The organism is Hydrogenophaga palleronii (assembly GCF_031457455.1).
GTDB classification, from domain to species: domain Bacteria; phylum Pseudomonadota; class Gammaproteobacteria; order Burkholderiales; family Burkholderiaceae_C; genus Hydrogenophaga; species Hydrogenophaga palleronii_A.
The window spans coordinates 56,399-99,286 of the sequence record NZ_JAVDWU010000015.1; the positions used below are offsets into that span (position 1 = coordinate 56,399).

At 63.1% G+C, this 42,888-nt stretch carries 56 protein-coding genes and 1 tRNA gene (1 of these 57 running past the window's edge); 23 read left to right on the forward strand and 34 right to left on the reverse strand.

The window, feature by feature from the left end:
* The 6 genes in view from J2W49_RS24210 to J2W49_RS24235 are tightly spaced (at most 2 nt apart) and all read left to right on the forward strand, a layout consistent with a single transcriptional unit that may run on beyond the window.
* On the forward strand, positions 1–1,805 hold the 3' portion of the coding sequence (locus J2W49_RS24210; protein ID WP_310322098.1) for a monovalent cation/H+ antiporter subunit A. It extends 1,117 nt beyond the left edge of the window; the window shows 1,805 of its 2,922 coding nt (coding positions 1,118–2,922); its start codon lies beyond the left edge, outside the window; the stop codon is at positions 1,803–1,805.
* Positions 1,793–2,137 carry a Na+/H+ antiporter subunit C gene (locus J2W49_RS24215; protein WP_310322099.1) on the forward strand — a complete coding sequence of 115 codons (345 nt, stop codon included), beginning with the start codon at positions 1,793–1,795 and terminating at the stop codon, positions 2,135–2,137. The genes J2W49_RS24210 and J2W49_RS24215 overlap by 13 nt, the downstream gene beginning before the upstream one ends.
* Positions 2,137–3,777: a monovalent cation/H+ antiporter subunit D gene (locus J2W49_RS24220; protein WP_310322202.1), complete on the forward strand. Its 1,641-nt coding sequence runs from the start codon at positions 2,137–2,139 to the stop codon at positions 3,775–3,777. The genes J2W49_RS24215 and J2W49_RS24220 overlap by 1 nt, the downstream gene beginning before the upstream one ends.
* Complete coding sequence (locus J2W49_RS24225; protein WP_310322100.1) at positions 3,774–4,262, forward strand: Na+/H+ antiporter subunit E; 489 nt, start codon at positions 3,774–3,776, stop codon at positions 4,260–4,262. The genes J2W49_RS24220 and J2W49_RS24225 overlap by 4 nt, the downstream gene beginning before the upstream one ends.
* Positions 4,259–4,534: a K+/H+ antiporter subunit F gene (locus J2W49_RS24230; RefSeq protein ID WP_310322101.1), complete on the forward strand. Its 276-nt coding sequence runs from the start codon at positions 4,259–4,261 to the stop codon at positions 4,532–4,534. The genes J2W49_RS24225 and J2W49_RS24230 overlap by 4 nt, the downstream gene beginning before the upstream one ends.
* 2 nt (positions 4,535–4,536) lie before the next feature.
* Entirely contained in the window at positions 4,537–4,872 is a 336-nt protein-coding gene (locus J2W49_RS24235; RefSeq protein ID WP_310322102.1) for a Na+/H+ antiporter subunit G, read from the forward strand.
* Between the two features lie 26 nt (positions 4,873–4,898).
* Here J2W49_RS24235 and J2W49_RS24240 read toward each other — a convergent pair whose 3' ends face one another.
* On the reverse strand, positions 4,899–5,792 hold the full coding sequence (locus J2W49_RS24240; RefSeq protein ID WP_310322103.1) for a universal stress protein: 894 nt from the start codon (positions 5,790–5,792) through the stop codon (positions 4,899–4,901).
* A 360-nt stretch (positions 5,793–6,152) separates the two neighbouring features.
* Here J2W49_RS24240 and J2W49_RS24245 point away from each other — a divergent pair, with 360 nt between their 5' ends.
* Both J2W49_RS24245 and J2W49_RS24250 read left to right on the forward strand, forming a co-directional pair.
* Positions 6,153–6,500, forward strand: coding sequence for a hypothetical protein (locus J2W49_RS24245; protein ID WP_310322104.1), 348 nt, complete (start codon positions 6,153–6,155; stop codon positions 6,498–6,500).
* A 952-nt stretch (positions 6,501–7,452) separates the two neighbouring features.
* Positions 7,453–8,004 (forward strand): hypothetical protein, encoded by a 552-nt coding sequence (locus J2W49_RS24250; protein WP_310322105.1) that lies wholly within the window; start codon positions 7,453–7,455, stop codon positions 8,002–8,004.
* A gap of 555 nt (positions 8,005–8,559) precedes the next feature.
* Here the strand turns inward: J2W49_RS24250 and J2W49_RS24255 are convergent.
* A tRNA-Arg gene (locus J2W49_RS24255) sits at positions 8,560–8,635 on the reverse strand.
* A 235-nt stretch (positions 8,636–8,870) separates the two neighbouring features.
* On the opposite strand from J2W49_RS24255, the gene J2W49_RS24260 reads away from it, so the two are divergent.
* The gene (locus J2W49_RS24260; protein ID WP_310322106.1) at positions 8,871–9,731 is read left to right on the forward strand and encodes a c-type cytochrome; all 861 of its coding nucleotides are present in this window, start codon (positions 8,871–8,873) and stop codon (positions 9,729–9,731) included.
* 109 nt (positions 9,732–9,840) lie between these two features.
* Here J2W49_RS24260 and J2W49_RS24265 read toward each other — a convergent pair whose 3' ends face one another.
* The 3 genes from J2W49_RS24265 to J2W49_RS24275 are packed head-to-tail and all read right to left on the reverse strand — an operon-like array spanning position 9,841 to position 11,902.
* Positions 9,841–10,398, reverse strand: coding sequence for a DUF2946 family protein (locus J2W49_RS24265; RefSeq protein ID WP_310322108.1), 558 nt, complete (start codon positions 10,396–10,398; stop codon positions 9,841–9,843).
* Positions 10,399–10,415: 17 nt separating this feature from the next.
* Positions 10,416–11,453: a YheT family hydrolase gene (locus J2W49_RS24270; RefSeq protein WP_405001080.1), complete on the reverse strand. Its 1,038-nt coding sequence runs from the start codon at positions 11,451–11,453 to the stop codon at positions 10,416–10,418.
* A gap of 11 nt (positions 11,454–11,464) precedes the next feature.
* Positions 11,465–11,902: a YybH family protein gene (locus J2W49_RS24275; protein ID WP_310322109.1), complete on the reverse strand. Its 438-nt coding sequence runs from the start codon at positions 11,900–11,902 to the stop codon at positions 11,465–11,467.
* A gap of 143 nt (positions 11,903–12,045) precedes the next feature.
* Here J2W49_RS24275 and J2W49_RS24280 point away from each other — a divergent pair, with 143 nt between their 5' ends.
* The 3 genes from J2W49_RS24280 to J2W49_RS24290 are packed head-to-tail and all read left to right on the forward strand — an operon-like array spanning position 12,046 to position 14,136.
* Complete coding sequence (locus tag J2W49_RS24280; protein WP_310322112.1) at positions 12,046–12,654, forward strand: LemA family protein; 609 nt, start codon at positions 12,046–12,048, stop codon at positions 12,652–12,654.
* Positions 12,651–13,583, forward strand: coding sequence for a TPM domain-containing protein (locus J2W49_RS24285; protein WP_310322118.1), 933 nt, complete (start codon positions 12,651–12,653; stop codon positions 13,581–13,583). Before J2W49_RS24280 ends, J2W49_RS24285 begins: the two co-directional genes overlap by 4 nt.
* Before the next feature lie 13 nt (positions 13,584–13,596).
* The gene (locus J2W49_RS24290) at positions 13,597–14,136 is read left to right on the forward strand and encodes a TPM domain-containing protein (protein WP_310322120.1); all 540 of its coding nucleotides are present in this window, start codon (positions 13,597–13,599) and stop codon (positions 14,134–14,136) included.
* A gap of 12 nt (positions 14,137–14,148) precedes the next feature.
* Here J2W49_RS24290 and J2W49_RS24295 read toward each other — a convergent pair whose 3' ends face one another.
* The 10 genes from J2W49_RS24295 to J2W49_RS24340 all read right to left on the reverse strand — a co-directional run bounded on the left by J2W49_RS24295 (position 14,149) and on the right by J2W49_RS24340 (position 22,344).
* Complete coding sequence (locus J2W49_RS24295; RefSeq protein WP_310322122.1) at positions 14,149–14,721, reverse strand: cyclic nucleotide-binding domain-containing protein; 573 nt, start codon at positions 14,719–14,721, stop codon at positions 14,149–14,151.
* Positions 14,722–14,998: 277 nt separating this feature from the next.
* Entirely contained in the window at positions 14,999–15,415 is a 417-nt protein-coding gene (locus J2W49_RS24300; protein ID WP_310322124.1) for a F0F1 ATP synthase subunit epsilon, read from the reverse strand.
* A 120-nt stretch (positions 15,416–15,535) separates the two neighbouring features.
* Positions 15,536–16,966, reverse strand: a complete 1,431-nt coding sequence (gene atpD, locus J2W49_RS24305; RefSeq protein ID WP_310322126.1) for a F0F1 ATP synthase subunit beta — start codon at positions 16,964–16,966, stop codon at positions 15,536–15,538.
* Between the two features lie 43 nt (positions 16,967–17,009).
* On the reverse strand, positions 17,010–17,876 hold the full coding sequence (gene atpG, locus J2W49_RS24310; RefSeq protein ID WP_310322127.1) for a F0F1 ATP synthase subunit gamma: 867 nt from the start codon (positions 17,874–17,876) through the stop codon (positions 17,010–17,012).
* A 31-nt stretch (positions 17,877–17,907) separates the two neighbouring features.
* Positions 17,908–19,524 (reverse strand): F0F1 ATP synthase subunit alpha, encoded by a 1,617-nt coding sequence (gene atpA, locus J2W49_RS24315; protein ID WP_310322128.1) that lies wholly within the window; start codon positions 19,522–19,524, stop codon positions 17,908–17,910.
* A 54-nt stretch (positions 19,525–19,578) separates the two neighbouring features.
* Positions 19,579–20,109: a F0F1 ATP synthase subunit delta gene (locus J2W49_RS24320; RefSeq protein WP_310322130.1), complete on the reverse strand. Its 531-nt coding sequence runs from the start codon at positions 20,107–20,109 to the stop codon at positions 19,579–19,581.
* Positions 20,110–20,161: 52 nt separating this feature from the next.
* Positions 20,162–20,632, reverse strand: a complete 471-nt coding sequence (locus J2W49_RS24325; protein WP_304912284.1) for a F0F1 ATP synthase subunit B — start codon at positions 20,630–20,632, stop codon at positions 20,162–20,164.
* Between the two features lie 128 nt (positions 20,633–20,760).
* Complete coding sequence (gene atpE / locus J2W49_RS24330) at positions 20,761–21,006, reverse strand: F0F1 ATP synthase subunit C (protein ID WP_009519254.1); 246 nt, start codon at positions 21,004–21,006, stop codon at positions 20,761–20,763.
* Between the two features lie 86 nt (positions 21,007–21,092).
* Complete coding sequence (atpB, locus tag J2W49_RS24335; RefSeq protein WP_310322133.1) at positions 21,093–21,962, reverse strand: F0F1 ATP synthase subunit A; 870 nt, start codon at positions 21,960–21,962, stop codon at positions 21,093–21,095.
* 22 nt (positions 21,963–21,984) lie between these two features.
* Entirely contained in the window at positions 21,985–22,344 is a 360-nt protein-coding gene (locus tag J2W49_RS24340; RefSeq protein ID WP_310322135.1) for an ATP synthase subunit I, read from the reverse strand.
* Between the two features lie 300 nt (positions 22,345–22,644).
* Between J2W49_RS24340 and J2W49_RS24345 the strand changes: the two genes are divergently transcribed.
* The 6 genes from J2W49_RS24345 (at position 22,645) to J2W49_RS24370 (ending at position 27,312) form a co-directional block, all read left to right on the forward strand.
* The gene (locus J2W49_RS24345; protein ID WP_310322137.1) at positions 22,645–23,556 is read left to right on the forward strand and encodes a D-amino acid aminotransferase; all 912 of its coding nucleotides are present in this window, start codon (positions 22,645–22,647) and stop codon (positions 23,554–23,556) included.
* Positions 23,557–23,565: 9 nt separating this feature from the next.
* Complete coding sequence (locus J2W49_RS24350) at positions 23,566–23,850, forward strand: DUF493 family protein (protein WP_310322139.1); 285 nt, start codon at positions 23,566–23,568, stop codon at positions 23,848–23,850.
* Positions 23,851–23,870: 20 nt separating this feature from the next.
* Positions 23,871–24,563, forward strand: coding sequence for a lipoyl(octanoyl) transferase LipB (gene lipB, locus J2W49_RS24355; RefSeq protein WP_405001081.1), 693 nt, complete (start codon positions 23,871–23,873; stop codon positions 24,561–24,563).
* A 28-nt stretch (positions 24,564–24,591) separates the two neighbouring features.
* Complete coding sequence (gene lipA, locus J2W49_RS24360) at positions 24,592–25,605, forward strand: lipoyl synthase (protein ID WP_310322142.1); 1,014 nt, start codon at positions 24,592–24,594, stop codon at positions 25,603–25,605.
* 83 nt (positions 25,606–25,688) lie between these two features.
* On the forward strand, positions 25,689–26,369 hold the full coding sequence (locus J2W49_RS24365) for an AraC family transcriptional regulator (RefSeq protein WP_310322144.1): 681 nt from the start codon (positions 25,689–25,691) through the stop codon (positions 26,367–26,369).
* An 85-nt stretch (positions 26,370–26,454) separates the two neighbouring features.
* A complete protein-coding gene (locus J2W49_RS24370) occupies positions 26,455–27,312 on the forward strand; it encodes a DMT family transporter (protein WP_310322148.1) in 858 nt (285 codons plus the stop codon).
* A gap of 69 nt (positions 27,313–27,381) precedes the next feature.
* Here J2W49_RS24370 and ptsP read toward each other — a convergent pair whose 3' ends face one another.
* From ptsP to J2W49_RS24395, 5 genes are all read right to left on the reverse strand, one after another.
* Complete coding sequence (ptsP, locus tag J2W49_RS24375; RefSeq protein ID WP_310322150.1) at positions 27,382–29,145, reverse strand: phosphoenolpyruvate--protein phosphotransferase; 1,764 nt, start codon at positions 29,143–29,145, stop codon at positions 27,382–27,384.
* A gap of 109 nt (positions 29,146–29,254) precedes the next feature.
* A complete protein-coding gene (locus J2W49_RS24380; protein ID WP_310322153.1) occupies positions 29,255–29,524 on the reverse strand; it encodes an HPr family phosphocarrier protein in 270 nt (89 codons plus the stop codon).
* Positions 29,493–29,939, reverse strand: a complete 447-nt coding sequence (locus tag J2W49_RS24385) for a PTS sugar transporter subunit IIA (RefSeq protein ID WP_310322156.1) — start codon at positions 29,937–29,939, stop codon at positions 29,493–29,495. The genes J2W49_RS24380 and J2W49_RS24385 overlap by 32 nt, the downstream gene beginning before the upstream one ends.
* A 111-nt stretch (positions 29,940–30,050) precedes the next feature.
* Positions 30,051–31,388, reverse strand: a complete 1,338-nt coding sequence (locus J2W49_RS24390) for an MFS transporter (protein ID WP_310322158.1) — start codon at positions 31,386–31,388, stop codon at positions 30,051–30,053.
* Positions 31,385–31,888 carry a hypothetical protein gene (locus J2W49_RS24395; protein ID WP_310322160.1) on the reverse strand — a complete coding sequence of 168 codons (504 nt, stop codon included), beginning with the start codon at positions 31,886–31,888 and terminating at the stop codon, positions 31,385–31,387. The genes J2W49_RS24390 and J2W49_RS24395 overlap by 4 nt, the downstream gene beginning before the upstream one ends.
* Positions 31,889–32,028: 140 nt before the next feature.
* Here J2W49_RS24395 and J2W49_RS24400 point away from each other — a divergent pair, with 140 nt between their 5' ends.
* The 3 genes from J2W49_RS24400 (at position 32,029) to J2W49_RS24410 (ending at position 34,493) form a co-directional block, all read left to right on the forward strand.
* Positions 32,029–33,294, forward strand: coding sequence for a CaiB/BaiF CoA transferase family protein (locus J2W49_RS24400; protein WP_310322162.1), 1,266 nt, complete (start codon positions 32,029–32,031; stop codon positions 33,292–33,294).
* A gap of 56 nt (positions 33,295–33,350) precedes the next feature.
* Entirely contained in the window at positions 33,351–33,794 is a 444-nt protein-coding gene (locus J2W49_RS24405) for a thioredoxin family protein (protein WP_310322164.1), read from the forward strand.
* Positions 33,795–33,968: 174 nt separating this feature from the next.
* Entirely contained in the window at positions 33,969–34,493 is a 525-nt protein-coding gene (locus J2W49_RS24410; RefSeq protein ID WP_405001082.1) for a TlpA family protein disulfide reductase, read from the forward strand.
* 96 nt (positions 34,494–34,589) lie between these two features.
* On the opposite strand, the gene J2W49_RS24415 is transcribed toward J2W49_RS24410, so the two are convergent.
* Entirely contained in the window at positions 34,590–35,042 is a 453-nt protein-coding gene (locus tag J2W49_RS24415) for a c-type cytochrome (RefSeq protein WP_310322167.1), read from the reverse strand.
* A gap of 152 nt (positions 35,043–35,194) precedes the next feature.
* Here J2W49_RS24415 and J2W49_RS24420 point away from each other — a divergent pair, with 152 nt between their 5' ends.
* Together J2W49_RS24420 and J2W49_RS24425 are read left to right on the forward strand one after the other, a co-directional pair.
* Complete coding sequence (locus J2W49_RS24420) at positions 35,195–35,863, forward strand: cytochrome b/b6 domain-containing protein (RefSeq protein ID WP_310322168.1); 669 nt, start codon at positions 35,195–35,197, stop codon at positions 35,861–35,863.
* 71 nt (positions 35,864–35,934) lie between these two features.
* On the forward strand, positions 35,935–36,426 hold the full coding sequence (locus J2W49_RS24425) for a GNAT family N-acetyltransferase (RefSeq protein WP_310322169.1): 492 nt from the start codon (positions 35,935–35,937) through the stop codon (positions 36,424–36,426).
* Positions 36,427–36,497: 71 nt separating this feature from the next.
* On the opposite strand, the gene J2W49_RS24430 is transcribed toward J2W49_RS24425, so the two are convergent.
* The 13 genes from J2W49_RS24430 to J2W49_RS24490 form a co-directional block, all read right to left on the reverse strand.
* The gene (locus J2W49_RS24430; RefSeq protein WP_310322171.1) at positions 36,498–37,007 is read right to left on the reverse strand and encodes a peroxiredoxin; all 510 of its coding nucleotides are present in this window, start codon (positions 37,005–37,007) and stop codon (positions 36,498–36,500) included.
* A 140-nt stretch (positions 37,008–37,147) separates the two neighbouring features.
* Positions 37,148–37,417: a 30S ribosomal protein S17 gene (rpsQ, locus tag J2W49_RS24435; RefSeq protein WP_310322173.1), complete on the reverse strand. Its 270-nt coding sequence runs from the start codon at positions 37,415–37,417 to the stop codon at positions 37,148–37,150.
* Between the two features lie 11 nt (positions 37,418–37,428).
* Complete coding sequence (rpmC, locus tag J2W49_RS24440) at positions 37,429–37,635, reverse strand: 50S ribosomal protein L29 (protein WP_310322174.1); 207 nt, start codon at positions 37,633–37,635, stop codon at positions 37,429–37,431.
* Positions 37,636–37,651: 16 nt separating this feature from the next.
* Positions 37,652–38,068: a 50S ribosomal protein L16 gene (gene rplP / locus J2W49_RS24445; protein ID WP_300865739.1), complete on the reverse strand. Its 417-nt coding sequence runs from the start codon at positions 38,066–38,068 to the stop codon at positions 37,652–37,654.
* Between the two features lie 2 nt (positions 38,069–38,070).
* Positions 38,071–38,946, reverse strand: coding sequence for a 30S ribosomal protein S3 (gene rpsC, locus J2W49_RS24450; RefSeq protein ID WP_310322179.1), 876 nt, complete (start codon positions 38,944–38,946; stop codon positions 38,071–38,073).
* A 15-nt stretch (positions 38,947–38,961) separates the two neighbouring features.
* Positions 38,962–39,297, reverse strand: coding sequence for a 50S ribosomal protein L22 (gene rplV / locus J2W49_RS24455; protein ID WP_310322183.1), 336 nt, complete (start codon positions 39,295–39,297; stop codon positions 38,962–38,964).
* 9 nt (positions 39,298–39,306) lie between these two features.
* Complete coding sequence (rpsS, locus tag J2W49_RS24460; RefSeq protein ID WP_304912259.1) at positions 39,307–39,582, reverse strand: 30S ribosomal protein S19; 276 nt, start codon at positions 39,580–39,582, stop codon at positions 39,307–39,309.
* Positions 39,583–39,593: 11 nt separating this feature from the next.
* Positions 39,594–40,424, reverse strand: a complete 831-nt coding sequence (gene rplB, locus J2W49_RS24465) for a 50S ribosomal protein L2 (RefSeq protein ID WP_310322186.1) — start codon at positions 40,422–40,424, stop codon at positions 39,594–39,596.
* Positions 40,425–40,426: 2 nt separating this feature from the next.
* On the reverse strand, positions 40,427–40,741 hold the full coding sequence (rplW, locus tag J2W49_RS24470; RefSeq protein WP_310322189.1) for a 50S ribosomal protein L23: 315 nt from the start codon (positions 40,739–40,741) through the stop codon (positions 40,427–40,429).
* On the reverse strand, positions 40,738–41,358 hold the full coding sequence (rplD, locus tag J2W49_RS24475) for a 50S ribosomal protein L4 (RefSeq protein ID WP_310322190.1): 621 nt from the start codon (positions 41,356–41,358) through the stop codon (positions 40,738–40,740). Before rplD ends, rplW begins: the two co-directional genes overlap by 4 nt.
* Positions 41,358–42,032, reverse strand: a complete 675-nt coding sequence (gene rplC / locus J2W49_RS24480) for a 50S ribosomal protein L3 (RefSeq protein WP_310322212.1) — start codon at positions 42,030–42,032, stop codon at positions 41,358–41,360. The genes rplD and rplC overlap by 1 nt, the downstream gene beginning before the upstream one ends.
* Positions 42,033–42,256: 224 nt before the next feature.
* Complete coding sequence (gene rpsJ / locus J2W49_RS24485) at positions 42,257–42,571, reverse strand: 30S ribosomal protein S10 (protein ID WP_068174613.1); 315 nt, start codon at positions 42,569–42,571, stop codon at positions 42,257–42,259.
* Positions 42,572–42,582: 11 nt separating this feature from the next.
* Positions 42,583–42,888: EF-Tu C-terminal domain-related protein (locus J2W49_RS24490; protein ID WP_473092267.1), on the reverse strand; the 306-nt coding region annotated here is incomplete at its 5' end.

A 42,888-nucleotide genomic window follows, 5' to 3' on the forward strand; every position in this document is an offset into this window, starting at 1 on the left:
TCGTGGCCTGCGCGGCGATGGCCGGCGTGCCGCTGCTCAACGGCTTCCTGTCGAAGGAGATGTTCTTCGCCGAGACCGTCTTCGTCACGGCGCACCCGGCCATCGAATACGGCCTGCCGGCGGCCGCCACGCTGGCTGGCGTGTTTGCCGTGGTGTATTCGCTGCGCTTTGGTCACGATGTCTTCTTCGGTCCGCCGCCCACCGACATCCCCCGCAAGCCGCACGAGCCGACGCACTGGATGCGCGTGCCCGTGGAGCTGCTGGTGCTGGCCTGCGTGGTGGTCGGCACGCTGCCGGCCTGGTCCATCGGCCCGGTGCTGGCGCTGGCTGCGCAGCCGGTGGTCGGCGGCACGCTGCCCGACTACAGCCTGGCGGTCTGGCACGGCTTCAACACCCCCCTGGTGATGAGCCTGGTGGCCACCGTGGGCGGCCTGCTCATCTACCTGCGTTTCGCCGCTCGCTTCAAAAAACGTCGGGCCCGCGGTGCGCCGCTGCTGCAGCACCTGGACGGCAAGCGCCTGTTCGAGAACGGGCTGGCCCGCCTCTCGGACGCTGCGCGGCGGCTGGTGCGCTGGATGGGCACGCGCCGGCTGCAGCCGCAGCTGTTTGCCTTGCTGCTCATCGCCGGCCTGGCCGGCCTGGGCTCGGCTTTGATCGTGCCGCTGACCTGGGGGGATCGCGCACGCGTGGCGGCCACGCCCGAGTTCGTGCTGCTGTGGCTCGTCGCCGGGGCCTGTGCCATCGGCGCGGCCAACCAGGCCAAGTTCCACCGCCTGGCCGCGCTGACCATGCTCAGCGTCGTTGGCCTGGCGCTGTGCATCACCTTCGCGTGGTTCTCGGCCCCGGACCTGGCATTGACCCAGCTCGCCGTCGAGGTGGTCACCCTCGTGCTGTTCCTGCTGGGCCTGCGCTGGATGCCCAAGCGCGTGGAACTGGACGATCCGCGCATGGCAACGCGCGCCAGGTGGCACCGACGCCGCGATTTTGTGCTCGCGCTGGGCATCGGCGGCGGCCTGTCGGCGCTGTCGTACGCGCTGCTGACGCGGCAGGCGCCGTTGTCGATCTCACCCTTCTTCCTGGAGCGGGCGCTGCCCGAGGGCGGGGGCACGAACGTGGTCAACGTGATGCTGGTCGACTTCCGCGCCTTCGACACGCTGGGCGAGATCACCGTGCTCGGCATCGTCGGGCTGACGGTGTATGCGTTGCTGCGGCGCTTCCGCCCGGCGCAGGAGACGATCGAACCGACGGAACAGCAACGGGCTCCCGTCGAGGCGACCGGCGCCGACCTGATCGACCGCGACGGGGATGGCGACCATCACCTGCCGCCCTACCTGGAGGTGCCGGCGGTGCTGGTGCGGCTGCTGCTGCCGGTGGCCGGGCTGTTTGCCTTCCACCTTTTCATGCGCGGCCACAACGAACCCGGCGGCGGCTTTGTCGCCGGCCTGGTGGTGGCGATCGCCTTTATCGCGCAGTACATGGTCAGCGGCACGCGCTGGGTCGAGGCCCGGCTGCACCTGCTGCCCACGCGCTGGATCGCCGCCGGCCTGCTCATCGCTCTGACCACCGGGCTGGGTTCACTGGTGCTGGGTCATCCCTTCCTGACCACGCACACCGCCCACGTCACCTGGCCGCTGGTGGGCGAGGTGCACCTGCCCACCGCAGCCCTCTACGACCTGGGTGTTTTCGCGGTGGTCGTGGGCTCGACCCTGCTGCTGCTGACCGCCATTGCCCACCAGTCCTTGCGCGCACGCCGCCAGCAGGGCACGACCCTTGATGAACGGAAGGACAGCGCATGGAAGCCGTGATCTCGATCGCGATCGGTGTGATGGCCAGCGCGGGGGTGTGGTTGCTGCTGAGACCCCGGACCTTCCAGGTGCTGATAGGCCTCACGCTGCTGTCCTATGCGGTCAACCTGTTCATCTTCAGCGTTGGCAGCCTGGCTGTCGACCGCGAGCCCATCGTCAGGCCGGGCCTGGTGGCTGATCTCGTTAACTACAGCGACCCGCTGCCGCAGTCGCTGGTGCTGACGGCCATCGTCATCGGCTTCGCGACAACGGCGCTGTTTCTCGTCGTGCTGCTGGCGTTACGCGGCCTGTCCGGCGGTGACCATGTTGACGGCCAGGAGGAACGCCCGTGATGGCGATGATGGATCACCTGCTGGTTGTGCCGGTGCTGCTGCCGCTGGCCACGGCGGCGCTGATGCTGCTGCTGGGCGAAGGCCGGCGTGGCCTGAAGGCGGTGGTCAACGTGCTGTCAACGACGCTGGGGCTGGCTGTTGCCGTGAGTCTGCTGCTGGGCGTGGCCGGACGCGACGCACCGGCTGCCTTCGGCGTCTACCTGCCCGGCAACTGGCCCGTGCCCTTCGGTATCGTGCTGGTCGCCGACCGGCTGTCGGCGCTGATGGTGGTGCTGACCGGCTGCGTTGGCCTGGCCTCGCTGCTGTACGCGCTGGCGCGCTGGCAGCACGCGGGCGTCTATTTTCACGTGCTGTTCCAGCTGCAACTGATGGGCCTCTACGGCGCCTTCCTCACGGCCGACCTGTTCAACCTCTTCGTCTTCTTCGAGGTGCTGCTGGCGGCCAGCTACGGCCTGCTGCTGCACGGAGGCGGCGGCGCGCGGGTGCGGGCCGGTCTGCACTACATCGCGATCAACCTGGTCGCTTCCATGCTGTTCCTGATCGGCGTGGCCGTGCTCTACGGCGTCACCGGCACGCTGAACATGGCCGACATCGCGCAGAAGCTGCCGGCGGTGCCGGTCAGCGACCGCGGCCTGCTGCATGCGGGCGCGGCCATCCTGGCGATCGCCTTCCTCGCCAAGGCCGGGCTGTGGCCGCTGAACTTCTGGCTACCGCCGGCCTATGCCGCGGCCAGCGCACCGTCCGCGGCCGTGTTCGCCATCCTGACCAAGGTCGGTGTCTACGCCGTGCTGCGGCTGTGGACCCTGTGTTTTCCGGCCGATGCCGGCGCCTCGGCCGGCTTCGGCAGCGAGGTGCTGGTGTGGGGGGGCATCGTCACGCTGGCCTTCGGGGCAGTGGGCATGCTGGCATCGCAGCAGCTCGCGAGGCTGGCAGGCTACGCCGTGATCGCGTCATCGGGGACGTTGATCGCTGCCATCGGCTTTGATGCCCCGGTGCTCAACGGCGGCGCCCTCTTTTATTTAGCGAGCTCCACGCTGGCGGGCTGCGCGCTGTTCCTGCTGGTGGAACTGCTGGAGCGGGTCCGCCAGGTCGAAGTCGACCCACAAGATCTCGACGACGGCAACGGCGCCTTGCCGGCCTTCCTGGACGCCGAGCCTCTCCCCGGCACCAACCTCGACGACAACGAAGAAGCCCTGGTCGGCCGCGTGATCCCGGCCGCACTGGCATTTTTGGGTATCGCCTTTGCGGTCTGTGCGCTGGTGACGGCGGGTCTGCCACCGCTGTCCGGCTTCGTGGCCAAGCTGGCCATGTTGTCCGCGCTGCTCGAGCAGTCCACGCCGGCGGCCTGGGCCTTGTTCGTGCTGCTGATCCTCTCGGGCCTGTTTGGCGCCATCGCGCTGATGCGCGTGGGCATGCGCCACTTCTGGACCGCGCAGGACCGTCCACCGCCGCGCCTGCGCGTGATCGAGACGCTGCCGATCGCGGGGCTGCTGGCCGCCTCCGTGGCGCTGGTGCTGCAGGCCGAGTCCGGGCTTGCCTACACCCGCGCCGCCGCCGAGTCGCTGCACGCGCCGCATTTGTACATCGACGCGGTGATGGGTGCCCGACCCATCGTCCGGACGCCTGGAGTCACGCCATGAAGCGCCTGCTGCCGTCGCCCTGGCTGTCGCTCGGTCTGCTGGGTGGCTGGCTGCTGCTGACCCGCAGCTTCAGCGTCGGCCAGATGCTGATGGGCGTCGCGGTCGCGGTGGTGATGCCGCTGCTGATGGCCCCTCTGCGGCCGCGGCCCGGCCCCTTGCGGCGCTGGGGTCTGCTGGTGCGGCTGATCCTGCGCGTCGGCGCCGAGGTGGTTCGCTCGGCGCTCCAGGTCGCTGCGGGCGTGTTGCGCGCGAAGTCGCATCCCCCGCGCGGCACTTTCGTCGTCATCCCGCTCGATCTGCGCGATGCACATGCCCTCGCTGCCCTGGCCATGATCTCGGCCGTCATCCCGGGCACGGTCTGGTCGGAGCTGGCGCCCGACCGCAGTGCCCTGCTGATGCACGTGTTTGACCTCCAGGACGAGGCCGCCTTCATCCAGCACTTCAAGACCGACTACGAACAGCCGTTGAAGGAGATTTTCGAATGAGCGCCTTGTTGTCGATGGCGATCACCGCCACCCTGGTTCTGTATGCCCTCGCCATGGGTGTCGGCGTGATGCGCCTGTTCCGCGGCCCCAGCGCCCAGGACCGCGTGCTGGCGATGGACTTCGTCTACGTGGTGAGCATGCTGATGATGCTGGTGCTGGCCATCCGCTACGACAGCGAGATGTATTTCGAAGGTGCGCTGGTGATGGTGCTGTTCGGCTTCGTCAGTTCGGTGGCCATGGCGAAGTTCCTGCTGCGTGGCGAGGTGATCTGACCATGCCAGCACTTGCCGAAATGATCGTGGCTGCTCTGCTTGTGTGCAGTGGCATCGTGGTGCTGGTGGCGGCGCTCGGCCTCTGGCGGTTGCCTGATTTTTTCCTGCGCATGCACGCACCGGCACTGGCTTCCACGCTGGGCGCATGGATCGTCACCCTGGCTTCCATCGTCCACTTCAGCGCGCGCGGAGCCGGTCTCAGCCTGCACGTCTGGTTGATCATCATCGTGTTGTCGATCTCGGCCCCGGTCACAACCATCGTGCTGGCCCGCGCCGCACTGTTCCGCCGTCGCCAAGCGGGCGATGACCTGCCTGCGCCCTTCCAGAAAGGCCGCTGAGCGCCCAGATTCTGGTTGCGCCGCTTTCAGGTGCCGCTGTGCGTCGATACGAGCACGTCAGCACTCCCTTCGGCCAATACGTGTTTGGTCACACTGCCGAGCAGTAGGTCCACCGTGGCGGACTGCCCATGTTTGCCCAGCACGACCAGGTCACAGTCGTGCGACTGCTCGTTCTCGACGATGCGCATTGACGCATCGCCCTCGACAACGCACGGCTCCCACTTCCGGGGTGGCAGGCCCACTTCGTTGGCAAGCTCATGCACCTTTTGTCGGGCCTCCGCACGGGCCTTGTTCCGATACAGCTCAATAGTGGCCGCATCGACGCCCGCAAAGTGGAGTTTTTCCTCGAACGGCACCTGAAACACGGTGAGGAGTACGACATGAGCATGTGGTGCTACCCGAAGCGCAAGCATCAGAGCCTCGCGAGACCAGGGAGAGAAGTCCACGGCCACCAGTACACGCCTGTAGGCCTCGTGTGGCGATTGCCGCACCACGAGCAGGGGTCGTGCTGTGCGCCGCATCAGTCTCTCCGACGTGGTGCCCAGCACCAGGCGGCGAAGGAATCCGGCACCACGAGCACCCAGCACCAGCAGTTGCGCATCGAGGCGGTCCGCTACTCGAAGGATTTCATCCAGAGCAGATCCAGTGGCATCTTCTGCATCTACTTCAATATGCCGCCGAACCGAAATTTCGGTGGCCAAGCTGCGCAACATGTCATGCGCTTCGTCGCGCATCTTTTGCTCTGGATCACTCGATGCCCCCAACCATTCGCGAATCCGCGCGAGCGGCTCCCCCGGCAGAACGTGCATCAAAGTCAGTGGTGAGTGCGTCTCATGAGCAAGGCGCGCGGCTCGGTCAGCGGCGTGGCGCGCGTGGGCCGAAAAGTCGGTTGCGACGAGGATGGGACCGAGACTTGTCATGATGAATACTTTCTCTCAGCGCGATTTGACCGCAGTGATGCGTTGCGAATGCCGACGTCCGAAGCGAGAGACAAAAGCGGGATGTGATCGCGGCACAAGGGAGCTTGCCGCGGACAAATCGAGTTCTTGCCTTACATGCCTTGTTGGCGGCATTGTGTTGGCGCACCGGTGGCAACTAGGAAGACCATTCGGCTATCGTAGCTTCCGTGTCACCGACCAACAACCATGGAGGTTCGCGTCAGAGGTGCCACAAAACGTTCTGACGCCGCAGTATCTGGCCAGCTTGCAGGCTGAGCGAAGCACCCACTCAGGTCAGGTGAAAGAGCTAGGAAAGAAAGCAACGCAGCGAGAATTTCACGAATGAAACCCAGGAGAACAGAAGCCCTGCTCGATTCGGCGTGGAGCAAGCGTCACCTGATTGTCGCAACTGCAATCTTGCTTGCGGTAGGTTTGTACGGATCGATGACAACCACCCCAGTTCGCAGCATTTTCCCCTACGCTTTTGCCGCAGGCTTGGTCGCATGGAAACACGGCGTGGCAGCCGGATTTCTGTTTGCTGGATTGGGAACGCTGTCTGCACTAGCGACGGGCGCGTTCCCAAGCAACGAAGCCTTGCGAGGGCATGAGTTGGGAGAAGGTTTGTACACCTACCTGAAGCTTTCAGCCATTGTTCTGGGTGTAGCCCTCGGAAATCGCTTGAGACAGTGAGCAGCCGTTGTTGGAACTGCAGCGTGCAGCTCTTCTGCACAGATCTCTGTCGGCTCCTGACCGGCAGCCCTGCGGGCCAGCCGCTCACGCAGTCCGGACTTCTGATCCAAGCCACGACCTGGCACCTCTCAGGCGCATGCTATGCGGCCCTCAACTCGATGGGAGACCATCGTGGAAATCACCTGCACTGCCGTTAACCACGAGCCATGGAAAAAAAAGGGGAAGATCGTTGGACAGGAGGCACCCTTCAAGCTGCTGAAAGAAATCTGGGCGTTGCGCGTACGACATCGACTTTCTGACGTTTGATGAGCTCTACGAGCGAAGCAGATTCATCGCGGAGGCAGCCACCTCAAGGCAGCAGCCAGCAGTGCCGCGTCTACTGCGCTACCCATAGAACCGGGTTGCGGAGTGTGAGGAGCATTGCACTGAGGTCGGCTCCAGGTCGGCCACAGCCGATCACCTCGGGGGCGAGGAGTCGTTCTCAAAGCACGACCAGGCTGGCATGTATTGAGAGGCCGATGACGGAGTTGCAGCGGTCGTTCGACCCCTCCATCCTCGAAAGACAGGTGACCGCGGCGGCAGACATTCAAGCGTTTCAGGTCACCGGCAGCAACCAGCCTTGAACCGACTTTGCGAAACCGAGAGGCAGCAGTGCAGCGGTCTCTGCCCTTCATGATGTCCGTGTTGGCGACTTTCTTGCTCGATTTTTTTGAGCAACGCGCCACGAAACAGATGTAGTACGACAGAGGTTTCAGCGGGGTGTGGCTCGGTCATCCAACCCGATCCATTGAAGAGTGCAGACGCTCGCAGGAGCGGGTGTGTGCCCTGAACTTTTAGCACCCGCATTCAGTTTTTGGTCCTCGACCGCTGCATTTCCCCACTGAGCACTAGCATCAAAGGAAATGAAGTGGTTCGCTACCATCACAACATTCCAGAACAACAGGATTGAGGGATGAGCATTGAGACCTTCTTGATCGAGTGGGCTGCACGGGAAGTCGTCAAAGTCTTTGAGAGGTCGAAGGCCGCGGGGATTGCCTTCGTCATCACAGTGATTGCCATGTCCATTGGTCTGGGTGTCTTTGCCTTCAACTTCGGCAAGGGTCTGGCCGAGCGCGAGAAGGTGGCGAGGCTCGCTTCTGCCCCGATCCAGAGCGAGCGCGACCTGGCCGAAGCTTTACGAGCCATCTCCGACTACTCCGAGCGCAAAGCCCAAGAGGCCCGGGACACGGCAGCAGAGGCCCAACGCGCTCAATTAGTCCTCGAAGAATCGAAGAAGCAGGCTGAACACTTCAGCTCCATCGCAGCGACCAACAAGAGTGCGGTAGAGGCGATCTTCCGGGAGCAGGACGCACGGGCCGAGCAAAGCTTCTGGAAGGTGCAGTGGTTCGGCTTCCTCGTGGGCATCCTCAGCACCTTCGCAACGATGGGAATGATTTGGGTGGGCAGGAAAGCACGAGCCCTTTGGAAGGCCGGACACCCAACCGACCCGGGGATTCCCGGCTGACCCCTCCGAGCGATGCGAGCCACACGGGAACCACGGGCCAGAGACGGGCACTAATTTTCTGAGAGATGGTTTCCTAATCGGGGGTTATAGGGTTTTAATTTCAGACGAAGCGCCTGGTTGGGCATGGGCCTCCACCACCGCCAGCTGGCTGTCCGGCGCAGAGCGGTCGAATCAACCAGCACACGCGAACCTTTTATTGCGTGGCGGAGGAGGAAACACAAGGAAGCTTACGTTCACCTAGTACCTGCTTCTGCCATGGAGGAGGACTTCAGGCTAAGAGGTTCAGTGTCCGGGAATGCTGCTTCCCGGGCAATCAGATTTGGGAACAGATCGTTCAGGCCATGAGCGCTATGGTCAAAAGCGGCTCAGAAAACCAAAGATCTCATACGTATTGGGCCACGCATGGGCCATAGGTGGGCCATGAGGCTGGGACGTATATCGCCATGACTCTTGGCCCATGTGCATGGTGAGCCCACGGCCACGGCAGCTACCGCGTCGAAGAAAGCACCTGGACTGTGGCGCGGGCCATGAGCAACCCACGTAAGTCGTTGATTTTGGTGCGGCTGGCGGGGATCGAACCCACGACCCTTGGCTTCGGAGGCCAATACTCTATCCACTGAGCTACAGCCGCATGCTGTACGGAGACCAATAGTCTAGCTGTTGCGATCTTTTCCGATGACGACAACCTTCGGAGGCCAATACTCTATCCACTGAGCTACAGCCGCAACCCGACCGATTCTATCAGGCGAGGGTGTTCCGCAAGGGCGCCGAAGGGCTGCTCGTTATAATCGAGGGCTGTTCGCCGAAAGCGGCCCCAGCCGACCGAAGCACCATCCAGGCCCCGAATCGCCACCCTTGAGGAAACCATGAGCGACCACGCGCACGAATCTCACACCGGCCCGATCAAGACGCCCGCACAGTTGCTGTGGACGTCGTTCTTCGCTTTCGTGGCCCCCATTTTCATCATCATCGGCCTGGTGTATTTCGTCACCTCGGGCGACAAGCCGGCGGCGGGCGCGGTTGACATGGAGCTGGCGATTGCCCAGCGCATCCAGCCCGTCGGTTCTGTTGAACTGCGGGATGCGAACCGCCCGCTCCAGGCTGGCGATGCGGTCTACAAGGCCCAGTGCGCCGCCTGTCACGAAGCAGGTGTGGCGGGTGCACCCAAGTTCGGCGACGCCGGTGCCTGGGCTGCGCGCATCGGCACTGGCTATGAAGCGCTGCTGAACTCCGTGCTCAAAGGCAAGGGTGCCATGGGCGCCCAGGGTGGTGGTGCATTCAGCGACGTCGAGATCGGCCGTGCCGTGGTTCACATTGCCAATGCAGGGGGTGCCAGTTTTACGGAGCCTCAAGCCCCCGCGGCTGAAGAAGCAGCTGCGGCTGAGCCCGCAGCTGCAGCAGCCCCTGAAGCACCGGCTGCCGCCCCCGCCACCGAGGTGGCAGCAGCTCCGGCAGCAGCAGCTGCACCTGCATCAGCCACCGTGGCAGCAGGTGGTGGCGAAGCGCTCTACAAGCAGGCCTGCACGGTTTGCCACGCTGCTGGTGTGGCAGGCGCGCCCAAGCTGGGTGACAAGGCCGCCTGGTCGGCCCGTCTGGGCCTGGGTGTTGATGGCCTCACCGCCAGTGTGATCAAGGGCAAGGGCGCCATGCCGCCCAAAGGTGGCTCGGCCGCTTCTGACGCAGAGATTCAGGCCGCTGTGCAATACATGCTGGCCACCGTTCAGTAACGCACCGATACGGCTCCGCCGCCAAACTGAAGGCCCGCTATCGCGGGCCTTTTTCTTTGCGCGTCTGACCCGCCCCGTTCTGCGCCGATGCTGAACTCAGCCGCTGGCGTCAGGCCTTGCTCTGGGCTCTGCGCTGAGGACTGGGTTCGAAACCAAAGCGCCCGGGCAGATCGACCGCACGCACCGTCTCTGGCTGCCAGCGGCCTGCGTCGACATGATCGGCCGCCAGCAGCATGTCGGCGGTATGCACCAAACCGAAACCCACATCGGTGGCCAGGTAGAGGTGACCAGCTTCATCGACCAGCACGGACTGCACCTGCGCCGGTTCTCCGGTGTGGGCGTGCACGCTGCCATCGGCACTCAGGCGCCAGACAAAGGGCGCGGCTTCCAGTTCCACATACACGCGTTGCGGACCGTTCTGGAAGAACCACATGCCGCTGTCGTCGGCTGCGTAGTTGCGCTGGATGAAGTCCACCAGTTTGTCGTGCCGGAGCAGCGAGCCTTTGCTGGGCGTCACGTCTTCACCAGGAAGCGCCGCGAAAGGACCCATCGCCTGGATGCGGTCGTCGCGCATGTACCACTGGCCCCGCGCGTCCAGGCCAAGCCAACCATAACAATGGGGCACGTTAGGCCATTTGGCCATGGCGGCCTTGACGATTTCGTCCATGGGGCGTTGCTCCTGGCTTATAGGTGTTTCATCAACCATTGGCCAACGGCTTCCGGCATGGCACGCACGTGGCCGGGAAGCCCCAGCCACCCTGCCGCTGGCGCCGGAAAGCCAACGTGCCCGCCCTGCTCAGGTTGCCACAAGCAGACACTGTGGCTCACTTCGGCCTTTTTGGGAAGCGACTCCGCCGGCACGAACGGATCGTTGCGTGCGTTGAGCGCCAGCGCCGGTATCCGCACGTCCCGCAGCAGGGGCTTGGCCGATGCGCGCGCCCAGTAGTCGTCGGTGTTCTTGAAACCGTGCAGTGGCGCGGTGAAGACATTGTCGAATGCATACAGATCGCGAGCTGCCATCAATGCGGTGCGATCAAACAGCCCCGGGTGTTGTTCCAGCTTCTTCAACGCCTTGGGCACCATGGAGGCCAGAAACATGCGGGTGTAGACCCAGCGATTGAACCCCTTGCCGATGGCATGCCCGCCTGCGGCCAGATCCAGTGGCGAACAGACGGCCGCCACGGCCTTCACCTGCGTGGGCACCGTGCTGCCCTTTTCGCCTGCCCAACGCAGTAAGGCATTGCCCCCCAGCGAGACGCCCACCGCCAGAATGGAACGCCGGGGATTCGCTGCAACAAAGCGGTTCAGGATCCAGTCCACCTCGGCGTGGTCGCCAGAGTGGTACGCGCGGGGCGCGTGATTGAGTTCACCCGAGCAGCCCCGGAAGTGGGGCACCGCACAGGCGATGCCTCGCGTCGAGGCGAAGTCAGCGAAGGCCACAGCGTACTGGCTGGCCGATGAGCCCTCCAGTCCATGAAACAGCACCAGCAATGGCGCGTCAACCCCCACAGTGTGGCAGGTCTGGTCCACATCGATGAAATCGCCATCGGGCGTGGTCCAGCGTTCGCGGGTCCATGCCGGGCGGATGCCTCCGTGATTCTGGGCGCAGCGCGCAGCCCAGATGGTCTGGGCATGCCCACCTGGCAACCACCATGGCGGGCTGTAACGCCATGGGGGATCTGCGAGGCTTTCATCCAGAAAGCGCATTTGGTCTGAAGACATGCCATGCATGTTCAATGCAGCAAAGGTTTGGCGGTCGTGACCTCAAGTGGCTCGGTGCGCGAGCCCGGGCTGGCGTGATGCGCAACGAGGCGCCAGCCCTGTGCGGTTTTGGCGTACACATTGGTGGCCACGACCCAGGCGTGTTGCGGGCCGTCGTCGCTCATGATTTCCACCCGCTCCACCACGCTGTGCACACTGAAATGCCCCGCATCCAGCCGGCGGACTTTTTCCGGGTGGGCCAGAACGGCGCCATTGGCGAACATGGCGTCAAACGTAGCGCGGATGGCTGAGTGGCCCACCACGCGGGGGCCGCCGGGTTGCACACACACGATTTCGTCGTCGTCTGCCCAGCAGGCCATGAGTCGGTCGATGTCGGCGTGCTGGAGGGCATCGTAGAAGGCGGTTTCGGTGTCGTCCGCGGTACCTGGGGGCATTTTCGGTTTGCGCATGCGGTGTATTCTGCAGCCTGTGGGCCGTTGCCAGACAATGGTGCCGATTGTTGCTGTGCGCACTTTGCGCATGTGGCCAGTCGCAAGGCACGTTGCACACACGGATTGTTTGTCCATTGAGGCCGTCTGGCCGGGGAGGTTTCATGCGCTTGTCTGTCCGTTCATTGGGTGTCTGGGCAACGGCTTTTTTGCTGGCAGTGGGCCTGAGTGGCTGCGGCTACAACGACTTTCAGAAACTTGACGAGCAGAGTCAGTCGGCCTGGGCCGAGGTTTTGAACCAGTACCAGCGCAGGGCGGACCTGATTCCCAACATCGTGGCCACCGTCAAAGGCGAGGCCAACTTCGAACAGGAGACCCTGACCCGGGTGATCGAGGCCCGCTCCAAGGCCACCTCGATCCAGATGACGCCCGAAATGCTGAACAACCCCGCCGCCATGCAGCAGTTCCAGGCGGCGCAGGGCGAGATCTCGAGTGCACTGAGTCGGCTCATGGTGGTGGTCGAGCAGTACCCCAACCTGAAGGCCAACCAGGGCTTCAGCGATTTGCGCGTGCAACTCGAAGGCACAGAGAACCGCATCACCGTGGCGCGCAACCGCTACATCGAGGCCATCCAGGCCTACAACGTGCTGGCCCGCAGCTTTCCGACCAACCTGACGGCCATGGTGTTTGGTTACCAGCCCAAGGCCAATTTCCAGGTGCAGAATGAAGCGGCGATTTCATCGCCGCCGACGGTGGACTTCAACAAGCAATGAGCTTTTTCCGGGCATCCGACATGCGTTGGGGGCGTCACGGTGTGGTGGGTCTGGTGCTGGGGTTTTGTGCCCTCATGGCCTTCATGGCCATCGCCCAGGGCGTGCAGCCGGTGCCCGAGTTGCGTGCCCGCATCATGGACCAGACCGGCACGCTGGATGCGGCCGGTCTCGCACGCATTGAACGCAAGCTGGAAGCTTTCGAGCAGGCCAGGGGCTCCCAGGTCGTGGTGCTGATCGTGGACACCACCGAGCCTGAAGACATTGCCGACTACACCCAGCGGCTGGGTGATGCCTGGAAGATCGGCCGCAAAGACGTCGGCGATGGGGTGCTCTTTGTGGTCGCCAAAAACGACAGGCGCTTGCGCATCGCAACCACCAAGTCGCTGGAAGGCGCCATTCCCGATCTGATGGCCCGTCGCATCATCGATCAGGTGGTCACGCCTGCGTTTCGCAACGGAGACTTTGCTAGCGGCATTGAGGCTGGCGTTGACCACATCCTCGCCCGTATCACCGGTGAAGAGCTGCCGCTGCCTCAGGCAAAGAAGCAGGCCGCCGGTTCTGGGTGGATGGACCTGCTGATCTTCATGGTGTTTGCTGTGCCCATTGTGTCGGCTGTGTTGCGCAGCCTCTTCGGCAACAAGATCGGCACCTTGCTGACCGGCGTCGGATCTGGCGGCCTGGCCTGGTTGCTGACTTCTGTGTTCTGGATTGCGGCAGGCGCCGGGCTGCTGGGCATGCTGGCGGCCCTGTTTCTTCAGCACCTTCCGGCACAGGCCACCTCCGGGGGTGGCCGTGGCGGGCGTGGCGGTGGCTGGGGTGGACACGGCGGTGGATTCGGTGGCGGCCTTGGCGGCGGGCGCGGCGGTGGCGGCTTCAGCTCTGGCGGTGGCGGCAACTTCGGTGGCGGCGGCGCCTCCGGCAGCTGGTGATCGGGCCGGCACCATGAACAAGTTGCTTCGGTTGATCAAGCACCGTTGGTTGGATGCATCAGACGCCCGGCGGGTGGTGCCAGACGACATGGCCGAGCGGCTGACTCAGCGGGTCACGGCCAGCGAACAGCGCCACACGGGCGAGATTCGTCTGTGCGTGGAAGCGGCGCTGCCCACGGCTGATCTGTGGCGCATTTCGCCTGACACCCCATTGACTCAGGTGGTGCGTGAGCGGGCGCTTGAATGGTTTGGGCGTTTGGGCATCTGGGACACCGAAGACAACAACGGTGTGCTGATCTACCTGCTGCTGGCAGAGCACACCATTGAAATCGTGGCCGATCGCGGGCTCGCGCGTCGCGTGCCCGCGAATGCCTGGAACGACATGGTGGCTCGCCTGGGTGAGCAGCTTCGAAAAGGCGCCTTCGAGGATGGCCTGACCTCCGCCATGTCGGAAGTGTCGGCTTGCCTGGTCGCCCATTTTCCAGTCAAGCCGGACGCGGCTGCCAGCGTCGTTCCACCCAATCAGTTGCCCGATTGCGTCGTCCGGGTTTGAGGCGCAGGTACGCTACGGTGGCCCGCGCCGGCCGATCTTGGTACGGCTGTTCATCACCACCTGCAACTCCTGTTGGAGCGCCTTGTTCATCTGCGCAAACGTCTTGAGCTTGCGCGTGGTTTCTCGCAACCGGTCAGCCATGCGCTTGGAGATCGCCAGCAGCAACTTGGCGCCCACCCGGGGCTGGTCTTTCAACAGGCGCATGAGCGCGGTGCGCGAGAGCACGGCCGCTGCAATATCGGTGGTGGCCGTGCAGGTGGCCGAGCGGGGTGCGCCGTCCAGCACACCCATTTCACCGATCAGGTGGCCCGGACCAATGATGTTGACCACGACACTTTCGTGCAGGCCAGGCAGGTCGTTCTCCACGGAAATATCGCCTTCCAGCACCAGCAGCATGTAGTCGTTCTGCTGGACTTCGCCCTCACGAATGAACACGGTACCGGCCTTGATGCGTTTGGGCCGCATGTAGCCCACCACCTTCATGGCATCGGCCAGCGTGAGATCGTCCAGCGCAGAAGGCGTCACCAGCATGCGCGCTGCCACCTCTTCGGGCGCGAGTTCGGGGTTCTCAAAGATCGATGTCATGCTTGCTCCGGCCCGCCGCTTTCCCAGTGTGGCAGCCCGTCAGTAGCTGCACGAATTGAATTCGAAGACACCATTGTCACAGCAAGACCGAAGCCGCAGCACTGACAGTCGCTATGAGGGCAATTGACGCAACCATATGACGGGCGCAGCAGGAATGTCTACGCAGATGAGGGGAACGTCTGCGTGCCCGCCCGCCTCACTGCCTCGACCGTGGACATACGGACAAAAAAAGACCGGCGAACGGCCGGTCTTCTGACATTCCATGCGAACGCAAGGCTCACTTCTTCTGCCTGTACTTGCGCAAGGCGGCAATCTGTGCGGCCATGACCGCCAGTTCAGAAGTGGCCTTGGCCAGATCAATGTCGCTCTTGGCATTCTTCAGGGCCTCTTCGGCCTGCTTGCGGGCATCGGTGGCCTTGGCTTCGTCGAGGTCCTTGCCTCGAATGGCGGTGTCGGACAGCACCGTGATGTGATGCGGTTGCACCTCAAGAATGCCACCCGCCACAAACACGAACTCTTCGCCGCCTTCGGCTTTTTCAATGCGCACGGCACCGGGCTTGATGCGGGTGATGAGCGGAATGTGTCCGGGCAGAATGCCAAGCTCGCCCGCTTCACCAGGCAGGGCCACAAACTTGGCCTCGCCGGAAAAGATGGAAGCTTCAGCGCTGACCACATCGACGCGGATGGTGCTCATATTTACTCCTTTAAAAAGTCGTCGGAAAGCAAGTAATCGGGTGTCCGCCTAGGCGGTGCGCGGAGATGTGCTACTGCACATCGAGCACACCAACAACGCCGGGCGCCCGAGTACGCCGCTTTACGCGACTTTTTTGGCCTTTTCGAAGGCTTCGTCGATCGTGCCAACCATGTAGAACGACTGCTCTGGCAGGTGATCACATTCGCCAGCGGTGATCATCTTGAAGCCGCGAATGGTTTCAGCCAGCGTGACGTACTTGCCAGGCGAGCCCGTGAACACTTCTGCCACGTGGAACGGCTGCGACAGGAAACGCTGGATCTTGCGGGCGCGTGCCACGGCCAGCTTGTCTTCCGGTGCGAGTTCGTCCATGCCCAGAATGGCGATGATGTCGCGCAGTTCCTTGTAGCGCTGCAGCGTATTCTGAACAGCGCGCGCCACCTCGTAGTGCTCCTGACCCACGACCAGCGGGTCGAGCTGGCGGCTGGTGGAATCCAGCGGATCCACGGCAGGGTAGATACCCAGCGAAGCGATGTCACGACTCAGCACCACGGTGGAATCCAGGTGGGCGAAGGTGGTGGCAGGCGACGGGTCGGTCAAGTCATCGGCAGGCACGTACACGGCCTGGATGGACGTGATGGAGCCGACCTTGGTGGAGGTGATGCGTTCCTGCAGGCGGCCCATTTCTTCGGCCAGCGTCGGCTGGTAGCCCACGGCGGAAGGCATGCGGCCCAGCAGAGCGGACACTTCGGTACCGGCCAGGGTGTAGCGGTAGATGTTGTCCACGAAGAACAACACGTCACGGCCTTCGTCGCGGAACGACTCGGCGATGGTCAGGCCGGTCAGGGCCACGCGCAGACGGTTGCCTGGAGGCTCGTTCATCTGGCCATAGACCATGGCCACTTTGGACTCGCCCAGGTTCTCCAGATTCACCACGCCGGAGTCGGCCATCTCGTGATAGAAGTCGTTGCCTTCACGGGTGCGCTCACCCACGCCAGCGAACACCGACAGACCGCTGTGGGCCTTGGCGATGTTGTTGATGAGTTCCATCATGTTCACGGTCTTGCCCACACCAGCACCACCGAACAGACCCACCTTGCCGCCCTTGGCAAACGGGCAGATCAGGTCGATCACCTTGATGCCGGTTTCGAGCAGCTCCTGTGAGGGGCTGAGTTCGTCGTAAGCGGGGGCTTTGCGATGGATGGAGGCGGTCAGCGCCTGGTCCACGGGACCACGTTCGTCAATGGGCGCGCCGAGCACGTCCATGATGCGACCCAAGGTGGCCTTGCCCACGGGCACCATGATGGGGTTGGAGGTGTTGGTCACCAACATGCCGCGGCGCAGGCCGTCGGACGAGCCCAGTGCAATGGTGCGCACCACGCCGTCGCCCAGCTGCTGCTGCACTTCGAGGGTCAGTGCGGAGCCTTCCATTTTCAGGGCGTCATACACACGCGGCATCTGGTTGCGCGGGAACTCCACGTCCACGACGGCGCCGATGCACTGAACGATCTTGCCCTGAACACCGGTGTTCATTTCTGCGGTAGCTTGAGACATGATGGATACCTTTTCGTTTCTCGGATTCTGTTGAGCAGCGGATTCAGACCGCTGCGGCGCCTGCGACGATTTCCGAAAGCTCTTTCGTGATCGCTGCCTGACGGGTCTTGTTGTAGACCAGCTTGAGTTCGCTGATGACGCTACCAGCGTTGTCGGTAGCGGCCTTCATGGCCACCATGCGGGCGGACTGTTCAGACGCCATGTTCTCGGCCACGGCCTGGTAGACCTGGGCTTCCACGTAGCGCAGCAGCAGCTCGTCGATCACGGCGGGGGCGTCTGGCTCGTACACGTAATCCCAGTCACGGGCCCCGGCACCGTTGTGCAGCGTGTCTGCATTCAGTGGCAGCAGCTGTTCAATCACAGACTCCTGCCTCATCGTGTTGATGAACTTGGTGTAGCAGACATAAACCGCATTCACACGGCCTTCGGTGTACGCATCCAGCAGCGTCTTCACCGGCCCGATCAGCTTGTCCAGATGCGGCGTGTCGCCCAGGCTGGTGACACTGGACACCACCTTGGCACCGATGCGGTTCATGAACCCCAGGCCCTTGTTGCCGATGGCAACGACCTCAGCTGTCTGGCCTTGCGCCTGCAGCTCCTTGAGCCGGGTGGTCACAGCGCGCAGCACGTTGGTGTTCAAACCACCGCACAGCCCCTTGTCGGTCGTCACCACCACGAAACCCGCGACCTTGGCGTCGTTGGTCTGCATGAACGGGTGCGTGTACTCGGGGTTCGCACGGCTCAGGTTGCCCGTGATCTGGCGCACTTTCTCCGCGTAAGGGCGGGCCGCACGCATGCGGTCCTGCGCCTTGCGCATCTTGGAAGCGGCGACCATTTCCATGGCTTTGGTGATCTTCTTGGTGTTCTCCACCGATTTGATCTTGCCGCGTATTTCCTTGCCTGCTGCCATTGTGTTTCCTTTAAGAAGTCAATGGGCCGGATCAGTAGGTGCCGGTTTTCTTGAAGTCGGCGATGGCTGCAGCCAGTTGTGCTTCTGCGTCCTGGCACTCTTTCTTGAATGCCTTCTTCGCGTCGCTGTCGTCTGCCTTCGCAGGCTTGACGTCCCACTTCGCGCCGTTCTTCTCCATCGTCGCCAGCATGGCCGCGTGCTTGTCTTTCAGGAAAGCGTGCATGCCGTTTTCAAACGAGAGCACCTTCTTGACTTCGATGTCGTCCAGGTAGCCCTTGTTCACCGCAAACAGGGTCGATGCCATCAGACCGATCGACTGCGGGCTGTACTGCGCCTGCTTGAGCAATTCGGTCACACGGGCACCGCGGTCGAGCTGCTTGCGGGTCGCTTCGTCGAGGTCGGAAGCGAACTGTGCAAAAGCGGCCAGTTCACGGTACTGCGCCAAGTCGGTACGGATACCACCAGACAAACTCTTGATCAGGTTGGTCTGGGCAGCGCCACCCACACGCGACACCGAGATACCGGCATTGATGGCGGGACGGATACCGGCGTTGAACAGGTTGGTTTCCAGGAAGATCTGACCGTCGGTGATCGAGATCACGTTGGTCGGCACGAAGGCGGACACGTCACCGGCCTGCGTTTCGATGATGGGCAGTGCGGTCAAGGAACCGGTCTTGCCCTTGACTTCACCCTTGGTGAAGGCTTCCACGTAGTCGGCGTTCACGCGAGCAGCGCGCTCGAGCAGACGGCTGTGCAGATAGAACACGTCGCCGGGGTAGGCTTCGCGGCCTGGCGGGCGGCGCAGCAGCAGCGACACCTGGCGGTAGGCCACGGCCTGCTTGGACAGATCGTCGTACACGATCAGAGCGTCCTGGCCCCGGTCGCGGAAGTACTCGCCCATGGTGCAGCCGGAGTAGGCCGACAGGTACTGCATGGCGGCAGATTCAGAGGCCGAAGCGGCCACGACGATGGTGTAGTCCATCGCGCCGGCCTGCTCCAGGGCACGCACCACGTTCTTGATCGACGAAGCCTTCTGGCCAATCGCGACATAAACGCAGGTCATGTTCTGACCCTTCTGGTTGATGATCGCGTCGATCGCCACGGCCGTCTTGCCGGTCTGGCGGTCACCGATGATCAGCTCGCGCTGGCCACGGCCCACGGGCACCATCGAGTCGATCGACTTCAGGCCGGTCTGCACCGGCTGGTCCACCGATTTACGGGCGATCACGCCAGGCGCAACCTTCTCGATCACATCGGTCATCTTGGCGTTGATCGGGCCCTTGCCGTCGATCGGGGCGCCCAGGGCATTGACCACGCGGCCAATCAGCTCGGGGCCGACCGGCACTTCCAGAATGCGGCCCGTGCACTTGACGGTGTCGCCTTCGGAAATGTGTTCGTACTCGCCCAGAATCACGGCGCCAACAGAGTCGCGCTCGAGGTTCAGCGCAAGGCCGAACGACGGCACGCCGTCCTTGTTGGCCGGGAATTCCAGCATTTCCCCCTGCATCACGTCCGACAGGCCGTGCACACGAACGATGCCGTCGGTCACCGAGACCACGGTACCCTGGTTGCGCACATCGCTCGCTGCGCCCAGCCCCTCGATGCGGGACTTGATCAATTCAGAGATTTCGGCGGGATTGAGTTGCATGACTCTTTCCTTCTTTCGTTAATTGGTAAGCAGGCGGACCCAGCGAAGCAGCCGTCAGGCTGTCAGGGCCATCTTCATTTGTTCCAGCCGGGCTTTGACGGAGGTGTCGAGCACCTCGTCACCGACCACCACGCGAACGCCACCGATCAGATCGGGCTGCAGCTGGACCTGCAGGTTGAGCTTGCGACCAAAGCGCTTTTCAAGCACGCCGGACAGATCGGCCAGCGCTGCAGCGTCGATGTCGAACGCACTGAACACGGTCGCGTCAAAAGCCCCCAGCTGGGCGTTCTTGAGCACCCGGAACTGTTCAGCGATTTCGGGCAACACGGTCAGGCGGCCGTTGTCGATGACGGTGCGTAGAAAGTTCTGTGCCATCGTGGGCAGGGCACTCTTGAGCACACCCGTGACAACGCCATACACCTGGTCGGCAGTGACGTTGGGGTTGTCAGCGAACTGGCGCAGCTGCTCGTTGGAAGCAACAGCGGCCAGCTCGTCGAGCCAGACGGCAACGCCAGCGGCGTCTGAGCCAGCCGCCTTGAACAGCGCCTCCGCGTAGGGTCGGGCGATGGTTGCGATTTCAGCCATGGTCTACCTGTGTATGCCTGCGAGGATGGATGCGGGGGTGCAATGGAACCGATCAGAGCTCGGTCTTCAGACGACCCAGCAATTCGGCGTGAACACCGGCGTTGACTTCGCGCTTGAGGATCTGCTCTGCGCCCTTGACGGCCAGTGCAGCAACTTCTTCGCGCAAGGCTTCACGCGCCTTGAGCACCTGGGCCTGGGCTTCCTGATGAGCGGCCGCCACGATCTTGGCGGCTTCGTCGGTGGCTCGGGCCTTGGCCTCTTCGATCACGGTCTGGGCGCGGCGCTCGGCATCGGCCAGGCGCGTCGCAGATTCGTTGCGCGACTGGCTCAGCTCTTCTTCCACCCGCTTGTTGGCCACGGCCAGTTCGGCTTTGGCTTTCTCGGACGCGGCCAGACCTTCGGAAATCTTCAACGCACGCTCATCAAGTGCCTTGGCGATCGGGGGCCACACGAATTTCATCGTGAAGAGCACCAGAATCGCGAAAACGATGGCCTGCGCAAAGAGGGTTGCATTGATATTCATCGCAACGCCTTTCTGTGTGTTGACAAGAGTGGTGACGCACTTGCTGCCTTCAGGCTGGGTGATTGCGGTGACGGCACAAGGCCCTCACCGGAACGGACCACCCCGGTCCTGCGGATCAGCAAACCCGATTACAGCGTGAAGGGGTTGGCGAAGGCGAACAGCAGCGCAATGGCCACACCGATCAGGAAGGCGGCGTCGATCAGGCCGGCCAGAATGAACATCTTGGTCTGCAGGTCGTTCATCAGCTCAGGCTGACGGGCAGACGATTCCAGAAATTTGCCGCCCATCAGCGCGATGCCGATGGATGCGCCAATGGCGCCCAGACCGACGATGAGACCGCAAGCCAGTGCGACAAGACCCAGAACGTTTTCCATGATGACTCCTATGAGGTGGAAGTAAGTTGAGAAAGAAAAAACGAAACGAAAGCGAAAACCGGAACGACTGCGGCCGTCAGGCCGTGTCAGTGCGCGTCATGCGCCTGCCCCAGATAGATCAGGGCCAGCATCATGAAAATGAACGCCTGCAAGGTGATGACCAGAATGTGGAAGATGGCCCACACGGTCCCGGCGACGATGTGCCCAAAGAAGAACAAGCCACCGCTGAGCGACAGCGCGGCATAGCCACCCAGCAACGCAATCAGCATGAACACCAGCTCACCTGCAAACATGTTGCCGAACAACCGCATGCCGTGCGACACCGTCTTGGCAACGAACTCAATCATTTGCATCAGGAAGTTGACCACGCCCAGCAGCAGGGCCCAGATCGGATTCTTGCTGGTGCCAAACGGCGCGCTCACCAGCTCATGCGCCCAGCCGCCCAAGCCCTTGATCTTCACGTTGTAGTAGAGGCACAGCAACAACACCGACACGGAAAGCCCCAGCGTGGTGGAAAGGTCGGCGGTAGGCACGACGCGCAAGTAATCAGGGTAGCCCATGGCGGGGCCGGCGATGTGCCATGCAGCAGGCAGCAAGTCCACCGGCAACAGGTCCATGAAGTTCATCATGAAGATCCAGCAGAACACGGTGAGGGCCAGCGGAGCCACCACCTTGCGACTGGTGGCATTGTGGATGACGGCCTTGGCCTGCGTGTCGACCATTTCCACCAGAATCTCGACCGCAGCCTGGAAGCGACCCGGAACGCCCGCAGTGGACTTGCGCGCAGCCAGCCACAAAACGAAGCACACCAGCGCACCCAGGATCACGTTCACCACCACCGAGTCGATGTTGATGACGGAGAAATCCACGATGGATTCCTGTTTCTTGTTGCTCAGATGGACCAGGTGGTGACGGATGTACTCGCCTGGGGTAGGACCGATTCCTTCAGTAGCCATGTTCGTTCGCGCCAATCAACCGTTATCTATCGTTTGAACGCCCGGCCTGGACCCAGAGCCCAAACCAGTACACCTTGAGAGCCAACACCAGGCCGATCAAAAGACCCACCCAACTGAGGTCCGGCACCACCATCGGGGCCGACCACAACATGCCGACCGCCAACAGAATCTTGACGCCTTCCCATAGCAGAAAACCGGCAAACGCAGCCTGCGCAAACCCCGACAACAAGCGGGCGATCGCGCTCGACGTGATGCCATAGACCATCAAGGCCGAAGGAACCACCACCGAAGCCGCACCGTAAAGAACCGACCAGCCGACCGGCGCCGATTGCGTCAACAACCCTGCCACCGCGCCCGCTGCCAGCCCCACCAGCAACTGCAAGCCGACCAATCGCCACAGGGATACTGCCGGCTGCCTGGCCCGCCACTGACTCGCTTGTTCACGCGTCAGAGGCTTGAAATCTTCTTCTTGCGACCCATCTTCCCATTCGCGACCTTCGCTGTCTTTCGCCCCCGGCCGGGCTTTTTGCGCCCTAGGCATTGTGGTCATGGCGGATTACAAGCGGGTTACAAATGTGAACATCTTCGCAAAGCCGCTCATTATACGTAGAAACCCCAGCATGCCGTCAAGGGCACCTGCTGAGTGCGCACCTGCTTACCGACGCCGTCCGATAATCGGCGCATGAGCCTTCCCAGCGATTCCATGTCCCCAGCCCTGCCTGACAGCTTGTGCTATCTGAATGGGGCCTATTCCCGTCTCTGCGATGCCAGGGTCAGCGTGCTGGACCGGGGCTTCATCTTTGGTGACGGCGTCTATGAGGTGCTGCCGGCCTATGAGGGCCGCATCTTCCGCTTTGACCAGCACATGGCCCGGCTGCAGCGCTCGCTGGCGGAACTGCGCATCCCGAACCCGCTGAGCAACGCCCAGTGGCTGGCCATCGCGCAAAAGCTGATTCAGTCATTGTGTGAGGCCGGCACCTCGGTCAACCAGCTCATCTATATCCAGGTCACGCGCGGAGTGGCGCCACGCGACCACGTGATGCCGCCCGGTTTGAGTCCCACCGTGTTCGTGATGGCCAGCGAAATGAAACTGGCTTCGCCCGCGCAGCGAGAACACGGCGTGGCTTGCGTGAGTGCCGACGACTTCCGCTGGCAGAAGGCGCACATCAAGAGCACCAGCCTGCTCGGGGCGGTGTTTGCCCGCCAGATCAGCGCCGATGCAGGTGCGGTGGAAACCGTGATGTACCGCGACGGCTATCTGAGCGAAGCCGCCGCCAGCAACGTCTGGGTGGTGAAAGACGGCGTGGTCATGGGGCCTCCCAAAGACAACCTGGTGCTCGAAGGCATCCGGTTTTCACTGATCGAAGAGATTTGCCGCGAAGAAGGTATTCCCTTTCTGCTGCGGCGCATTTCGCGCGAAGAGGTGCTCGGTGCCGATGAGCTCCTGCTGTCGTCGGCCACCAAGGAGGTCCTGCCCATCACCACACTGGACGGCGTACCGGTGGGTAATGGCTCCGACCGGGGTCGCCCAGGACCGGTGTATGCGCGCCTCTACGCAGGCTATCAGCGCGCCAAAGTCGCGCAGTGCATTTGAGGAGTTCCCATGGAACAACCCCGCGAGATCCCACCCGAACAGTCGCTCATCGAGTACCCCGTGCACTTCCCGATCAAGGTGATGGGCGCAAACACCCCCGAATTCCTGAACGCGATGATTCACATTGCGCGGGCGTTCGACCCGGCCTTTGACGAAAGCAAGGTCGAACAACGACCGAGCAAGGCGGGCAACTACTTGGGCCTGACCTTGACGGTCCACGTGAGCAGCCGCGAACAGCTTGACGAGCTGTACCGCACGCTCACCACCCATCCCTTGGCGAAGTACGTGCTGTAAGAACGTGCTGTAAGAACGTGTTGACCATCCGCCACCTTGGCCTCGCCGACTACCTGCCCACCTTCGAGGCCATGCAGGCCTTCACCCTGCAGCGCGTGCTTGAGACGCCCGATGAACTCTGGGTCTGCGAGCACCCTGCGGTGTTCACACAAGGCCTGGCGGGTCGTGAAGACCACCTGCTGTTTCCCGGCGACATCCCGGTGGTGATGACGAATCGAGGCGGGCAGGTGACCTACCACGGGCCAGGGCAGGTGGTCGCGTACCCGCTGATCGACCTTCAGCGCTCGGGCTACTACGTCAAGGAATATGTGTACCGGGTGGAGGAAGCGGTGATTCGCACGCTCGATCATTTCGGCGTGACCGGCCACCGCGTGGCGGGGGCGCCCGGCATCTATGTGCGACCGGACGATCCGGCCAGCCATGCCTTGCTGCCGCAGCGGCCACAGAAAAAGCTGCCCGGTGACACGGGCGGCGGGCCTGACTTCACAGGCCTGGGAAAGATTGCAGCCCTGGGCATCAAGGTGAGCCGGCATTGCACCTACCACGGTGTGGCATTGAACGTGGCCATGGACCTGCAGCCCTTCGACCGCATCAATCCCTGCGGGTATGCCGGCCTGAAAACCGTGGACCTTTCTACAATCGGGGTTGCCGTTTCCTGGGACGAAGCGGCGCAGGTGCTGAGCCAGAAGCTCACCGCCACCCTTGCCCCTTGATCCAACCAGCGCCGCGGGCGCTTCTGCCATGACCTCCACCGACCACACCGTGGTGTCCGACACCGTTCGCGAAGCCCAGCCGGCCGCGACCTACGACGCCACCGCCAAACAGAAGAGCCAGGCCAAGACCGCGCGCATTCCGATCAAGATCGTGCCCGCCGAGACGCTGAAGAAGCCGGACTGGATCCGTGTGAAGGCAGGCAGCCCAAGCACCCGCTTCTACGAGATCAAGGACATCCTGCGCGCCAACAAGCTGGTCACGGTGTGTGAAGAAGCGAGCTGCCCCAACATCGGCGAGTGTTTCGGCAAGGGCACGGCCACCTTCATGATCATGGGCGACAAGTGCACCCGCCGCTGCCCGTTCTGCGACGTGGGCCACGGCCGCCCGGACCCGCTGGACGTGAACGAGCCCGAGAACCTGGCGAAGACGATTGCCGCGCTCAAGCTCAAGTACGTGGTGATCACCAGCGTCGACCGCGACGATCTGCGCGATGGCGGTGCTGGCCATTTCGTCGAGTGCATCCGCAAAATCCGCGAGCTTTCGCCCAGCACCCAGATCGAGGTGCTGGTACCCGACTTCCGCGGCCGTGACGACCGCGCGCTGGAGATCCTGAAGGCCGCACCGCCGGACGTGATGAACCACAACCTGGAAACCGCGCCGCGACTCTACAAGGAAGCACGCCCGGGCTCCGACTACGCCTTCAGCCTGAACCTGCTCAAGAAGTTCAAGGCCTTGTTCCCGCACGTGCCCACCAAGAGCGGCCTGATGGTGGGTCTGGGCGAAACGGACGAAGAAATCCTGCAGGTGATGCAGGACATGCGCGCCCATGGCATCGACATGCTCACCATCGGCCAGTACCTGTCTCCCAGCGGCCACCACCTGCCCGTGCGCCGGTACGTGCACCCGGACACGTTCAAGATGTTCGAGGCCAAGGCTTACGAGATGGGCTTTACCCACGCGGCCGTGGGCGCGATGGTGCGCAGCAGCTACCACGCAGATCAACAGGCGCACGGGGTGCTCAACCCTTCCGCCGCGGGTTGAAATGAAACGCCCCCCACGCGCACCGTGTTCGCTGCTCCCCGAGGGGGCGCGTGAGTGCCTTCGGGCGGCCAGGCGGCACTGACATGGGCGGCGCTGTGCTCAACCAGCTGAGCGTGCGCGCGTATGGCGCCTCGCATGGCAGCCACGACCACGGACATTTCCAGGTCCTCGTGGGTTTGCAGGGCGTGCTCGAACTGGAGATGGCGGGACGTGGTCAATGTCTTGGTGCGGGCCAGGGCTGCGTGGTGCCACCAGGCGAACGGCACGACTTCGAATCGAAGCTGGGTGCCCAGTGCCTGGTGCTCGACAGCACGAGCATGGGTTGGGCCAGCGCTCCCAGCGCACCCCCAGCGCAGGTGACGCACCTGGCCACCTACCTGGCCCATGCTTGCGCGCAAGGACTCCCCCGCGCACAGCAGCTGGGTCCTGCCCTGCTGCTCGAAGCCTGGCAACCAGAACCCGGCACCGTTCCTCGCGTCCGCCGCCACATCGACTGGGACCAACTGCAGCGCTGGGCGGCTTCCCGTTGGAGCGAGCCTTTGAGCGTGTCCGACCTGGCCGATCAGGTCCACCTGAGCACGGCTCAGTTCGCGGCGCGCTGTCGCGCCGAGCTGGGAATGAGCACGCAGCAGTGGCTGCGCAGCCTCAGGCTCGAAGAGGCTCGCGAATGGCGCAGACAAGGCCTCAGCGTGGCCGAGACGGCTCGGCGCACCGGCTACCGTTCGCCCTCGGCTTTGACCGCCGCGTTGCGTCGCGAAAGCTGAGCCGCAGGCACTGTCCCGCGTCCTGCGACGACAAGCCCTTCTCCCGCGACGACGCGTGCGCACGGTCAGCGCTACGCTTTCGCCCATGACCGCCAACCTTCTTGCCCTCGGCGCGATCGTGCTCTGGGCCACGCTCGCTGCGCTCGGCGTATCACTGTCGCATGTGCCCGCCTTTCTGCTCACCGGGCTGGCCCTGATCGCCGGCAGCCTGATCGCGCTGCCGCTGTCCCGGTTCGACCTCCGCCAGTGGCGGGTCCCGCTGCCAACGCTCGCGCTCGGCATCTATGGGCTTTTTGGCTTCCATTTCCTGCTGTTCATCGCGCTGCGCCACGCGCCGCCGGTGCAGGCCAACCTGGTCAACTACCTCTGGCCACTGGGCATCGTGGTGATGGCGCCGCTGTTTCTGCCAGACGTGTCCCTCACTGCGCGGCACGTGATCGCGGCCTTGACGGGTTTTGCCGGTGCCGTGCTGGCCATCCTGGGTTGGCGCGCAGACGCCAGTGCCGGTGCGGTGTGGGCGTGGGGCTATCTGCCGGCGCTGGGTTCGGCCTTCATCTGGGCCAGCTATTCGCTGATGACCCAGCGCGTGCGGCGCTTTCCCACCGCCGCCATCGGCAGCTTTGCGCTGGCATCCGGATTGCTGTCGCTGCTGTGCCATGCCTGGCTGGAACCCACCATCACACTGTCGGCGCGCGACGGCTTTCTGATCGCCCTGCTGGGCCTGGGACCACTGGGTGGCGCGTTCTTCCTGTGGGATGCTGCGCTCAAGCGGGGCGACGCACGGCAGATCGGGGTACTGAGTTTTCTGACCCCGCTGCTGTCGACCCTCACGCTGTTGTGGATGCGGGAGGAAACGCCCAGTGCGTCTGTGGCGCTCGGCGCGGTGATGATCATCGTCGCCGCAATGGTGGCGACGTTCAAGGGTCGCCCGGCACCGGCCTGAACGGCCAGCAGATGAGGGCCTCTCGAGCCTCGCCCGCTTCGGCGCGCCGCACCAGGGCGAACCGCACGGTCAGTCGGTCATCAGGGCGGCCGGGTCGTCGGCGATCAGCACACTTTGCGCCCAGGCCTGCAGCCGGGTGGTGTCGCAGCGCAGGATCTGTTGCTTGACCGCCAGGATCTGCGAAGGGTGCATGGAAAAGCTGCGCAGCCCCAGCCCCAGCAGCAGACGCGTCATGGCAACATCGCCCGCCATTTCGCCACACACGCTCACCCCCTTGTTCAAGGCCTGGCACTGCGCAATGGTGTTGGCGATGAGTTGCAACACGGCCGGATGCACCGGATCGTAGAGGTGCGAGACCGATTCGTCGGCCCGGTCGATGGCCAGGGTGTACTGGATCAGGTCGTTGGTGCCGATGGACAGGAAGTCGAAATGGCGCAGGAAAAGCGGAACGGTGAGCGCTGCGGCGGGGACCTCGATCATGGCGCCCAGGCGCAGCGGGCCAAACACCACCCCGCGCGCATCCAGCTGTTCGCGGGCTTTGTTTACCAGGGCGAGGGTTTGTCGGATTTCGCCGGCATGCGCGAGCATGGGGATCAGCAGGTTGACCGAGCCATGCGCAGCCGCCCGAAGGATGGCGCGCAACTGCACCAGGAACATCGCGGGTTCGGCCAGGCTCCAGCGGATGGCACGCAGCCCCAGCGCCGGGTTGAGATGATCGTCGCCGGCACGCGCGGTTCGGTCCAGCGGCTTGTCGGCGCCCACGTCCACGGTTCGGATGGTCACGGGCAGCCCCTGCATGCCCTCGGCCGCGCGCCGGTAGGCCTGGTACTGCTCCTCTTCGTCGGGCAGCTTGCCATCACGCCCCATGAACAGGAATTCGCTGCGGAACAGGCCCACGCCCACCGCACCGGCCTTGAGGGCGCCCACGGCATCCTCGGGTTGTTCGATGTTGGCCAGCAGTTCGATTTTTTGTCCGTCCAGCGTGACCGCAGGCGTGTTCTTCAGGCGGGACAGCCGCTCACGCTCCACCTCGCCCTGGCGCTGTTTGGCGCCATACTCGGCCAGCAGCACGGGCGACGGGTCCACCACAACGACGCCTGCATCGCCATCGATGATGACCCAGTCGTCCTGCCGGATCACGTGGCTGGCCGAGCGGGCGCCCACCACGGCGGGAATGTCCATGCTGCGGGCCACGATGGCGGTGTGGCTGGTCTTGCCACCCACATCGGTCACGAACCCGGCAAACACGCTTTGCTTGAACTGCAGCATGTCGGCAGGAGACAGGTCGTGCGCGATCAGCACCAAGGGAGCATCGTCCGCCGCATCCAGCGGCGCCTGCTGCCCAGCCCCCTTGGCTGGCGAAGCGACCATCGGTGATGCCACCCCGCGCATCACCCGCAGCATGCGCTCCACCACCTGTTCGAGATCGGCTTTGCGCTCACGCAGGTACGGATCCTCCATCTCGTCGAACTGCCGCGCAATGATCTCCAGCTGGGCGGTGAGCGCCCACTCGGCGTTGTAGTGGCGCTCCAGAATCCAGTGCTTGACCCCGTTGATCAGCTGTTCGTCCTGCAGCAGCATCAGGTGCACGTCGAGCAAAGCCGCGAGTTCGGGATGGGCATCGTTCGACCCCAGTTCGTGAAGGCCTTGCTGTACCCGCCCGATCTCTTCGGCCACGGCATTGCGCGCAGCCCGCAGGCGTTCGATTTCGGCCAGGCCCTGGTCGGCCGGCACGAAGTAGTGCGCCACGTCCAGCCGGCTGGACGAGACAATCACCGCGCGCCCGATGGCGACGCCACGCGATACCGCGAGGCCGTGCACGACAAATGTCATCGGCTGGCCTCCGCAGACGAGCAGCAAGCGCACGACGTGCGCCTTCGGCGTTGAGCAGGCAAGGTGGTGGCGTGGGTGGCGCCATCGGGAAGGGGCGGCGCGATCAAGCTCACTCTCCTTCGCCGAACCTGTCGTTGATGAGAGCGAGCAGCGCGTTCATGGCCACCTGTTCGTCAGGCCCGGTGGTCTCGACTTCGACCGTGCTGCCCATGCCTGCCGCAAGCATCATGACGCCCATGATGCTCTTGGCGTTGACGCGACGATCCCCGCGCGACATCCAGACTTCACTGGCGAAGCTGCCTGCGAGTTTGGTGAGTTTGGCCGAGGCGCGTGCATGCAGCCCCAGCTTATTGCTGATGGTCACGGTGGTCTTGATCATGGGAGGCTCGTCGGGCCTGGTTCTGGGGTGCGGTCACGGCCACCTGTATCACGCCCTGGGTGGCACCAATCATTGCGCGGGAGACCAGTGCGTCCAGCGACTCGTGCCGGTACGACACCGTGCGCAGCAGCATGGGCAGGTTCACACCTGCAATGAGTTTGGAGCGCACACCGTCGACCAGCTTCTGCGCCACGTTGCAGGGCGTGGCGCCAAATACGTCGGTCAGGACCAAGGCTTGCGGTGTGCTGGACTGGCGTAGCATGGCGCGCGCCTGTGCCAGCGTCTCTTCGGGTGGCATGTTGGGTTGGACATCGAGCGCGGACACGGCGTCGGCCGCGTCCGGAAACACATGCAGCACGCACTGGCGCAAGGCCGAAGCCAGCGGCGCGTGGGCAATGATGAAGATGCCGTTCATGGGCTTGAGTTTAGGGCAAGGGCGTGCACGCCAGACCGGTAATTCCGCACTGAAGCAACACCGGAAATACCGACAACCGGGCCCGGCCCCTTCAAAGGACCATGATGGGAGTCACTGCGTGCGCCCACGTTGCCTGTAGGCGCGCAAAAAGCTCAGGTAGGCGAGCACACCGCACAGACCAAAGATCGCCACCGCCCCACGGTACTGCGCCAACGCGCCCCAGCCCAACAGCGCCAGTGCATCGATCAGCAGACCGATGCCCCACTGCACCACAAAAACGCCAGCAAAAATCGCGAGGTTGTAGGCCGAGAGCGCGCGCCCGGCTGCCTCGGCGGGCAAGGCCAGCGCCACAGCAGGCTGCGACAGCGCCACGAAAGTGCTGCTGACGCAGAACAGGGCCCACAGCAGCCACCCCGCGCTCTCGCCCAGCCAGACGATGGACGCGAGCACCACGAAGCTCAGGGGCAACCCCCAGGCGATCAGGCGCTCCGGCGCCAGGCCTCGCCGGGCCAGCCGGGGGTTGATCAAACCCCACAACCAGAACGCCGTCAACATGGACAGATTGATACCGAACAGACCGGCTGCCGCCTGCTGGGCCGAATAGCCTGCCACGTTCACCATCCACGGGCCGGCCCAGAGGGTTTGCACCGCCACCATGCCCCCATAGTTGACGAAGCCGATCGGCAACATCTGCCGAAAGTACGGATGGCGCCAGATCAGCCCGTAGCCCTTCGATGGCGCCGTGGTGGGCGCCGCTTCTGAACCAGGCGCGCGATCCGGTGTGCGCCACGCCGGCACGGCGGCCGCAATGGCCACCATAGACAGCGCGATCAAGGCGGCCAGGGCCCAGAACAGGCCGCGCCAACCCGTCAGGGGCATGAGCCACTGCACCGGCAAGGTCGCCGCCACCATGCCCAGCGAACCGGTCATCAGCATCCAGGAGTTGGCGCGCAACTGGGTGGCGGGTTTCAGCCAGCGGCGGTAACCGGTCAGCGGCGCCATGAGGCAGGCACTGACTCCCATGCCGGTGAGCACGCGCGCCGCCAGCAAGCCGGCGAAGCTGCTGGCCATGGCAAACGCCACACAACCCAGTACCGCCACCGAGAGAAAAGCGAGGATCACCTTGCGCGGTCCGTGCCGGTCCAGCCAACTGCCCAGCGGCAACTGGGTCAGCGCAAAGCCAAAAAAGTAGCCGCCCGCCAGCAACCCGAGGTCGCTGGCGTTGAGCGAGAGTTCGACGCTGAGCGTGGGCGACAGTGTGGCGGTGATGGCACGGACCAGTGCCGACAGGAAGTAGGCCAGCGCAAAGGCCAGAAACAAGACGACGGCGGCGCCCGGTGCAAGCGGTCCACCAGGAACCGGTGTCGGCACGGGCGCCGAGGTTCCCGGGGTTTGCCTCTCCGGGCCAGGCCTGCGGCCAAACGCCGGCATCACGTCTTCCGGCTTCATGGCAGTCGCAGCCCTTCGAAGAACGTGGTGAGCACTTCATCCGGAAGTGCCGGCCCGTAGACCGCCGCCTGAAACACCAGCGAGCCTTTTGAAAAGTAGGCCGCGCGAACCTGCGTGGTCTTGCCCTGGGGGTCCTGTCCCGCGGCCTGCAGGCCCCGCAATTGTTGTGCGCCTGGCACCGCCACTGGCCACTCGGTGGTCGCATCGGCTGCGGTGGCCGGGTCCACCCGAATGGCGGCGAGTGATCCCGCGCGCCACCCTGTCAGGATCTCGGGCACGCGCGCCTCTGCGCTTGCATCTGCCCATGCCACCGCGAAAGTCTGCCCGCCTGCCTCGCAGCTGTGCATGTGCATCAGGGTTGGCACCCCGGCCAACGGCACGGTGCGCTCTGCCGCTTCAGGCTTGCACGGCATGAGAGCCTGCAACGGCGTGCCGGCAAGCTGCAGGTCACGCCAGTTGTACGCCGGGCTGCAACCGCTGAGCGCCAGCAGACAAGTCACGACAAGTAGCACGCTGGCAAGCGCGCGGGCGAGACGGACCGGACCAACGGATCTGGAATGCATAGGCGCGGGAATTCGAGGGGCACACGGCACCGGCATGTGCGACAGCCAAGCGAGGCCACCTCAAGCACAATCGGGGGATGAACGCTCTGGATGGTATCCGCATACTCGATTTGTCGCGCGTCCTGGCTGGCCCCTGGTGCACCCAGACCCTTGCCGATCTTGGCGCCGATGTGGTCAAGGTGGAGCGCCCGCCCGGACCCAGCCATTCCGGTGGCGACGACACCCGTGGCTGGGGCCCGCCCTTCTTGCGCGGTCGTGATGGCACCGACACCGCCGAAGCGGCCTACTACCTGGGCGCCAACCGCAACAAACGCTCCATCACTTGCGACATCGCCAAACCCGAGGGACAGGCCCTGATACGGGAACTGGCGCGGCACGCGCATGTGTTCGTCGAGAACTACAAGGTGGGCGACATGGCCCGCTACGGGCTCGACTACGCCTCATTGAGTGCCATCAACCCCGGCCTCGTCTACTGCTCCATCACCGGCTTCGGACAGACCGGCCCCTACAAGGACCGCGCCGGCTACGACTTCGCCATCCAGGCCATGGGGGGCCTCATGAGCGTGACCGGCGAGCGCGACGATCTGCCCGGCGGCGGACCGCAGAAGGTCGGCGTGGCCGTGGCCGACCTGTTCACCGGCCTGTACGCCACGGTGGCGATACAGGCCGCCCTGCGGCACGCCGAGCGCACGGGGCAAGGGCAGCACATCGACATGGCCCTGCTCGACACCCAGGTCGCCATGCTCGCCAACCTCGGGGCCAACTACCTCGTCCGCGGCAAAGCCGACGGCAAGGTGCCCGGCCGCGCGGGCAACGCCCACGCCAACATCGTGCCCTACCAGGTGTTTGAGGTCGCACCCGACGCCAGCGGGCAGGCCCAGCACATCATCCTGGCGGTGGGCAACGACAGCCAGTTCGTCAAGTTCTGCGAAGTGGCGGGACATGCCGATCTGGCGAAGGACGAGCGTTTTTCGCGCAATCAGAACCGCGTGCGCAACCGGGCCGAACTGGTGCCGCTTCTGGAAACCATTTTGAAAAAGAGAAGCAAGGCCGACTGGCTCGCCGCGCTGGAAGCCGCCAAGGTGCCGTGTGGACCCATCAACAACCTGGCCGAGGTCTTCGCCGACGAACACGTGGTGTCCCGCGACATGGTGCACCGCTGGACCCACCCCCTTGCCGACGCGGTGGACCTCGTCGCCAGCCCGATGAAGCTCAGCGCCACGCCGGTGCGCGTCGACCTGCCGCCGCCGCTGCTGGGCCAGCACACCGACGAGGTGCTTTCCGACTGGCTGGAAGCGTCTGAAGCGCGGCGCGCGGAACTCCGACGGAAAGGCGCCATCTGACGGCATTACGCCCGGACGCCGCTGCCCATTCGTCTCCACCCGTCTTCCATCCCACCATGACCACCGCCACAGCCACAGCCACGCCCACCGAGTCCCGGCCAAAGGCATCGGCATTGCCCCTGCCCTCTTCACTGAAGACAGCAGCCAGCGAGGCCGCGGGCAGAGGACAACCGCTGGTGGTGATGACCACGCTCGACGGCTGCCCCTACTGCGAGGTGGTGCGCAACAACTACCTGCTGCCCATGCTCAGGGCCGGTGAGATCGAAGCCGTGCAGATCGATGTGCTCGACAAGCGCCGCAACCTGCAGAACTTCGAAGGCGAACTCGTTTCGCCGGCCGATCAGGCGCGTGCGTGGAAGGCACGCTTCACCCCGACGGTGCTGTTTTTTGACGCTCAAGGCCGGGAAGTGGCCGAGCGGCTGGTGGGCCTCGGTCTGCCCGATTTTTATGGTGCCTATCTGGACGCACGGCTCAAGGAAGCGCGTGCCAGACTCAGATGAGCGGAGGGAGACTCGTGCGATTTTTTGCGTACAGTGTGGTTTTCCCGCCTGCCCCAGAACTTTGCCCGTGCTTTGCACTCAACAGACAAGACCGCGCCGCAGAACAGCAGCGCCTCGCAGGACCTTGGCAAGTGGTCCCGTGACCCCTTGCCCCCGGACACATTGAACGCTCCAATGCCTTTGCCTTCCTTTCTTGAATCCCGTCGACGCGCCGCCCTGCGTCTTCTCGCCGGCATGGGCATGGCTGCAATGCTGGCACTAGCCGGCTGCGCTGGCAAGGAAGCCGCGCCCACCTCCACTTTTGTCTTGCTCGATGGTTCATCCACCACCACCGACGCCCTCAAAGGCAAGGTCATGCTGGTGAATTTCTGGGCAACCACCTGTGTCACCTGCGTCAAGGAGATGCCCGCGCTGGTGTCCACTTACAACAAATACCAGGGACAGGGATTTGAAACCGTCGCCGTGGCCATGGACTATGACCCTCCGGCCTGGGTCCTGAATTTTGCTCAGACTCGCCAACTGCCGTTCAAGGTCGCCATTGACAACACGGGCGAAATCGCCAGCGCATGGGGTGATGTCAGGCTCACCCCCACCACCTACCTGGTTGACCGCCAGGGTCGCATCGTCAAACGCTATGTGGGCGAGCCTGACTTCGCTGCACTGCACCAGTTGATCGAAAAGTTGCTGGCGCAGACCTGAGGCGGGCTGTGTCACCCCATGAAAAAGCCGGGTTTCTGAGCCCGGCTTTTTCATGGGTGCAAGGTGGTGCCGGCAATGGGCAGATGCGCTCAGCGCTCAGTCCTTCCGATAGGCGTCGTGACACGCCTTGCACGATTGCCCCACGGCACCAAAGGCAGCCTTCACGGCGTCAAGGTTCCCTGTCTTGGCCGCCGCCGCCAGCTTGGCGGTTTCTGCCTGCAACTTCTCGGCGCCCTCTTTGAATTTCGCCTGTTCGGTCCAGATTTCGGGTTCCGCGCGCGTGTCGCCCTTGTCTGTCCCGGCCACAAACCCTTCCCAGGGGAGTGCACTCATGGTTTGCACGATCGCCGCGCTGTTGGCCGCCGCTGCCGCATCGTATGGCACCCTGCCATTGACCATGGCACCGATGCGCCCGAAGTGGGTACCCATGACCGTGAGGGCGGCCTTCCGGTACTTCACTGCGTCTTCTGGTTTCTGGAATTGCGCAAGAGCGGGTGCGGACAGCGACGTGATGAGGGCTGCGGCGGCAATGGAAGCGAAGACTTTCATGGTTTCTCCTGATCGTGGGTGGAGGTTTTTGGAGTCTGGTACCCCATGGGCCGGGATTCCAGTTTTTACTTCAAAGTTCCACGGGAGCGCTTTTCCTGTGTATCTTCTCCATCGTGTTTCTCCGAATGGCCGCTGACGGCGGCCCCCTGAACATGCATTCCATCCGAGTCTGGGACCTTCCGACCCGTCTTTTTCATTGGTTGCTCGCGGCTTGCGTCGTGGGTCTGGTGATCAGTGCCAGCGTGGGAGGAAACTGGATGAACTGGCACCTTCGTCTGGGCTACACGGTCCTGACGCTGCTGCTGTTTCGATTGGTCTGGGGCTTCGTGGGCGGCCACTGGTCCCGCTTCGCCAACTTTCTGTTCGGGCCCGGCGCCTTGATGGCCTACCTTCAGGGGCGCTCTGCGCCAGCACATCGGGTTGGCCATACGCCCCTGGGGGCGCTTTCCGTGTTTGCGCTGCTGGCGGTTCTGCTGGCACAAGTGGGTACGGGTCTGTTCAGCGACGACGAGATCGCGTTCTTCGGCCCTCTGGTGAGGTTCGTCTCTGGAGACACAGTGCTGGCTGCGACCAACTACCACAAGAACATCGGCAAATACCTCATCCTCGGGCTGGTGGCCTTGCACCTGCTGGCCGTCACGTTTTACAAGCTCGTCAAAAAACAAGGTCTGGTGCGGCCCATGATCCTGGGTGACAAGGTCGTTGATCAAGCGTTCCCGGCGGCAAAAGACACCGCAGGCACCCGGTTGCTCGCGCTGGTGGTCCTGGTGTGCTGCGGCGTGGCGGTGAACTGGCTGGTTGGACTGGGGAGTGCATTCTGAATTCCCCCCTTCGTGCGAGACGCTGCGTGGGGTAGACTGCATTCCCGCTGCGCAAGCCCCCACTTTAGACTGTGAACGCGACACCCCAACTCAGCCTGAAGCAGGCATTGTCTTCCGACGATATCGAAGCGGCCCGGGCCCTGTTCATCGACTACCAGGCTGATCTGGGTATCGACCTCTGCTTTCAGGGCTTTGATGCCGAACTGCAAGGGCTGCCCGGCGAATACGCGGAACCCTCGGGTGCGCTGGTGGTGGCGTTTGTGGACGGCATGCCGGCCGGTTGCTGCGGTCTGCGCGCCTTGGTGCACAGCGACCACCTGAATGCGTGCGAAATGAAGCGGCTTTTTGTGCGGCGCGCGTTTCGCGGCTTCGGACTCGGCCGGCTGCTGGTGGAAGAGATCATTTCGCGTGCCCGCCTGGCGGGCTACAACACCATGCTGCTCGACACGCTCAGTGACATGGAAACGGCCCGGGCGCTGTACCAGGAAGCAGGCTTCTACGAGGTGGCGCCTTACTACCACAACCCCATCGCGGGGGCGCACTACCTCAAGGTCGACCTGTAGCTTGAATGGTGCCGGCACAGGCCAAGACGGCCTGGCTCTGGTCGCCCAGAGCCAGGCCGACCCGTTCGGCGTCAGAGCGCCTTGGCCTGAGCCAGCAAAGTGGCGGCGTCGCTCACTTCGAATTTGCCCGGTGCCTCGATGTTCAGCGACTCGACCACCCCGTCGCGAACCAGCATCGAATAGCGGTTGCTGCGCAATCCCATGCCTTTGCCGGTCAGGTCCAGCGTCAGACCGGTGGCCTTGGCGAAATCGGCACTGCCATCGGCCAGCATGCGGACCTTCTCACCGGTCTTCTGGTCACGCGCCCAGGCACCCATGACGAAGGCGTCGTTGACACTCAGGCACCAGACTTCATCCACGCCCGCCGCTTTCAGTTCATCAAACGCTTCAACGTAGCCTGGCACGTGTTTGGCTGAACAGGTGGGCGTGAATGCCCCCGGCAGGCCAAACACCGCAATGGTCTTGCCTGCACTCGCCGCCTGCGTCTCGACCGGGTTCGGGCCAATGCTGCAGCCGTTGCCTTCCACTTCGCTGTACTCCATCAGCGTGGTCGCCGGGATCTTGTCGCCTACTTGAATCATTCAATGCTCCTCATGGTGGTGGCCTTCGGAGGCCGGGGAATGGCCCGATGCAATCGGGCCAGGAAAAAGAAAAAGCGACCGAGATTGTCGGTCGCTTTTCGGTATCGCGCTGAGGCCAGCGCAACAAGCCCTAGTCTAGATTACACCAGCGCGGCTTTTTGCACCAGGCGGCTGGCCACCCAGTTCTTGGTCTTCGACAGAGGACGGCTTTCGGTGATCTCGATCAAGTCGCCCATTTTGTACTCGCCCTTTTCGTCGTGCGCATGGTACTTGCTCGACTTGGCCACGATCTTGTCGTAGAGCTCGTGCTTGACGCGGCGCTCCACCAACACCGTCACGGTCTTGGCGCGCTTGTCACTGACCACCTTGCCAACCAAGGTGCGCTTGAGGGATGTTTTAGCTTCCGTCATGGTTTCGCTCCTTATTTGCCGGCTGCCGCAGCACGCTGCTGCTCGGCCAGGATGGTCTTGGCGCGAGCGATGGCGCGACGCGTCTCGCCCAGCGTGGCGGTGTTGTTCAGTTGTTGCGTGGCTTTTTGCATGCGCAGGCCGAAATGGGCCTTTTGCAGCGACTTCACCTCGGCCTCGAGGCCGGCAACATCTTTTTTGCGCAATTCAGCAGTTTTCATCTTGAGTTCTCCTGAATCACTGGCCCAGCATGCGCGTCACGAACGTGGTGCGCAGGGGGAGTTTGGCCGCAGCCAGGGTGAAAGCTTCACGGGCCAGCTGTTCGGGCACGCCAACGATTTCGTAGAGCACCTTGCCGGGCTGGATTTCAGCCACGTAGTACTCGACCGAACCCTTGCCGTTGCCCATACGGACTTCGGCGGGCTTGTTCGAAATCGGCTTGTCCGGGAACACGCGGATCCAGATGCGGCCGCCACGTTTGACGTGACGGGAGATCGCACGGCGTGCGGCCTCGATCTGACGGGCCGTGAGGCGGCCGCGGTCGGTGGATTTCAGACCGAAATCGCCAAAGGCCACGGTGGCGCCGCTGGTGGCGACGCCCGTGTTGCGGCCTTTTTGCTCTTTACGGTACTTGCGACGAGCAGGTTGCAACATGTTTATTCTCCTTTGCCGTCCGCAGCTGCAGGTGCGGGTGCGTCTTTGCGAACGCGCTTAACGGCGGGTTTGGTTTCTGCGCCGTCGGTGGCAACAGCAGGCTTGTCGCTGCCATCGGCCGGGGCGGCATTGGCGCCAGGGCGGCGAACCGCAGCGCGGGCAGGAGGACCTGCCGGACGCTCACGGCGCGGACCGCGCGGACGACGCTCTTCTTCCACACGCGGCTCGGCAGCCACGGGCGCGTCATTGCGACCCAGGGTGTCGCCCTTGTAGACCCAGACCTTGACACCGATGATGCCGTAGGTGGTCTTGGCTTCGGACGTGCCGTAGTCGATGTCGGCGCGCAGGGTATGAAGTGGCACGCGACCTTCGCGGTACCACTCGCAACGAGCGATTTCAATGCCGTTCAAGCGACCCGACGACATGATCTTGATGCCTTGTGCGCCCAGGCGCATGGCATTTTGCATCGCGCGCTTCATGGCGCGACGGAACATGATGCGCTTCTCGAGCTGCTGCGTGATGCTGTCGGCGATCAGCTTGGCATCGATTTCGGGCTTGCGCACTTCTTCGATGTTGACCGCGACCGGCACGCCCAGCTTGGCTGCCAGTTCTTTCTTCAGCTTCTCAATGTCCTCGCCTTTCTTACCGATCACCACGCCCGGACGCGCCGAGTGGATGGTGATGCGGGCGTTCTTGGCAGGACGCTCGATGACGACGCGCGAAACGGCGGCGTTCTTCAGCTTGCCCTTGAGGTACTCGCGCACCTTGATGTCTTCGGCCAGCATGCCGGCGAAATCACGGTTGCTTGCGTACCAGCGGCTGGCCCAGTTGCGTGAAACGGCGAGGCGGAACCCGGTAGGGTTGATTTTCTGTCCCATATTCCTGTGACCTCTTCAGTTGCCAACCGTCACGTAGATGTGACACGTGGGTTTGCTGATGCGGTTGCCGCGGCCTTTGGCGCGGGCCGAGAAGCGCTTGAGCGTGGTGCCTTGTTCGACGTAGATGGTTTTCACCTTCAGTTCGTCGATGTCGGCGCCATCGTTGTGTTCAGCGTTGGCGATGGCCGATTCGAGGGCCTTCTTGACGATGCCGGCGGCCTTCTTCTGCGTGAATGCCAGAATGTTCAGAGCCTGGTCGACCTTCTTGCCACGAATCAGGTCGGCAACCAGTCGGCCCTTGTCCACCGACAGGCGAACGCCGCGAACGACAGAGCGAGTTTCTGTTGTCATGGTTAATCCTTACTTCTTGGCTTTTTTGTCGCCCGGATGACCCTTGAACGTGCGGGTCAGCGAAAACTCGCCGAGCTTGTGGCCGACCATCTGGTCGGTGATGTACACGGGCACGTGCTGCTTGCCGTTGTGCACGGCAATGGTCAGGCCGATGAAGTCGGGCAGGATCATGGAGCGGCGCGACCAGGTCTTGACCGGCTTTTTGTCCTTGGTGGACTGGGCCTTTTCGACCTTGGCCATCAGGTGATGGTCAACGAAGGGGCCTTTTTTGAGTGAACGAGTCATGATGTCAACCCTTACTTCTTGCTCTTGCGACGCGACACGATCATGGACTGCGTACGGCGGTTGTTGCGGGTACGGTAGCCCTTGGTCAGGTTGCCCCACGGATCCACCGGAGCGCGACCTTCGCCGGTCTTGCCTTCACCACCACCGTGCGGGTGGTCGATCGGGTTCATCGCGGTACCGCGAACCGTCGGACGAATGCCCATGTGACGCTTCACACCAGCCTTGCCCAACTGGCGCAGGCTGTGCTCCTGGTTGGACACTTCACCGATGGTGGCGCGGCAGTCCACGTGGACCTTGCGCACTTCACCCGAGCGCATCCGCACCTGGGCGTAGATGCCTTCGCGGGCCAGCAGCACGGCAGAAGCACCGGCGGAACGGGCGATTTGTGCGCCTTTTCCGACCTGCAGCTCGATGCAGTGGATGGTGGAACCCACGGGGATGTTGCGGATCGGCAGGGTGTTGCCCACACGGATGGGCGACTCCGAACCGGACAACAGCGTGGCACCCACTTCAACACCGCGTGGAGCAATGATGTAGCGGCGCTCGCCGTCGGCGTAGCACACCAGCGCAATGTGCGCCGTGCGGTTCGGGTCGTACTCGATGCGCTCGACCTTGGCCGGGATGCCGTCCTTGTTGCGACGGAAATCAACCACGCGGTAGTGGTGCTTGTGACCACCGCCCTTGTGGCGAACCGTGATGTGACCGTTGTTGTTGCGGCCGGCCTTCTGGAACTGGGGTTCCAGCAGCGGCGCAAACCCTTCACCTTTGTGAAGATGGTCACGCGTGACCTTCACCATGCCGCGACGGCCTGGTGAGGTGGGTTTCATCTTGATGACGGCCATGATTAAACGCCCTCCCCGCCGAAGTTCAGTTCCTGACCCGGCTTGAGGGTCACATAGGCTTTGCGCACGTGGTCACGGCGACCCATGGTCTTGCCGAAACGCTTGGCTTTGCCCTTCTGGTTGAGCACGGAAACGCCCGCGACCTCGACCTTGAACATCAGTTCCACTGCGGCCTTGATCTCTGGTTTGCTGGCGTCGCGCAGCACCTTGAACAGCACTGCGTTGGACTTTTCAGCGGCCATGGTGGCCTTTTCCGACACGATGGGTGCAACCAGCACCTGCATCAGTCGACCTTCGTCGTATTTCGTGACGCTCATGCGAACATCTCCTTGAGCTGGTCGATGGCGCCCTTGGTGACGATCACCTTCTTGTAGTGCACCAGCGACACCGGATCAGCGTAGCGCGGCTCCACAACGAGGATGTTGGGCAGGTTGCGCGAGGCCAGATACAGGTTTTCGTCGACTTCTTCGGCGATCACCAGAACAGACTGCAGGTTCATGGCCTTGAACTTGTCGGCCAGTTGCTTGGTCTTGGGCGAGTCCACCTTCATGGAATCGACCACGGCCAGACGGCCTTCACGCACCAGTTGCGAGAAGATGGACGCCATGCCGGCGCGATACATCTTCTTGTTGATCTTCTGGGTGAAGTTTTCGTCAGGGCTGTTCGGGAAAATGCGACCGCCTCCACGCCAGATGGGCGAGGACGTCATACCGGCACGGGCGCGGCCCGTGCCTTTCTGTTTGAACGGCTTTTTGGTCGAGTGCTTGACCATCTGACGGTCTTTTTGCGCACGCGTACCTTGACGGGCGTTGGCCTGATAGGCCACCACCAGTTGGTGAATCAGCGATTCGTTGTAGTCACGACCAAACACGGTTTCGGGCACATCCACATTGGAAGATGCCTGACCCTGGTCATTGAGGAGTTCAACTTGCATCAGTTTGCTCCCTTGTTGACTTTGGCTTTGATGGCCGGACGCACGGTCACGAAACCACCTGGGGCGCCGGGCACGGCACCGCGGATCATCAGCAGCTGACGGCTTTCGTCAACACGGAAGATGTCCAGGTTCTGGATGGTCTTGGTGACGTCACCCATGTGGCCGGTCATTTTCTTGCCAGGGAACACGCGACCTGGATCCTGCGCCATCGAGATCGAGCCGGGCACGTTGTGCGAACGGCTGTTGCCGTGCGAAGCGCGCTGGGACTTGAAGTTGTGACGCTTGATGGTGCCGGCGAAGCCTTTACCGATCGAGGTACCTTGCACATCCACCTTCTGGCCAGCCGCGAAGATCGCGTTGGCAGCCACCACGGCACCGGGCTGGTACTGGGCAGCCACGTCGGAAGCGACGCGGAATTCCTGGATGATTTCACCCGCTTCGACACCGGCCTTGGCCAGATGTCCCGCAGCGGGCTTGGTGACGCGGGATGCGCGACGTGACCCAAAGGTCACCTGCAGCGCGTCATAGCCATCATTGGCTTGAGTTTTGACTTGTGTCACACGGTTGTTCGACACGTCGACCACCGTGACAGGAACTGCGTCCCCGTCATCGGTGAACAGGCGCATCATGCCCACCTTGCGACCCAACAACCCGAGGGAGTTGCTAAGACTCATTGTTTTCTCCGTTCCCGACTTCAATTGGCCGGGGCTGATGGTGCATCGATTTCCCCGAAGGGTTTCGACACGTTTTAGACACACGGCCCGCATCATTGACAGACCGCATCGGCAAAGCCGAACCTCCCGGATTTAAATCCGGAAAAGCCTGCAATTATAACCAGCAGGCTTTGTTTTGGCAAGCTGACCAACACGCATGCGTGTTGGTCAGCTTGAAATCACACTTACTGCAGCTTGATTTCGACGTCCACGCCTGCAGGCAGGTCGAGCTTCATCAGGGCATCGACCGTCTTGTCGGTCGGGTCCACGATGTCCATCAGACGCTGATGCGTGCGGATTTCCAGCTGATCGCGGCTCGTCTTGTTGACGTGGGGCGAACGCAGGATGTCGAAACGTTTCATGCGCGTGGGCAGGGGCACGGGGCCCTTGACGATGGCGCCGGTGCGCTTGGCGGTGTCGACGATTTCAGCGGCAGACGTATCGATCAGCTTGTAATCGAACGCCTTGAGGCGGATGCGGATTTTTTGCTTGGAAGACATGTGAATGCTCCTTAGGCAATGATCTTGGCCACAACGCCGGCGCCGACGGTACGACCACCTTCGCGGATGGCGAAGCGCAAGCCCTCTTCCATGGCGATGGGGTTGATCAGCTTGACCGTGATCGACACGTTGTCACCGGGCATGACCATTTCCTTGCCCTCTGGCAGCTCGATGGAACCGGTCACGTCGGTGGTACGGAAGTAGAACTGCGGGCGGTAGTTGTTGAAGAACGGCGTGTGACGGCCACCTTCGTCCTTGGACAGCACGTAGATCTCACCGGTGAAGTGCGTGTGCGGCTTGATGGAGCCGGGCTTGCA

Bases quoted from the DNA above. Each gene is read 5' to 3' on its own strand.
- rpmC (WP_310322174.1), bottom strand. From the start codon at position 37,635: ATGAAAACTGCTGAATTGCGCAAAAAAGATGTTGCCGGCCTCGAGGCC.
- J2W49_RS24300 (WP_310322124.1), bottom strand. From the start codon at position 15,415: ATGAGCACCATCCGCGTCGATGTGGTCAGCGCTGAAGCTTCCATCTTT.
- J2W49_RS24320 (WP_310322130.1), bottom strand. From the start codon at position 20,109: ATGGCTGAAATCGCAACCATCGCCCGACCCTACGCGGAGGCGCTGTTC.
- rplP (WP_300865739.1), bottom strand. From the start codon at position 38,068: ATGTTGCAACCTGCTCGTCGCAAGTACCGTAAAGAGCAAAAAGGCCGC.
- J2W49_RS24345 (WP_310322137.1), top strand. From the start codon at position 22,645: ATGAGCCTTCCCAGCGATTCCATGTCCCCAGCCCTGCCTGACAGCTTG.
- lipA (WP_310322142.1), top strand. From the start codon at position 24,592: ATGACCTCCACCGACCACACCGTGGTGTCCGACACCGTTCGCGAAGCC.
- J2W49_RS24410 (WP_405001082.1), top strand. From the start codon at position 33,969: ATGCCTTTGCCTTCCTTTCTTGAATCCCGTCGACGCGCCGCCCTGCGT.
- J2W49_RS24290 (WP_310322120.1), top strand. From the start codon at position 13,597: ATGAACAAGTTGCTTCGGTTGATCAAGCACCGTTGGTTGGATGCATCA.
- J2W49_RS24225 (WP_310322100.1), top strand. From the start codon at position 3,774: ATGAAGCGCCTGCTGCCGTCGCCCTGGCTGTCGCTCGGTCTGCTGGGT.
- J2W49_RS24430 (WP_310322171.1), bottom strand. From the start codon at position 37,007: ATGATTCAAGTAGGCGACAAGATCCCGGCGACCACGCTGATGGAGTAC.
- atpE (WP_009519254.1), bottom strand. From the start codon at position 21,006: ATGGAAAACGTTCTGGGTCTTGTCGCACTGGCTTGCGGTCTCATCGTC.
- atpD (WP_310322126.1), bottom strand. From the start codon at position 16,966: ATGTCTCAAGCTACCGCAGAAATGAACACCGGTGTTCAGGGCAAGATC.
- J2W49_RS24295 (WP_310322122.1), bottom strand. From the start codon at position 14,721: ATGACATCGATCTTTGAGAACCCCGAACTCGCGCCCGAAGAGGTGGCA.
- J2W49_RS24385 (WP_310322156.1), bottom strand. From the start codon at position 29,939: ATGAACGGCATCTTCATCATTGCCCACGCGCCGCTGGCTTCGGCCTTG.
- J2W49_RS24275 (WP_310322109.1), bottom strand. From the start codon at position 11,902: ATGCGCAAACCGAAAATGCCCCCAGGTACCGCGGACGACACCGAAACC.
- J2W49_RS24415 (WP_310322167.1), bottom strand. From the start codon at position 35,042: ATGAAAGTCTTCGCTTCCATTGCCGCCGCAGCCCTCATCACGTCGCTG.
- J2W49_RS24260 (WP_310322106.1), top strand. From the start codon at position 8,871: ATGAGCGACCACGCGCACGAATCTCACACCGGCCCGATCAAGACGCCC.
- rpsJ (WP_068174613.1), bottom strand. From the start codon at position 42,571: ATGTCTTCCAAGCAAAAAATCCGCATCCGCCTCAAGGCGTTCGATTAC.
- J2W49_RS24380 (WP_310322153.1), bottom strand. From the start codon at position 29,524: ATGATCAAGACCACCGTGACCATCAGCAATAAGCTGGGGCTGCATGCA.
- J2W49_RS24245 (WP_310322104.1), top strand. From the start codon at position 6,153: ATGAAACCCAGGAGAACAGAAGCCCTGCTCGATTCGGCGTGGAGCAAG.
- J2W49_RS24220 (WP_310322202.1), top strand. From the start codon at position 2,137: ATGGCGATGATGGATCACCTGCTGGTTGTGCCGGTGCTGCTGCCGCTG.
- rplC (WP_310322212.1), bottom strand. From the start codon at position 42,032: ATGAGTCTTAGCAACTCCCTCGGGTTGTTGGGTCGCAAGGTGGGCATG.
- atpG (WP_310322127.1), bottom strand. From the start codon at position 17,876: ATGGCAGCAGGCAAGGAAATACGCGGCAAGATCAAATCGGTGGAGAAC.
- atpB (WP_310322133.1), bottom strand. From the start codon at position 21,962: ATGGCTACTGAAGGAATCGGTCCTACCCCAGGCGAGTACATCCGTCAC.
- J2W49_RS24370 (WP_310322148.1), top strand. From the start codon at position 26,455: ATGACCGCCAACCTTCTTGCCCTCGGCGCGATCGTGCTCTGGGCCACG.
- rpsS (WP_304912259.1), bottom strand. From the start codon at position 39,582: ATGACTCGTTCACTCAAAAAAGGCCCCTTCGTTGACCATCACCTGATG.
- rpsC (WP_310322179.1), bottom strand. From the start codon at position 38,946: ATGGGACAGAAAATCAACCCTACCGGGTTCCGCCTCGCCGTTTCACGC.
- J2W49_RS24405 (WP_310322164.1), top strand. From the start codon at position 33,351: ATGACCACCGCCACAGCCACAGCCACGCCCACCGAGTCCCGGCCAAAG.
- J2W49_RS24240 (WP_310322103.1), bottom strand. From the start codon at position 5,792: ATGACAAGTCTCGGTCCCATCCTCGTCGCAACCGACTTTTCGGCCCAC.
- ptsP (WP_310322150.1), bottom strand. From the start codon at position 29,145: ATGACATTTGTCGTGCACGGCCTCGCGGTATCGCGTGGCGTCGCCATC.
- J2W49_RS24400 (WP_310322162.1), top strand. From the start codon at position 32,029: ATGAACGCTCTGGATGGTATCCGCATACTCGATTTGTCGCGCGTCCTG.
- J2W49_RS24215 (WP_310322099.1), top strand. From the start codon at position 1,793: ATGGAAGCCGTGATCTCGATCGCGATCGGTGTGATGGCCAGCGCGGGG.
- rplD (WP_310322190.1), bottom strand. From the start codon at position 41,358: ATGCAAGTTGAACTCCTCAATGACCAGGGTCAGGCATCTTCCAATGTG.
- J2W49_RS24350 (WP_310322139.1), top strand. From the start codon at position 23,566: ATGGAACAACCCCGCGAGATCCCACCCGAACAGTCGCTCATCGAGTAC.
- J2W49_RS24390 (WP_310322158.1), bottom strand. From the start codon at position 31,388: ATGAAGCCGGAAGACGTGATGCCGGCGTTTGGCCGCAGGCCTGGCCCG.
- rplB (WP_310322186.1), bottom strand. From the start codon at position 40,424: ATGGCCGTCATCAAGATGAAACCCACCTCACCAGGCCGTCGCGGCATG.
- J2W49_RS24265 (WP_310322108.1), bottom strand. From the start codon at position 10,398: ATGGACGAAATCGTCAAGGCCGCCATGGCCAAATGGCCTAACGTGCCC.
- J2W49_RS24325 (WP_304912284.1), bottom strand. From the start codon at position 20,632: ATGAATATCAATGCAACCCTCTTTGCGCAGGCCATCGTTTTCGCGATT.
- J2W49_RS24285 (WP_310322118.1), top strand. From the start codon at position 12,651: ATGAGCTTTTTCCGGGCATCCGACATGCGTTGGGGGCGTCACGGTGTG.
- J2W49_RS24250 (WP_310322105.1), top strand. From the start codon at position 7,453: ATGAGCATTGAGACCTTCTTGATCGAGTGGGCTGCACGGGAAGTCGTC.
- J2W49_RS24270 (WP_405001080.1), bottom strand. From the start codon at position 11,453: ATGTCTTCAGACCAAATGCGCTTTCTGGATGAAAGCCTCGCAGATCCC.
- atpA (WP_310322128.1), bottom strand. From the start codon at position 19,524: ATGCAACTCAATCCCGCCGAAATCTCTGAATTGATCAAGTCCCGCATC.
- J2W49_RS24420 (WP_310322168.1), top strand. From the start codon at position 35,195: ATGCATTCCATCCGAGTCTGGGACCTTCCGACCCGTCTTTTTCATTGG.
- J2W49_RS24230 (WP_310322101.1), top strand. From the start codon at position 4,259: ATGAGCGCCTTGTTGTCGATGGCGATCACCGCCACCCTGGTTCTGTAT.
- J2W49_RS24365 (WP_310322144.1), top strand. From the start codon at position 25,689: ATGGGCGGCGCTGTGCTCAACCAGCTGAGCGTGCGCGCGTATGGCGCC.
- rplW (WP_310322189.1), bottom strand. From the start codon at position 40,741: ATGAGCGTCACGAAATACGACGAAGGTCGACTGATGCAGGTGCTGGTT.
- rpsQ (WP_310322173.1), bottom strand. From the start codon at position 37,417: ATGACGGAAGCTAAAACATCCCTCAAGCGCACCTTGGTTGGCAAGGTG.
- J2W49_RS24280 (WP_310322112.1), top strand. From the start codon at position 12,046: ATGCGCTTGTCTGTCCGTTCATTGGGTGTCTGGGCAACGGCTTTTTTG.
- J2W49_RS24235 (WP_310322102.1), top strand. From the start codon at position 4,537: ATGCCAGCACTTGCCGAAATGATCGTGGCTGCTCTGCTTGTGTGCAGT.
- rplV (WP_310322183.1), bottom strand. From the start codon at position 39,297: ATGACAACAGAAACTCGCTCTGTCGTTCGCGGCGTTCGCCTGTCGGTG.